General features: G+C 64.2%; 44 protein-coding genes. 16 read left to right on the top strand and 28 right to left on the bottom strand.

What is annotated here, in order from left to right:
• From STE01S_RS18045 to STE01S_RS18030, 5 genes are all read left to right on the top strand, one after another.
• On the top strand, nt 1–622 hold a 622-nt coding region (locus STE01S_RS18045; RefSeq protein ID WP_322787083.1), incomplete at its 5' end, for an acyl-homoserine-lactone synthase.
• Between the two features lie 73 nt (nt 623–695).
• Nucleotides 696–1,538 (top strand): phytanoyl-CoA dioxygenase family protein, encoded by an 843-nt coding sequence (locus STE01S_RS18040; protein ID WP_120694229.1) that lies wholly within the window; start codon nt 696–698, stop codon nt 1,536–1,538.
• The gene (locus tag STE01S_RS18035; RefSeq protein WP_062770315.1) at nt 1,535–2,155 is read left to right on the top strand and encodes a GntR family transcriptional regulator; all 621 of its coding nucleotides are present in this window, start codon (nt 1,535–1,537) and stop codon (nt 2,153–2,155) included. Before STE01S_RS18040 ends, STE01S_RS18035 begins: the two co-directional genes overlap by 4 nt.
• Before the next feature lie 101 nt (nt 2,156–2,256).
• Entirely contained in the window at nt 2,257–2,391 is a 135-nt protein-coding gene (locus STE01S_RS20910; protein WP_255266016.1) for a hypothetical protein, read from the top strand.
• A gap of 44 nt (nt 2,392–2,435) precedes the next feature.
• Entirely contained in the window at nt 2,436–3,086 is a 651-nt protein-coding gene (locus STE01S_RS18030; RefSeq protein WP_062770312.1) for a lasso peptide biosynthesis B2 protein, read from the top strand.
• On the opposite strand, the gene STE01S_RS20715 is transcribed toward STE01S_RS18030, so the two are convergent.
• The gene (locus STE01S_RS20715; protein WP_218017003.1) at nt 3,026–3,622 is read right to left on the bottom strand and encodes a hypothetical protein; all 597 of its coding nucleotides are present in this window, start codon (nt 3,620–3,622) and stop codon (nt 3,026–3,028) included. The two genes, STE01S_RS18030 and STE01S_RS20715, sit on opposite strands and share 61 nt — an antisense overlap.
• Between STE01S_RS20715 and STE01S_RS18025 the strand changes: the two genes are divergently transcribed.
• On the top strand, nt 3,593–4,783 hold the full coding sequence (locus tag STE01S_RS18025) for an asparagine synthase-related protein (protein WP_218017002.1): 1,191 nt from the start codon (nt 3,593–3,595) through the stop codon (nt 4,781–4,783). The genes STE01S_RS20715 and STE01S_RS18025 overlap by 30 nt on opposite strands.
• Nucleotides 4,784–4,826: 43 nt before the next feature.
• On the opposite strand, the gene STE01S_RS18020 is transcribed toward STE01S_RS18025, so the two are convergent.
• From STE01S_RS18020 to STE01S_RS18005, 4 genes are read right to left on the bottom strand one after another with little or no spacing between them, the layout of a single operon-like run.
• On the bottom strand, nt 4,827–6,782 hold the full coding sequence (locus STE01S_RS18020) for an Atxe2 family lasso peptide isopeptidase (protein ID WP_062770306.1): 1,956 nt from the start codon (nt 6,780–6,782) through the stop codon (nt 4,827–4,829).
• Nucleotides 6,776–9,712 carry a TonB-dependent receptor domain-containing protein gene (locus STE01S_RS18015; RefSeq protein ID WP_082813419.1) on the bottom strand — a complete coding sequence of 979 codons (2,937 nt, stop codon included), beginning with the start codon at nt 9,710–9,712 and terminating at the stop codon, nt 6,776–6,778. Before STE01S_RS18015 ends, STE01S_RS18020 begins: the two co-directional genes overlap by 7 nt.
• Before the next feature lie 58 nt (nt 9,713–9,770).
• Entirely contained in the window at nt 9,771–10,733 is a 963-nt protein-coding gene (locus tag STE01S_RS18010; protein WP_062770300.1) for a FecR family protein, read from the bottom strand.
• Nucleotides 10,730–11,314: an RNA polymerase sigma factor gene (locus tag STE01S_RS18005; protein ID WP_062770297.1), complete on the bottom strand. Its 585-nt coding sequence runs from the start codon at nt 11,312–11,314 to the stop codon at nt 10,730–10,732. Before STE01S_RS18005 ends, STE01S_RS18010 begins: the two co-directional genes overlap by 4 nt.
• Nucleotides 11,315–11,719: 405 nt before the next feature.
• Here STE01S_RS18005 and STE01S_RS20155 point away from each other — a divergent pair, with 405 nt between their 5' ends.
• The 5 genes from STE01S_RS20155 (at nt 11,720) to STE01S_RS17985 (ending at nt 13,860) form a co-directional block, all read left to right on the top strand.
• Nucleotides 11,720–11,926: an RNA polymerase subunit sigma gene (locus STE01S_RS20155; protein WP_162928324.1), complete on the top strand. Its 207-nt coding sequence runs from the start codon at nt 11,720–11,722 to the stop codon at nt 11,924–11,926.
• 46 nt (nt 11,927–11,972) lie between these two features.
• Nucleotides 11,973–12,242 carry a DUF7662 domain-containing protein gene (locus tag STE01S_RS21095; RefSeq protein ID WP_062770294.1) on the top strand — a complete coding sequence of 90 codons (270 nt, stop codon included), beginning with the start codon at nt 11,973–11,975 and terminating at the stop codon, nt 12,240–12,242.
• Nucleotides 12,243–12,331: 89 nt separating this feature from the next.
• Nucleotides 12,332–12,589: a ribbon-helix-helix domain-containing protein gene (locus tag STE01S_RS17995; RefSeq protein ID WP_062770291.1), complete on the top strand. Its 258-nt coding sequence runs from the start codon at nt 12,332–12,334 to the stop codon at nt 12,587–12,589.
• A gap of 2 nt (nt 12,590–12,591) precedes the next feature.
• The gene (locus tag STE01S_RS17990) at nt 12,592–12,906 is read left to right on the top strand and encodes a type II toxin-antitoxin system RelE/ParE family toxin (RefSeq protein ID WP_062770288.1); all 315 of its coding nucleotides are present in this window, start codon (nt 12,592–12,594) and stop codon (nt 12,904–12,906) included.
• A 33-nt stretch (nt 12,907–12,939) separates the two neighbouring features.
• Nucleotides 12,940–13,860: a HEPN domain-containing protein gene (locus STE01S_RS17985; RefSeq protein WP_062770285.1), complete on the top strand. Its 921-nt coding sequence runs from the start codon at nt 12,940–12,942 to the stop codon at nt 13,858–13,860.
• Here STE01S_RS17985 and STE01S_RS17980 read toward each other — a convergent pair.
• Nucleotides 13,857–14,285 carry a putative toxin-antitoxin system toxin component, PIN family gene (locus STE01S_RS17980; protein ID WP_062770282.1) on the bottom strand — a complete coding sequence of 143 codons (429 nt, stop codon included), beginning with the start codon at nt 14,283–14,285 and terminating at the stop codon, nt 13,857–13,859. The two genes, STE01S_RS17985 and STE01S_RS17980, sit on opposite strands and share 4 nt — an antisense overlap.
• 3 nt (nt 14,286–14,288) lie before the next feature.
• A complete protein-coding gene (locus STE01S_RS17975) occupies nt 14,289–14,528 on the bottom strand; it encodes a ribbon-helix-helix domain-containing protein (RefSeq protein WP_062770279.1) in 240 nt (79 codons plus the stop codon).
• Nucleotides 14,529–14,788: 260 nt separating this feature from the next.
• Between STE01S_RS17975 and STE01S_RS17970 the strand changes: the two genes are divergently transcribed.
• Both STE01S_RS17970 and STE01S_RS17965 read left to right on the top strand, forming a co-directional pair.
• Complete coding sequence (locus STE01S_RS17970) at nt 14,789–15,196, top strand: MarR family winged helix-turn-helix transcriptional regulator (RefSeq protein ID WP_120694226.1); 408 nt, start codon at nt 14,789–14,791, stop codon at nt 15,194–15,196.
• Between the two features lie 175 nt (nt 15,197–15,371).
• Nucleotides 15,372–15,827: a hypothetical protein gene (locus STE01S_RS17965; protein ID WP_062770273.1), complete on the top strand. Its 456-nt coding sequence runs from the start codon at nt 15,372–15,374 to the stop codon at nt 15,825–15,827.
• On the opposite strand, the gene STE01S_RS17960 is transcribed toward STE01S_RS17965, so the two are convergent.
• Nucleotides 15,824–19,558, bottom strand: coding sequence for a conjugal transfer protein TraG N-terminal domain-containing protein (locus tag STE01S_RS17960; protein ID WP_062770272.1), 3,735 nt, complete (start codon nt 19,556–19,558; stop codon nt 15,824–15,826). The two genes, STE01S_RS17965 and STE01S_RS17960, sit on opposite strands and share 4 nt — an antisense overlap.
• A gap of 5 nt (nt 19,559–19,563) precedes the next feature.
• Entirely contained in the window at nt 19,564–20,976 is a 1,413-nt protein-coding gene (locus tag STE01S_RS17955) for a conjugal transfer protein TraH (protein WP_062770270.1), read from the bottom strand.
• 99 nt (nt 20,977–21,075) lie between these two features.
• On the opposite strand from STE01S_RS17955, the gene STE01S_RS17950 reads away from it, so the two are divergent.
• Nucleotides 21,076–22,242, top strand: a complete 1,167-nt coding sequence (locus tag STE01S_RS17950; protein WP_062770267.1) for an ATP-binding protein — start codon at nt 21,076–21,078, stop codon at nt 22,240–22,242.
• Nucleotides 22,243–22,253: 11 nt separating this feature from the next.
• Here STE01S_RS17950 and STE01S_RS17945 read toward each other — a convergent pair whose 3' ends face one another.
• From STE01S_RS17945 to STE01S_RS17915, 7 genes are all read right to left on the bottom strand, one after another.
• On the bottom strand, nt 22,254–22,838 hold the full coding sequence (locus tag STE01S_RS17945) for a thioredoxin domain-containing protein (RefSeq protein ID WP_062770264.1): 585 nt from the start codon (nt 22,836–22,838) through the stop codon (nt 22,254–22,256).
• A complete protein-coding gene (locus STE01S_RS17940) occupies nt 22,835–23,722 on the bottom strand; it encodes a conjugal transfer protein TraF (protein ID WP_062770255.1) in 888 nt (295 codons plus the stop codon). The genes STE01S_RS17945 and STE01S_RS17940 overlap by 4 nt, the downstream gene beginning before the upstream one ends.
• A complete protein-coding gene (locus STE01S_RS17935; RefSeq protein ID WP_062770252.1) occupies nt 23,722–24,321 on the bottom strand; it encodes a S26 family signal peptidase in 600 nt (199 codons plus the stop codon). Before STE01S_RS17935 ends, STE01S_RS17940 begins: the two co-directional genes overlap by 1 nt.
• Nucleotides 24,293–25,024 carry a type-F conjugative transfer system pilin assembly protein TrbC gene (locus tag STE01S_RS17930; RefSeq protein WP_232003477.1) on the bottom strand — a complete coding sequence of 244 codons (732 nt, stop codon included), beginning with the start codon at nt 25,022–25,024 and terminating at the stop codon, nt 24,293–24,295. The genes STE01S_RS17935 and STE01S_RS17930 overlap by 29 nt, the downstream gene beginning before the upstream one ends.
• A gap of 133 nt (nt 25,025–25,157) precedes the next feature.
• The gene (traN, locus tag STE01S_RS17925) at nt 25,158–26,273 is read right to left on the bottom strand and encodes a conjugal transfer protein TraN (RefSeq protein WP_062770246.1); all 1,116 of its coding nucleotides are present in this window, start codon (nt 26,271–26,273) and stop codon (nt 25,158–25,160) included.
• Nucleotides 26,270–28,213 carry a hypothetical protein gene (locus tag STE01S_RS17920; protein ID WP_255266015.1) on the bottom strand — a complete coding sequence of 648 codons (1,944 nt, stop codon included), beginning with the start codon at nt 28,211–28,213 and terminating at the stop codon, nt 26,270–26,272. The genes traN and STE01S_RS17920 overlap by 4 nt, the downstream gene beginning before the upstream one ends.
• Nucleotides 28,214–28,555: 342 nt before the next feature.
• Nucleotides 28,556–29,635: a TraU family protein gene (locus STE01S_RS17915; RefSeq protein ID WP_082813418.1), complete on the bottom strand. Its 1,080-nt coding sequence runs from the start codon at nt 29,633–29,635 to the stop codon at nt 28,556–28,558.
• Between the two features lie 260 nt (nt 29,636–29,895).
• On the opposite strand from STE01S_RS17915, the gene STE01S_RS17910 reads away from it, so the two are divergent.
• Entirely contained in the window at nt 29,896–30,492 is a 597-nt protein-coding gene (locus tag STE01S_RS17910; protein ID WP_062770243.1) for an SRPBCC domain-containing protein, read from the top strand.
• A 217-nt stretch (nt 30,493–30,709) separates the two neighbouring features.
• Here the strand turns inward: STE01S_RS17910 and STE01S_RS17905 are convergent, their stop codons facing one another.
• The 12 genes from STE01S_RS17905 to STE01S_RS17850 all read right to left on the bottom strand — a co-directional run bounded on the left by STE01S_RS17905 (nt 30,710) and on the right by STE01S_RS17850 (nt 40,389).
• On the bottom strand, nt 30,710–31,312 hold the full coding sequence (locus STE01S_RS17905; protein WP_062770330.1) for a hypothetical protein: 603 nt from the start codon (nt 31,310–31,312) through the stop codon (nt 30,710–30,712).
• Between the two features lie 37 nt (nt 31,313–31,349).
• Nucleotides 31,350–31,586 carry a hypothetical protein gene (locus tag STE01S_RS17900; protein ID WP_162928323.1) on the bottom strand — a complete coding sequence of 79 codons (237 nt, stop codon included), beginning with the start codon at nt 31,584–31,586 and terminating at the stop codon, nt 31,350–31,352.
• On the bottom strand, nt 31,583–31,912 hold the full coding sequence (locus STE01S_RS17895) for a hypothetical protein (RefSeq protein WP_062770237.1): 330 nt from the start codon (nt 31,910–31,912) through the stop codon (nt 31,583–31,585). The genes STE01S_RS17900 and STE01S_RS17895 overlap by 4 nt, the downstream gene beginning before the upstream one ends.
• On the bottom strand, nt 31,909–34,443 hold the full coding sequence (locus STE01S_RS17890) for a TraC family protein (protein ID WP_062770234.1): 2,535 nt from the start codon (nt 34,441–34,443) through the stop codon (nt 31,909–31,911). Before STE01S_RS17890 ends, STE01S_RS17895 begins: the two co-directional genes overlap by 4 nt.
• Nucleotides 34,440–35,048 (bottom strand): TraV family lipoprotein, encoded by a 609-nt coding sequence (locus STE01S_RS17885; RefSeq protein WP_246553339.1) that lies wholly within the window; start codon nt 35,046–35,048, stop codon nt 34,440–34,442. Before STE01S_RS17885 ends, STE01S_RS17890 begins: the two co-directional genes overlap by 4 nt.
• 324 nt (nt 35,049–35,372) lie before the next feature.
• Nucleotides 35,373–36,182, bottom strand: coding sequence for a DNA-methyltransferase (locus tag STE01S_RS17880; protein ID WP_082813417.1), 810 nt, complete (start codon nt 36,180–36,182; stop codon nt 35,373–35,375).
• On the bottom strand, nt 36,115–37,416 hold the full coding sequence (locus STE01S_RS17875) for a TraB/VirB10 family protein (protein WP_082813416.1): 1,302 nt from the start codon (nt 37,414–37,416) through the stop codon (nt 36,115–36,117). Before STE01S_RS17875 ends, STE01S_RS17880 begins: the two co-directional genes overlap by 68 nt.
• Complete coding sequence (locus tag STE01S_RS17870; RefSeq protein WP_062770228.1) at nt 37,413–38,177, bottom strand: type-F conjugative transfer system secretin TraK; 765 nt, start codon at nt 38,175–38,177, stop codon at nt 37,413–37,415. The genes STE01S_RS17875 and STE01S_RS17870 overlap by 4 nt, the downstream gene beginning before the upstream one ends.
• A complete protein-coding gene (locus STE01S_RS17865; RefSeq protein ID WP_062770225.1) occupies nt 38,161–38,796 on the bottom strand; it encodes a TraE/TraK family type IV conjugative transfer system protein in 636 nt (211 codons plus the stop codon). The genes STE01S_RS17870 and STE01S_RS17865 overlap by 17 nt, the downstream gene beginning before the upstream one ends.
• An 8-nt stretch (nt 38,797–38,804) precedes the next feature.
• Nucleotides 38,805–39,071 carry a type IV conjugative transfer system protein TraL gene (locus tag STE01S_RS17860; protein ID WP_054588706.1) on the bottom strand — a complete coding sequence of 89 codons (267 nt, stop codon included), beginning with the start codon at nt 39,069–39,071 and terminating at the stop codon, nt 38,805–38,807.
• Between the two features lie 135 nt (nt 39,072–39,206).
• On the bottom strand, nt 39,207–39,521 hold the full coding sequence (locus STE01S_RS20150; RefSeq protein ID WP_062770222.1) for a hypothetical protein: 315 nt from the start codon (nt 39,519–39,521) through the stop codon (nt 39,207–39,209).
• A gap of 184 nt (nt 39,522–39,705) precedes the next feature.
• On the bottom strand, nt 39,706–40,389 hold the full coding sequence (locus STE01S_RS17850; RefSeq protein ID WP_246553357.1) for a DsbC family protein: 684 nt from the start codon (nt 40,387–40,389) through the stop codon (nt 39,706–39,708).
• Nucleotides 40,390–40,862: 473 nt separating this feature from the next.
• Here STE01S_RS17850 and STE01S_RS20145 point away from each other — a divergent pair, with 473 nt between their 5' ends.
• Complete coding sequence (locus STE01S_RS20145) at nt 40,863–41,228, top strand: helix-turn-helix domain-containing protein (protein WP_120694225.1); 366 nt, start codon at nt 40,863–40,865, stop codon at nt 41,226–41,228.
• Nucleotides 41,229–41,282 lie beyond the last annotated feature (54 nt).

The following is a 41,282-nucleotide window of genomic DNA, read 5'->3' as shown; positions in this document are numbered from 1 at the left end:
TACACATCACCGCCAAAGCCGCCTGACGATGGCCCACGGCCACAGCCGAAATTACACCACCTTGACGGACGCGACCCGCAAACGCGTCTTCATCGATCTTCTGAAATGGGACATTCCGGCCCTCGCGGATCAATATGAAGTCGATCATTTTGACGATATCCATGCCACCTATCTGATCGTCACCGACGAGGCGGGCGAACATCTCGCTTCGGCACGTCTGCTGCCAACCACGCGGCCCGCGCTGCTCGATGCGCTCTTTCCCTTTCTCGTCACCGGCCCCATCCCTCAGGGGCCAGCCATCTTCGAAATCACCCGCTTCTGTCTCTCGCCGGGGATCGGCGCGCGGCAGCGCCGGATCGCGCGCGACGTGCTCCTCGTGGGTCTCGCCAAACATGCCCTCGCGAACGACATCCACACCTACACTGGCGTCGCCGAACATACCTGGTTCCGGCAGATTCAGACTTTCGGCTGGGATTGCCACGCGCTTGGCGAGCCGGTCCTCCACCAGGGACAGGCGCTTGTGGCGCTTCGCATCGATATCGATCGCTCCACGGTGGCGAAGCTCGCCGCAGCGGGCATCGCCGTCAAGTCCGCTGCGGCCCCCGCCGCGCGTGCCGCTTGAGGAGGGCGCGATGATCATCAATCCAGCATCATACGGAATAAACCGTCGAGGCTCGCCCGCGGCCCGTGACCTCATGTCCAATGGCTTCGCGATCATCCGGGGCGCCGCGCCACCGTCATTGCTCGGCCGTATCAATGTCGACCTCGATTCGCGTTATGCTGCCACACCCTTCTGTGAAGGCGGCTTCTACGGCGCGAGGACCAAGCGCTTCGGACGCCTGCTCATTCGCTCGCCGCACATGGCGGACCTCGTCATGAACCGCGCGATACTCGAATTGGCCGAGATCGCGCTTGGCAATTGGTGCGAGCGCATTCAGCTCAACCTAGCGCAGGCGATCGAGCTTCATCCCGGCGCGCTCGCCCAGTTCCCGCATCGCGATCAGGATATGTGGCAAGGCGCGCTCGGCGAGGTCGAATATCTCGTCAACGTCATGTGGCCGCTGACCTCGTTCACTGCAGAAAATGGCGGAACGATCATCTGGCCGCGCAGCCATGGGCTCGAAGCGCTGGTGGAAGAGCCAAGGGAGGCGCCCATCATCGCTGAGGCCGAACCCGGCGATGCGATCGTTTTCCTCGGGTCGACGCTGCACGGAGCCGGCGCAAACCATAGCAAAGCTGTCCGGCGGGGGATCATTGTCAGCTACTGTCTTGGATGGCTCAAGCCCTATGAGAATCAATGGCTGGCCTATCCTCCGCATATCGCGCGATCCTTTCCAAGGGAGATCTCCGAACTCGTCGGCTATGTCCAGCACCGGCCCAATCTCGGCAATTTCGAGGGTCAATGCCCGTCGGTCCTCTTCGATGCCGACCCCGAGGACGCGCGCGCGGCGGTCGATGCCCTTCGGCCCGATCAAGCCGCCATGCTCGCGCAGCATGTCGCGTCCCAGCAAGCGGTCGCCTCGGGGACGAGATCATGAGTCCCGGCGCGACGATGGAACTCGTCTATGCCGAGCTCAAGGCGAAGGTGATGCGCGGCGACTTCGCGCCGGGGGAGCGGCTCGAACCCGCGCAACTTGCGAGGGTGCTTGGCGTCAGCCCGACGCCGGTCCGCGACGCCCTCTACCGGCTTTCGGGCGAAAGGCTGCTCGAAGCCTGGCGTCACGAAGGGTTTCGGCAACCGATACTGGCCGAAGCCGACCTCCACGACCTTTATGCCTGGGGCGCGTCGCTTCTGGCGCTGGCGCTCGAGGGGCAGCCGCCCGACCCCCACATTCCGCAGAGATCGTTCAGCGACTCAGGCGCCGGCGATTATCCCGAGCGGGTTGCGGCGCTGTTTCGGGCGATCGCCTGGACCAACTCTAATCGAGAACTTCGATTTGCGACGGTGAGTTTGATCGAACGCTGCCATGTGTTTCGGGCCGCCGAAGTACGCGTCGACCGGCGGAGCGACGCGGCGATCATCGCGATGGACGATGATTTTCGTTTCGGGCGCTGGAGCGCCTTGCGCAGCAAAATCACACGTTTCCATCGCCGCCGTATCCTTCTCGCGGGCCGCGTCGTGGCGGAACTCAGGCCGCGCGAAGAGTCGCTCTAGAATATATTCGACCCATATGAGCCGTATAAAATTCCTATTTGAACGAGGGAGCATAGCCTTGGCCGTGTCGCAATTCCGCGGCATTGACGAAGGAGAGTCCCATGGACCGCAATGACATTGTCGAAGACGGCATCGAGGAACTGGGCGTCGCGAGCATCGAGACGCGCGGCTCGCTCATCTACGTCGCCGAAATCGGCGGCTTCGAACGGCTCGTTCCGGCCATCCTGGCTGACTGAAGGCCGGGGAGGGCGCGGCACATCGCCGCGCCCTCCACATTCTCATGACATATCAGCTTCGACCCGGGCTTTCCTTTGGCTTCATCGGCGAACGCGCCGTTTTGCTCGACCTCGACATCAACCGCTATTTTCTGATCAAGGCCGAGGCCGCCCAGGCTCTGCGGGACCTGATCGCCGGGACCATTGATGCAGGCACAATTCGTCGCCTTCCCCGGCCCGGCGGGCGGTCGCTGCTGGTCGAAGGCAGCAACGGTTTCGAACCGGTGGAGGCTGCGCTGCCCGGCTCAAGTGTCCTCGAGGCGGAAGCCCGTGTGTCAGCCCATCTTCCATTTCACCATGCGCTGCGCGCGCAACTGGAGGCGAGCGCCAGCCTGCGGATATTGGGCATCAAGCGCAGTATCGCGGCATGGCGCCGGGCTCGCCCGGTGGATGTCGGGCGGCAGTTTTCGATCGAAACTGCGGACCACGCGCGCGCCTTCGCTCTTCGACGTGCCGACGTCCCGATCCAGCGAAGCTGCGTTCCGGACTCGCTCGCCCTGATGCGCCTCCTCTGGCGAAAGGGCCTCGACGCCGACCTCTATTTCGGCGTTCGCCTCGATCCTTTCGCCGCGCATTGCTGGGTGCAGGCCGAAGACTATCTGTTGTCCGATCCGCTGGCGAATGTGCTCAGTTTCACACCGGTCTTCAGGCTGTGACTTTGCGCATCGCCTTCGAAGCGCGCGCTGCGTCGCATTCTGAACCCCGTGGGAGCCTCCGCGAGGTCGCGCGACTGGCCCATGTCCGGTTGCTGAGCGACGCGGCGGTAGCGTTTTCGAAGAAGGGTAACACGCTTCTGTTTGGCTGGGCGTTCCGCCGCTCGGACAATCGCGCCTGCGATGAGCTCGGTGATGACGAAGCCCGTGAAATCGAAGCGCGCGGCGCTGAATGGGCCGTCAAACATTTGTGGGGCAATTATCTTCTGGCCTGGAAGGAGCCGGCGGGCGATGTCCATGTCCTGCGATCGCCGGTGACGGGACCAGCGCTCTTTTTCGCCGAAGACGGCGCCTGCGCATTTTCGCACCTCGAGATTGGCAAGGCGATGGGCCTTTCCCTCGACAGGCTCGATCCCGCCGCGATCGATGCCCAGCTTCGCTTCCCTATCTTGCGCGGTCCGGCAACCGGGATCGCCATGGTGCGCGAGCTTCTCGCCGGCGAAACACTCATGATGGGTTCGCCCGCGGTCGTTCGCCAAGCCTGGTCGCCATGGTCCTTCACCGTGCGTCCACCAGTCGAGGCGTCGCTCGACGAGCTCCGCCGACACGTCATGTCAGCGGTCGGCGCATGGTCGACGCGGTTCGAGCGCGTCCAGCTCGAGCTCTCGGGCGGGCTTGATTCCTCGATCGTCGCCGCCTCGCTCGCGCGGACGCGTGCGACGTGGCGCGCGGTGACGCTTGTGACGCGGCGTCCTGATGGGGACGAACGCCGATACGCCCATGCGGTCGCCGATCACGCCGACATAGCGCTTCTCGAAATATTGCTGAATGCGGCCCCACCGGACCCGCTTGCTGCCCTCGGCGAACCGCGCGTCAGGCCCGGCGGCTTCGGCCTGATCGACGAGAGCGATATCCGGTTATGCGAAGCAGCCGAGGGCTATGGTGCGGGCGCGATATTCACCGGCGTCGGCGGCGATAATCTCTTCGGCTATATCATTTCCGCAGCTCCCGTAGTCGACGCGCTGCGCTTTGCCGGGCTCGGCGCGGCCTGGCGAGCGGCCTCCGACCTTGGGCGCCTCACTAACACCCATATGCTCGAAGCATGGCGCTTCGCTATCAGGCGCCTTCTGAAGCGGCCTCCGCCCTGGCCTCGCGATGAGCGGTTCCTGGCTAGCCGTCATGCTTCGACGGTGCCAGAACATCCCTGGTTTGCCGATGCGTCCGCCGCCAGCGACGGACAGCGCGCCTATGTGGGCATGCTGATGCGCATCCTGCCCTTTCTCGACGGTTATGACCGCGCTTTTCATGTGCCCGTGATCGCGCCGCTGCTTTCGCAACCATTGGTCGAATACGGCCTTGGCGTCCCGGTCTGGCAATGGTCGGCGGGCGGGCACGATCGCTCACTAGCGCGCAAGGCGTTTGCGGGCGATCTTCCGGCGCTTGTTTTACAGCGCCGAACGAAGGGCGGACTCGAATCCCTGTTTGTGCCGGCCTATGATCGAAACCGCGCACATCTGCGCGACTTTTTGCAGGAGGGACTGCTGGCGGCGCTGGGTATCATTGATTGTGACGCGATTGGCGCCGCGACCGCGCGTCCTGCTGGCGCGCTCGACAATGACTATGTTCGCATATTGCAACTCGTCGACATGGAAAGATGGGCGCGTTCGGTTGCAGGGGCACCGACGGCTGGCGGCCAATAGCCCGTGCCGGATGTCCGCCGGGGAACGGACGCCCGGCACGAACCTATGGCGCGGGACGTTGCAAGGGATGTCCCGCGCGCAATTCGCGCCAACGCGCATATCGATCCTGCTTTTGAGGGTTCGGATCCTCGAAATCGGCCAGCCAGAAGCGATACCAGTCGAGGTTGCGCGCATTGACCGCAAATTGATGCACCGGCTGGGTCTTGATGTGAGGCTCGTCGGCGAACACGAAGAGCTCGGCGGGCTTTCCGGCCCGTTTGAGGCGCGTGTGAAACTCGATGACAAGGCGAGCCTCGGCTTCGGGTAGTTGCATCAGGAGAGGGGTGTCGAGGCCGGCGGCGTCGCTTGTCGCGGAAAGCCGGTTCCAGCCTTCGGGATCGGTGTCGGGATCGCCGAGGCCCCATCGGTTCGCCAGCGTGTCGGGCATACCGCTGCCGGGCAACGCAGTGGCCCAATAGAAATGGGGTTCGAACTGCGCCGACGAGAGCGTCGCGGCGGCGAAGCGATCCGACTTGCGGATGGCCCAGAGGGCGACCTGCGATCCGAAACTGAGGCCGCCAATACCGACATGCCGTGGATCGACGATGCCGTCTGCGGCGAGCGTATCGATTGCGGCGGAGATGCCCGAAAGCGCCAGGTCATATTCTTCCTCAGCGTTGGAGAATTTGCCCTGAGCCTTTCGGATACAGAGAACCGCTATCCCGGAGTCCGCGAGGGGCAGCATCGGGATCTCGTCGCCGACGCCGCCCTTCAAGAAACCGTCGCAATGATAATATTGGATCACGAGCGGGAAGGGCGGCGCAGCGTGCGCTGGACGAAGCAGGAAACCGCTGAACTTTTGCCCACTGGCGATCGACCAGGACATGGGCGTGGCCTTTGTGGCGATCTTGCGCCGCAGGTCCGCATTGGGGTCGACCAGGAGTTTCCGGGCCCCGCTGCTATAATCGACGCGAACAAGCCTCGGCGGCGAGACGCCTGAGGCTTCGGCGCAGACAAGGAAGGCGGGTCCAATCGCGCAGCGATCGGGATTGAAGGGCGAGAAGGGCGCCCCGTCGGTGACCGCGAGCCGTTCAGGCGCTTCGCCATTCAGACGCCACAACGAAATTGTCTCTTCGGATCCCGGACTGGCCTCGAAGAGCAAAAGCGCCTTGCCGTCGGGGCGCCAGCCAAGCGCGCGGAGCCTGGGTGATGCACAGGCAGCGATAGCGCATTCGAGGGGCGGATGGCCCGGCTGCAACACGTCGACGCGGGTTTTGCCTCCATCGCGAACGATTCTGGCCTCCGCGCTGTCGCCGGCGACGACATGTTGCCCGATCGCAGAGGTCTGCGGCACGGGAGAGTCGGGCTGGGCCGATCCCCACACCATCGCCGATTTTTCCGTCGGCGGCGTGTCCGCGAGGAGGCGCACGCGTTCAAACCATCCTCCCCGCAGCCGCTGCATGACGCGCTTCCCGTCGACGATCGCGCCCCCGGCGAACGGCTGCATGACATCGACCGTTGGATCAACGAGCACCCCCTCATCATAGGCCCGCTTTTCCGCCGCCGCGATTTGGGCTCGTGTCGCCCCGACATGATAGATGATGCGGCGACCATCGTCCGCCATCCGGAAATCGACGATGTCGGCAGGATCGGAAATCGCGAGCCGGGCCTTGCCGCCCATGCGCCACGACCACACGCCGACCGCGCCGTCCTGCATCGCAAGAAAGTGGAAGCCTTTCGAATCCGCGTCCCATATGGGCGCATTCTCGATCAGCGTGCCGGCAAAGCTGAACCTCGCCGCGCCTCCATCCGCGACGCGGCGATGGTCGCCGCCATTGACCCCAACGATATGCCAGCCAAGTGCAACGCGGTTTTCGGCCACCGAAGGCTCGCTCACACGATAGGCAGCCCAGCGGCCGTCGGGCGATATGGTGACGCCGCTGATGTCGCGTGTCGCCACAATATCCTCGACGGTGACGAGCGGCGTGGCGGCGGCCATCGCCGCCGCCAGCATCACCATGTTACGATCCCCTGCAGCGCGATCGTTCGCCCTACAGCGCTCGCCTGCTCGGGGTCATAGCCGAGTACCGAGGTCGCCGTTCTGAAAAGGACATAAGGCGGGTCCCGATCGAAGAGATTGTTGACGTTGAGTGCCAGGCGGAAGGCTCGCCCACCTGGAGCGCCAGCGATGCGCGCGCCGAGCTGGAGGTCGAATGTCGTCCAGCTCTTCACCTTTTCGGCAGGCGTCGCGGTCTGGTTGCGATAACCCGACATATGGAGCAGCGACAGCCCGCCGTCGAAGGGCCCCGCCTCGAAGCCGAGGCGACCGCGCAGGCGGAGCTTCACGGGATTGCCAAGCGTCCCGACCGCGTTGATCGCTGGCGCGGAGCGCGTGACCTGCTGGTCGATGCTGAACAGGCGAGATCCGCCCAGCGAAAGCGTGAGCGCGCCATTCGGAATGGAATGGCGGTAGGAAGCGTCGAAATCCAGGCCGCGGATCGTCACCCGCGACAGGTTGAAAGTTCGCGCATCGGCGATGACCTCGATATCCGAAGCTTGGACACCGAGCGGATTTCTGAGGTTCGGATTTGCGAAATAGGCAGCGACCTCCGCCGGGTCGGGCGTCTCGTCGACAAGCTCGCCATAGACATCCCGCCGTGCGAGGAAGTTGAAAATATCGAAGGAGGCGCTCGCGATACGGTCGCGATAGGCAATGTCGAACCAGGTGGCTGAAAGCCTCAACCCCGGCAGGGCGACGGGTTCGAGGTCGACGCCCGCCGTCCAGCTCGTCGCCTTCTCGGGGCCAAGGTCGGGACGGAAACCAAGTAGCGCGAGCGCCAGCGTCTGGCCGGTCGGCGATTGAGGATCGGGCAGATAGACGGGCTGGTAGGTCGCATTGGCGGCGCCGACCAGTTCGGTGAAGAAGGGTGCCCTGAAGGAATGGCCATAGGAGGCCCGGACCACCACGCCCCGAACGGGCGTCCAGCGCAGACCCAGCTTGGGGTTGCTCGTGCTGCCGACGTCCGAATAATCCTCATGGCGTCCGGCGAGCGACAGCTGCAGCGCACCCGGGAGGCTCGTCCCTGCATCGAAGATGGGAATTACCAACTCGCCATAAAGGGCTCGAACCGTGCGCTTGCCCGGAAGCCCGGGCAGGCGCGAGGTGGTTGTGCTGTTACCGAAGAGGTCAAAGACCGACGTATAGTCGAGGCGTTCGCCGCGAATCTCGGCGCCGGCGGCGAGTTTCACTGTGCCGGCGGGAAGATCGAACAAACTGCCGTCCGCGCGCAGAGCCGCCGTCCAGACTCGCGAGCGCACCCGCGAGACAAGGCCGCCGCGAAGTCTGCCGACAAGCGCCGGATCATTGACCGCGCCGTCTCCGAACACGTTCAGCGCTGTTGCCGGGTCGGATAATACGAGCGCCTCGGAGCGGCGCGTGATGTGGATGATATTGATGTCGTCGGCGCGCTCGCGCTGCAGGCCGTAGCCGCCGCTGATCTCGAGCGACCAGTCGCCAACATTGGCGCGTGCCCCGCCTGAGAGGTTGAGGGCGCGCGCTCTACCGCGCGCGCCCTCGGGACCGAAATCGGCCGACGGGTCGTAGAATACCGTGATCGGCTGACCGGTGCCGATCGGATCGACATAATAGGGATTGGCGCTCGTGACGGTGACGGGAACGGGTCCGAACCGGCGCTGGTTCACACGGTAACGCCTGTCCGCATAGAGACCCCGCGCAAAAAGGGTGATCGCCCCGATCTCCTGTTCGGCTGAGGCATAGAAGCTGAGGCTGCGTTGGCGCGGCAGGATGTCGACGAGCCGCTGCGCGTCGGCGCGATTGAAGCTCCCCTCGATCAGATCGGCCGCGGTGAGGCCCCGCCCGTCCTGTCCAGGGGGAATTGCGAAAACGCGGCCATTGGCGGCAAGGATCGTCCCGGGATTGGCGAAATTCGACCGAAGGTCGGGGCCGCCTACGGGGCGCAGATCTTCGCTGGTGAAGCGCCGCTTCGTTGCGGGCAGGTTGCCGCGGCTGTAATATTCGGCGGCGAGTACGAGGTGACCGCTGTTCCATTTTTTGCCGAGCAGCTGGGCGATCTGCATCTCGCTGAAATCGCCGTCCGCCGTCCCGGCTCGCATGCGCGTCTCCGCACCTTCGAAGCGATTGCGGAAGCGAAGATTGACGACGCCTGCTACCGCGTCCGAACCGTAAATGGCCGACGCCCCGTCGGTCAGTATCTCGATACGGTCGATCGCGGACGAGGGGATCAAGGAGAGATCGGTAAACGCACCCCAGGCACCGCCCATGGCCGGGCGAACGCCGTCGAACAGGGTGAGCGTAGAGGCGCTGCCAAGACCGCGCAAATTGATCCCCGACCCGAAGTTGAGATTTGTGTTCGCATTGCCTCGCGCGGTCGCGCCAAATGTGGCCTCACTGGGGCCGCCCGAGAAATTCTGCGGGATGGTTTGAAGATAGTCGGCGAGCGTCGTGCGCCCGCTCCGGTCAAGCGCATCGCGATCCACGATCGTCACGGGCGAGCCGACCGGGCCGGCTCCGCGAATGCGGGTACCGGTGACAATGATCTGCGCGTCATCACTCTGCGCGGTCCCGCGATTTGCCGAGCTTTCGGCGAACCTGTCGCCCTTTCCCTCGCGGATAACGAGCGTTCCGTCCACGCTTTCGGCGACCAGTTCGGTGCCGGCCAGAAGCTGCGCCAGGGCCGCATCGGCGTTGAAGGTGCCGCTGACCCGGGCGCTTTTCTTGCGCGCGACAACGTCCGAATTGGCGATGACGTCCCGGCCCGAAAGTTCGGAATATTGCCGCAAAGCGTCCGCCAGATCCTGCGGCGCGATGTCATAGCTTTGTTGGCCCGTCTCAGCCGAGGCGGCGGGCACTGGAAGCCCAATCGTCGCAGCCGTCGAAGCCAGGATAGCTGCCAGAAGTCTCACTCTCATCTTTCCCTCCCGCGCGGCCGTGATGGCCGTCTGGAAGGGCGAGACGAGGCCGGCTGAATTATCCCCCCGTTTTTTTCCTGGACAGGATGATGGCGCCGTCACTCTCTTGGGCCGAAAGTCCAAAAACCGCGCTGAGTTTCCGCGCGAGCGACGCGCTGTCGGTGAGATCGAACCGGCCCGTGACCTCAAGCGATCCGAGCCCGGGGTCAGCCAACCGGATTGATTTGCTGTTCACCCGGTTTGCTTGATCGATGACGTCGCTGAGCGGCAATTTGTCCGCGACGACCCGCGGCGTTGTTGGAATGTTCGCCACGGGCATCGTCATCGCCGTGTCGGGCGTCGAGACAGCGGCGGCGCCGCGCGGCAGATGAAGCGGTTCGCTGCCTCGCACCTCGACCGTGTCGCCGGGTTTCAGTCTGACCGTGCGTCCGCCGGGCGCTGTCGCCCGCACATCGACCGAGCCGCTGACCAGCCGGATACTCGGATTGGGTCGTGTCAGATCGACTTCGAAGACGGTGCCGAGTGCGACAATTTCGGATCCGCCCGCGACGACGCGAAAGGGCCGTGAGGCATCGTGCGCAACGGTGAAACGGGCACGGCCGCCGGTCATGACGACCTCTCTGCCACCTTCTGAAAATCTGGTCTCGATCTTCGCGCCGTCGAGAAGTTCAACCAATGTGCCGTCGGCCAGCCGAACGGTTTCGCCCTCGACGGACCGGGTCGCCAATTGCGAACCGGTCCCTGCGCGGCCTGCATACCAGGCGCCTCCGACGGCAAGCATGACGGCGAGAAGGAAAGCCGTCGCCCAGCGCCACCGGTGTGATCCGGAAGGGCGCGGCGCACGCGCCCTGATCCGACCCGCGACATTGACATCGAGAGCCGCCCAGCGCCTTTCCGCCTCGGCATAGGCCGCGGCATTTTCGGGATCGGCCATCCAGGCATCGAACCTGGCGCGATCAGCCGCCGCATCGCTCGCGCGCATGCGCGCGAACCATTTTCCCGCTTGTACCTCGCGGCTCATGACCGCGGACCTTTTACGCGAAGGATTGCCGTCATGGCCTTGGCGATTTGCTTTTCCACGCCCTTCTCGCTCATTCCTGTTGCCGCCGCGATTTCGGCATAGGTCATACCGTCGAACCGGTGCATCAGGAAGATGTCGCGCGTTTTCGGTTTCAGGCGTTCGAGACGGTCCTCGACACGGCGCATCATGTCCCTTGCTTCGAGCGCGGCGTGGGGGTCGGACCCTGGATGCTCGCTATCGTCATATTCATGATGTGCCGAGGCGAAGCGACGCCGGTCGACATGGGCACGTTCGATGAGCAGGTTGCGTGCCGCTCGTGCCAAATAGGCTCCGGGCTTTTCGATCCGCGACACAATATCCGCGCCGCTTGCGGCAAGGCGTTGGAAGCACTCCTGGACCAGATCCCCGACATCCTGCGAATTCGTCCGTCGGCGCAGGAAACGGGAAAGTTGCGGCTGGTGCTCTTGATACATGGCCTCGATAGCTGCGGTCTTATTCTGGCTGCCCCAGTCGTCGCTTTCGAACTGCAATGCGGGCTCCGCTCGCCGGCGCGCCTCGGCAGCCTCTTCGTCATAATCCATTGTCTCGCCTTCCCGGACGGGAGGAAAGGCGGCCCAAAGCCGGGTGTTGAGAACACACTTGAGGCGCGTGCGCCGTCGCCTTTAGCCCGAAGGCTTGTACATGCGCGACGGCCACCCGGACAGGATGGCGAACAGGTGTTTTTGCTCAAAGGGTTCTCAAGCCCCGGCATCGCGCCGCCTGCCAGCCCGATGCCCGTTCAGCATAATCGATTGCTTTCCAAGAGCAAGACTTCCGCCGGACCATGCCTCATCGTGCCCGGACACTCGGAAAAGCAAGGGGATGCGCGCGCTTCTTGTCCGGAATGCAGGGAGGGAAGGGGGAGTCAGAAAGGCGGTGGCGGTCGCTCAGGCTGCCGGTCTGGCAGGAGGATCATCATGTCCAGCAACGGGAGCGGGAGTAAGCGGTTGCGGATCGCGCGGCGGGCGATCCGCCGAATGGAGCCGTTCGATCGCGCCATCTTTCTTGCGATCCGGTTCAAGAACGCGGGCTATGAGGATTTGGCCGAAAGACACGACATGGGCATTGAAGAGATCGAGAAGGCGTTTGCGCGCGCCGTCCATATCCTGATCACCACACCGCCCTCGCCGTGGTGGCAGATCTGGCGCTATTGAAGGCCGCGCCCTTGACTTCGAGACGCCACCGCCCTGAAACGGCGTCATGGGAAAATATGATGCGCTTGGCGCCTTCCTCAGGCGGTGGAGGGTTTGCCACGATGCCGATGGCGTCGAACTCAGCTTTTCGCACATCGAGAGCATCATTGGCGCGGTTCTTCCGCGCGCGGCGTTCGGTGACGATTGGTGGTCAGCGGTTGCATTTTCGGAATCAGAGCCGCCCCATCGACGTGCCTGGCTCGATGCCGGCTTCGAGGCGGTCGCCAAACCTGCTCACGAATGCGTCTATTTCCGCAGACGAAGCTGCGGCCAATAGATAGGAAGATGGCTGCCCAAGCGCCGATCACGTAATCATGATTGAATGTCCATAATATTCCTCTATATTGTGACGGACTCGAGGTTTTTATGAACAAACAAACAACCCTGAATGTCCGTATTGGCGGCGCGCTGAGCGATTTCGTCGCGACCAATGTTGGCGACGACGGCTCCTATGAGAATGTCAGCGAATATGTCCGTGATCTCATTCGGCGCGACAAGGAGCGCGCGGAAGCGGAGCAGTTCGCCCGGTTGAAGGCGGAGTTGCATCGGGCTTTCGCAGCGCCGGACTCTGACTTCGTGCCTCTCGATGCCGATGCGGTGATCGGTCGGGCGCGCCGGAACTGACGATGGCTAATTTCCGGGCTTCCGCGATCGCCGGGCAGCGGCTCGACGAAATCTATGCTTATACGCGAGAGAAGTGGGGAGATGCGCAGGCAGAAGCCTATGTGCGGGGTCTCTTCGACTGCTTTGGTCGGATCGCCAGGCGGGAAGTTCTTTGGCGGGCTATTCCGGCAGAATTCGGTGTTGATGGCTATTACGGCAAGTGCGAACACCATTATGTCTATTGGCGTTTGCTCGGCGACGGAACTGCGGGCATCGTTACGATCCTTCACGAACGCATGCATCAGATGGATCGTTTCCGCGACGACTCCGCGGCATAAGGGGATGTGGCAGTTCCAAGGCGTAGGGCGAAGATGAAAACAGAAATCTGCCACCTTCCAGCAAAACAGCAGGGCGAACTCGAACGCATCAAGGCGGTGCTTATGGAGGAGTTCGCGCGGTCGATCGAGCGCGCGACGCAGCCGGGCAAGCGCAACGGCAAGATACTGAAGATCATTCTATTTGGCAGCTATGCCCGCGACGACTGGGTCGATGAGCCGGAGAATGGCTATCAGTCCGATTTCGACCTGCTGATCGTCGTGAGCCATGAGGATCTCACCGACATCTCCGACCATTGGTATCTCGCCGAGGACAAGATCCTCCGCGACCCCGATGTCGGACGGACGCTGAACATCATCGTCCATACGCTCGCCGACGTGAACCGCGCGCTCAGCCGCGGCGAATATTTCTGGGTTGATATCATCCGCGACGGCGTGATGCTCTACGAGCTACCCAATCATCCCTTGGCGACGCCGAAGCCGCTGACACCGGTCGATGCCTATGAAATGGCCGTGGGGTACTTCGATAAGCAGGTCAAATCAGCTCAGAACTGGATGAAATTGGCTCAACTTGCAGGCGAGCAAGAGATGGATCAGGATTGGCGCAACAAGATCGCGTTCAATCTACACCAAGCTGTCGAGACCATTTACGCATGTTTCCTGCTGACGACGACGCTTTATTTTCCGCGCTCCCACAACATCAAATTCCTGCGCTCGCTGGCAGAGGACCGGGAACCAAGATTGGTTGAAGCTTGGCCGCGGGACAGCAAGATCGACCGCCGCCGCTTTGAATTGCTGAAACGCGCTTACGTTGAGGCCCGATACTCGGCCAGCTACGAAATCAGCGCTGCCGACCTCGAAGCGCTCGCAGCGTCGGCCGAGAAATTGCGCGCGATCGTCGAGGCGATCTGCGGTTCACATATCGCCGACCTGAAGAAGGCTGCCGCCGGCAGCTAAATTCCTGGTTCGTTGCCCGTGATCAGTTTCAGGAATTCTCGAACTGTGACGATCTGTGCCCCGGCATGGCGCTCCAAGCTCAGCAAGTCGGCTTTGTCGCCCGTGATCAGATATCCGGCTTTCGCCACTTCGATCATTGCCAGCAGATAATTGTCCCATGGATCGCGGCTCACAGAAACATCGGGCAGGTCCTGTGCCACTATGGCGGCGCCTTTCAATTCGTTGACCAGGCGTCCGGCGACTGCAGGATTCAGTCGAGCGCGAATTTTAGGATAGCGCGTGACGCGCCGAAGTTCGTCCAGTTGTTCGGCGGATGTGACCAGCGCGACCCTGCCCTGGCGCCAAAGGGCAATCAGTTGGTAGGGCAGCGACCGTTCATGCAGCAGGGCGCTGACAAGCACATTGGTATCGATAATGACGCGCATGCATCAGTTCCGACGCGCGTCGGCAACCGCTTCGTCGATCAGATTATCCATCTCGTCCGATGACAGGTCATCGAAACCGGCACGGGCCTCCGCCAACGTCAGGTCGAGCAGGCGCCATTTCACCGATTCTTCGATAAAACGCGACAGGTCGCCCTTCTTCATGCCGCGCTGTGCTAGATAGGTTCGGACATCGATGTCAGTTTCCGGTGCGACATTCACCGTCCAGCGGGTCACTTCGCCCATCGTCTATAGATCCTCATAGTCGCTTAAGTGGTTATACGCTTATCAGCTTTAGTGCTGTTCATCAACCTGCCAGCCAGCCGGGCACTTTAACGACCGCAATCGAACGTCTCGCAACCTCCTCATAAGCAAATGGGAGGCTCGATTTTGGCGGTGCCAATATTCGAGCCTCTGCAAGACACGCATCGGGCCGCAGCTTTCGTCTGCGGCGCCTGCCTATCTGGCTTCTCGCGCCCGCAAACGCAGGGGCGTTGTCTGGGCGCATGTCGGATGTCGCGGCACATCAAGATGATCCGACTTTCGATGTCGAAGCCCGCCGACTGCGCTTCTGCCGTGAGTTGCTCACAGAGCAGCGAATAATGGACCGCTATATCCGGGAAATCAGTCTGAGCCCTGCAAGCTGGATCATCTTGCTCGAGCTTTATTCGGCCGATGCCGCTAGCAAACGACTGTCCGTGTCCAGCCTCGGCTATGCGAGCGGTGTCTCGATCGCAACGGCGGTTCGGCTGACCCAAAGTCTAGAAGTGCGCGCGATCGTCGAACGCCAACGAGATCCGCACGATGCGCGGCGAACAAACGTGGCGCTTTCGGCCCGTGGGCGGGCCACTCTTCGCTGCATTTTTGACGATTGCGTGGCAAGCCGGGCCGCAGCGCCTGCCCTGACAAATTAGCCTTAACCCGACTCATCGTAGACTGAGGGAGCAGAGGGGGCGTGGCGAGCCAAGCACAAGAAATCGGTGAATGGGGTACAGGTTGCCTTGCTCCCGAGGGAATTCGTTCGATTTCAGCAGCACTCCGAATTCCCATGGATCGCTGTCCATGGTACATTCGAATGCGAGGAAAGCCATGCAGAACAAGCCCTCGTCAATACTGCCGAAGCCGGAAGCTTCGCCGCCCGCTGCGGCCGATTGGCTGTGGCGCCCGTGGTATGCCAAGCTCTGGTGGGCAGCGATCCCAATCTATTGGGCGGTGGCGGCGGCTTCGTTGAAGGTCCCGGCGCTGCGGGCGTTTTTCGAGAGCGCTTTCGCCGGCTATCTTTACGTCCTATTCTTTCCGTTCACCACGCTGCTCGTACTGGGGTTCGGATTTGCTCGCGCATGGCTGAATAGGTCGGCAACCGACGAGTGGGAGCCTTTGACCGCTGCGGAGATCGAGGAACTCGAAGAAATGGAGATATTTCGCGACGACTGGTCGGTGCGGCGACCGGGGCAACCTGACCCCGCTTTCGATATTTATGATCCGCGATCGGGTATCCTGTACGTCGGCAACCCGAATGGTATCAACAGCGGCAACGCTTTCTAGCGTTTCTTATGGTTGTTATCGCCGTCGAATGGGCCATTGGCGAGATCGGTGGAGAACCGGCCTTTGCTCAGGATTGAAGACTGCTCATATGAAGTCATCGGGGCCGTGACGTCCGCCGTTCCCCGCGCGGAATCGGCTTGCCCCAGATAGCGGTTCCGTAGTCCCTCCGGCCCGAGCAACTGGCGGTTCAACTCTTGGATGAAAGTCGCTTCGGGAGTCGCTGAACGAGCCGCAGCGCGTTCGGATGCCGTGATGACTCCGCGAACATCATAGTTCACGATATCAAGAGCGGCCTGAGCGTTCTCGGAGCTTATTCCCACATCGTTGCTCGAAAGCCCAAGCCTTCCACTGACGATTCCTGACGTCTGTTTCCCGCGGCTGACACCTCCTTTGGCTCGAGCACTCCGAGAGGCATAATCCGTGCTTTGCGAACTGGCTCCGATCTCGCCGCCGACCGTCGTCCCCATGGTGATCTGATCCACCGCCTGTCGCGATATCGAACGCTGCCATCCCGTCTGCGCCATGATTGCCGACACATCGCGCTGCAGCGTATCGGCCACCTGCGGATTAAGCCGCCACTCGCCATTGCGATCCATCTCGAACCCGCCTTTGAGCCAGTTCGCCATCATGGCCTGACCCTGTTCGCTGCTCAGCATATTCTCGATCGTGTCGGGTCCGGCCAGCTTGCCGGCCTCATATTTGGTGCTGGTGTCGCTGCGCGCCGATCGCGAGAATCCCGTGCTGCTCGATACCAGCAGATCATTGTCCGCGAAGCTGAACCGCGCACGGCCACCCTCGGCGATCGCGCCATATTGGCTGTCGTTAATGAGGCCCGCCGCGCGAAGCTGGCGCGCGACATCGGGCGACACGTTGAGATTGAGATCGCCATTCTGCGCCATCGCGAGCTCGCGCTTGGTCATGTTGATGCCCTCGCTGCGCAGCAGTCCCTGCATGCGGGTCAGTCGTTCATTGTCGACGATGCGCGTCAGCCGCTCGTTCCGCGCGCGATCGGCGATCCCTGCCGCACCGCCTTCGGCCATATCGACCTGGTTGCCTGCGGTTCGGCTGAGCGCCCCGATGAAAGCATCGAGCTGCGCCGCCTCGCGCGTCGAAACCCCCGCGGTCGCCGCACCCTCGGCAAATCCGAAATTATCGCTCTGCCGCCGCTGCTCCCCGATCCGCGCGGCGCCGCGCACGCCCGAATGCCCGATCTCGCGTTGGGCATCGAGCTTGCCCGACCGCTCCGCGAAGTCATAGCCCGCCGCCTCGCGGGTGCGGCCATAGACGCTGGTGCCCTCGCGTCCGGCCTGTTCGGTCGCGCCGTCGGCGGTGCCGAGCTGGACCGAGGCATTGTAGGTTTCCAGCGCTCGCATGACCTGCGCTTCGTTCCGGCTCGTCGCGCGGGAGAGGGAGGAGATGGCCGACGAGCGCGCCTCGCCTGAGAGGGTGTTGATGAAGGAGATGCGGCGCGCGGTCTCGTCGACGGGAAGGCCGAGCATCGCTGCGGCATTGCGCTGGCCTTCATTGCTGCCGGTCCGATACGCCTGCTCGGTCGCGACATTGCGCCGCTCGACGGCCGCGACATTATCGCCGGCATAGTCGCGCCGCCCTTCCATCGCGCCGACATTGACCTCAGCCCCGGTCAGATCGTTCCGCAGCATCTGCTCCTGGTCGAAAGTGTTGGCGATGAGTTTCGCGAAGGTCGGATCGGCCGACGCCTGCGCGATCACCGTCGAGGCCTTGAGCTCGGCATCCTTCCCCGCATAGCCGTTGCGCTCGAAGTGCCGCTGCGCGCCCTGGAACATCATGTCATAGGCGCGGGTGTCGCCGAATGCTTTCCACTGGACCATGTTCTGTGCGAAGCGCGCAAAGGCGCGCTCGCCCGCCTGTCCCTCGCCGAAATAGCTCGTGCCGAGCCCGCGCAGCGCGTCCTTCTCGGCAAAATTATGGATCGCCGCCGTCGTCGCATTGGCGCGCACGGCCGCGGCGGTCGCGGGATGAGTGAGGTCGCGGCCGACGAGTGCGGGCGCGAGCCCGCCAAGATCGCGTGCGGCATCGGTCGCGCCGAGTGCGAAGCCCGTCGTGCCGCCGACGCCGGGTGTGCGATCGGCGAGATAGGTTCCGGCGGCGCCGAAGGCGCGGTTGCTGCCGAGCGTCGAGCGCTCCCCGAAATCCCCGAAGCTCGACGTCGCACCGCGCCGCGCCATCGTGCCGCTCGCCGACGCCTGCGCCTCGAGCGCCTGCGCTCGGCCTTCGTGTGTCATGATCGGGGTCGCGGCCGCGGTGCCCTGACCCTGCGCCCCGAGCGCGCCGCTGGTGAAGGAGGTGAACACATTGCCCGAGAAGCGGAACACGGTGAACACGAAAGCTCCGGCGAGCCCGGCGGCGGCGGTTCGGAAGGATCCGAAGATGGCGAGCGCCTTCATGGCCGAGCCGGGCGCGAGCATCCAGGCATTGGCGGCGACATGGTTCGAGCGCATCTCGGCAAGCACGTCCATCGCGCGGCCGAGGGTCAGCTGATAGATGCCGGCGTCGATCACCCCCCACATGGCGACGAACACGAAGAGGCCGAGCGCGAAGCTCGCGACGCGCAGGTTGATCGGGGTCAAGATAAAGAGGAGGGCGATCGGCATCATGAACAGCATGATGCCGAAGACGGTCGCGCGGATCGTCGGCATCCATTCGTTCGCGGTCGACATGGTGGCAAGCCCGCTCGAGACGACGGCGCGGTTCGCCATGACGCGCGCCGCGGTCGCGGGGCTGTCTTCGAAGAGCACGTCGCCGACGGCGTTACCGAGGTTGATGTTGGTCATCAGTTGCTGGAGCGTGAGCGGGGTGCCGAGCATCTTGTCGCCGAGCGCGCCAAGGTTCGAGCGGCAGCGCTGGAGCTGGGCGGCGTTCGATATGTCATAGCCGGTGCGTTCGCACACCTGCCGGCTATAATCCTCGAAAAGCGCCGGATCGGAGAGGCGGTCCGAGATATGCGTCCATGCCTCGGTGCAGCTCACCGTGGTGCCGCCCTTGTCGGAGGCGGTGAACACCGTGCTGAAGGTCGCCGGCCCCGCCATCGCGGCGAACGCCTGCGGCAGGTCGGTGGTGGTCCTAAACAGCTGATCGTCGTCGATGCCATAGGCGGGCGACACGCGCGCGACCGGGTAGCATTGGCGGACATAGTCCTTGATCGTCGCGTCGAGAAAGCTGTCGGTCATCGGCCCGCGCGGGGATACGGCATTGAGAAAGAGATCGAAGCTGTGCCCGCCGGCGCCGAACTCGAGCTTGGCATTGGGATCGAGCGTATTGTCGTCGATCGTCTCGGCGATCGCGCGTTCCATCATGTTGGTGACGCCGGCCACGAGCACGATCAGGTTCGGCACGTCGCCGACCGGCTGATAGGCATTGCGGACACGGTCGTAGACATGGACCGTTCCCGTCGTCGCGACGAGGCCGACGAAGAGGCCGATGCCGACGAGCGTCTGGAAGCCGAAGGCGACGATGCCCATGCCGTTGCCGCGCACGCTCGCGAGGAGCGCGCCGAGCGCGATGCCGGCGACGGCGATGATCACCACCAGCGTCTCGTAGCGCGGGTCGGCGAAAATCATCGAGACAAGGCGGAACGCGTCGACCGTCTCGTTGAACCCGTCATAGGTGTGGAAGCTCGTCTCGAGCGCCAGCGCGGGAGCGGGAACGAGCGCGAAGGCGGCGGCGAGCGTGGAAGGGAAGGGCGCGCGCATGGCGGTCAGCGGTTGGCCGCGGCGCCCGCGGCATCACGAGCATCGCGGTCGCGCTGGCGGACGAGACCGGCGTAATTGGCGGAGAGGTTGGCCTGGTTCAGCGCGGCCATATAGGATTGGCGCATCTGGGCGCGCTGGCGGAGGACCTCCTCGCGCAGCCCCTGGAGCTGCTCGATCCCCTTGGTGAGAATGCGCGTCTGGCAGATGTTGGAGTTTCCGGCATCGGCGGCGCCCGCCGCGGTGGTACCGCGCTCGGCGTTCGACAGCGCGAAATCGAGACTGCGCGTGAGGTCGTTGAGCATCTGGTAGGCGAGGGTCAGCGCCACCAGTTCGTCGGTGTCGCCGATCACGCTGTCCTCGACGCCTTCGCGCACGCCCCACTCAAGCATGCGGTAGATCGGCAGCGTCTTCACATTGGCGACGAACTGGCGTTCCTCGGCCGTGAGCGCGGCCCGGGTGCGGATCTTCGTCGCGATCGCCTGCATCCGCTCGCGCGCGAGGATCAGCGCGCCGCGGCCCGGTCCGTCGACGCCGCAATCGGCGCCGGTCGGCGGGATATTGAGCGCGCGGCGCTGGACACGTCCGGTCAGGAAGTCCTCGACGCCTTCGGTCTCCTGCCGCGGGCAGGCGGGGATCGCCGAAAAGAGCGGCACCTTGTCGGTGGCATCCCAGCGCATATAGACGTCGCCGACCCGGGCGCGCATGACCCCGGTCCATTCGCTCGCGCCGACCCGCGCGGCGGCATGGGCGAGGAGCGAGCCGGTGCGGAAGATGTCGGTGACCTCGCGCGGGCAGTTGGCGAGCGCGTCGCGCAGGTCTTCCGTCGGATTGTTCTGGTTCGCCTGGATCTTCTCGCGGCTCTGCTGATAGCTTTTCGCATAGCCTTCCTTGATCGACTTGTAGCCGGTCATCTCCTCGATGATCCCTGACATATTGTCGTCGCCCTTGGCGATCTGGACCATGCGGTTGGCGAGGCGGCAGTCGTTGACCTGGATCGAGTTCAGATAGTTGGTCGCCGCCTCCATCTTTGAGATGATGTTGCCCATCTTCTCGTCGAGGGTTTCGAGGAGATATTGGAAGGCGACGGCGGGCGCGGCCTGCAGGATGCTTTCCAGCTTCTGGACGAGATACTCGGGATCGAGGAAGGACATGCCGCCGAGGAACATGTCGATCCCGCCGCAGCCGGCGCGCACTTTCGGCAACGTCACGCTCATGAGGTAATCGTTGTGGACGTCGACGCGGCCCGAGAAGCCGCCCGCGGTCACATAGCCGCGCGCCTGATCCTCGAAGCTGCCGGGCGAGGTGTAGGTCACATTGTCGAACCAATGCTCGGCCCAGCTTTGGGCATGAGCCGGCGCGGCCATTCCCATAGCTGATAGCGTAGTGAGCGCAGCGATCATCTGGCGGGATTTTGGCATGACTTGCTCCTTTCAATCCTCTCGGGCCGGGTTCGCCATGATCAGCATGTTATGCAAATTAACCTTGCAAAACTGGAATAGAACTCCATAAATGCAAGGATGATTGATCGCCGTATCTCGACGGAACTGGCGGAAAGGTTGGCCGAAGTGCCAGCTGTTGCGCTCATCGGCCCAAGACAGGTCGGCAAGACCACGCTCGCGGTTGAAATCGGCGAATCCAGACCCTCGATCTACCTCGACCTCGAGTCCGATGCGGATCGCGCCAAGCTGGCGGAACCCGAACTTTATCTTGCCGGACATGCGGACAAGCTGGTCATCCTCGACGAAGTCCATCGTTTGCCGGGACTGTTCCAGATCTTGCGCGGGCTGATCGACGCCGGTCGGCGTAGAGGCCAAAGGACAGGCCGCTTCCTGCTCCTCGGCTCGGCATCGATCGATCTTCTGCGCCAGTCGGGAGAGAGTCTCGCCGGACGTATCAGCTACCTCGAAATGCGTCCGCTCGACGGGCTTGAAGTCGGCGATGATCAAATTGACCGGCTTTGGGTACGCGGCGGATTTCCCGATAGCTTCCTTGCGGCGAGCGATCGGGCAAGCCAGCGATGGCGGCAGGATTTTATCCGCACCTATCTCGAACGCGATATTCCAATGTTCGGTCCCCGCATCGCGGCCGAGACACTCCGCCGTTTCTGGACGATGCTCGCACATCATCAATCCGGCCTTCTCAATGCGGCCGAATTTGCCCGGAGCCTCGGCGTCGACGGCAAGACGGTCGCTGGATATCTCGATCTTCTGGTCGATCTTCTCTTGGTCCGACGTCTCGAGCCGTGGCACAGCAACGCAGGCAAGCGTCTCGTCAAATCGCCGCGCATTTATGTCCGCGACAGCGGACTCGTTCACACACTGCTTGGGCTTTCGTCCTACGAAGATATTCTCGGCCATCCCATCGCGGGGGCAAGTTGGGAAGGTTTCGTCATCGAAACGCTGACCGCCGCTGCCCCGGAGGGGACGAAAGCCAATTTCTATCGGACGGCGGCGGGCGCGGAAATCGATTTGCTGCTGACGCTTCCTGGCGGCGAGCTTTGGGCAATCGAGATTAAGAGGAGCCTGCAACCCAAGCTTGAACGCGGCTTTCATCATGCCTGCGACGATCTCTCGCCCGCGAAGCGATTGCTGATCTATCCCGGCCGCGAGCGCTACCCGCTTGCCGATGGCGTCGAAGTGATGCCGGTTGTGGTCGCCGGTCATGCACTTCTCGCGGAGGTATAGGCGGGCAGTGTTCATGGCTTGGCACTGCGCTGCGATGGCGCTCCCGGACTGTTCCCGACGATCCCCGTAAACTTGGAAAGCGCACGCACGCCGACAGCGGGTTTCACCCCAGTCAGCATCTTGGCGGACAGATAAAGATTGCGCGCGAGGTTCGGACTATGGTCGGTGCCGACCGCGATCGGGATGATACGGTTCGCGTCCTTCACCGGGCGTACCCAGGCTACGGGATGCCCGACCCAGGGGAGGCCGACCCGACCCGAGCGCAGCATCGCTTCGTCGGCGCCGAGCGCCCGAACCCGCCAGCCATAACGGCGTCCGAGGTCTTGGAGCTTCGGCCAGAGGTCGGCGCAGGGGAGGCAGCCCGGCGCCGTGCTCATCTCGACGATGAAGGCGCCGCCCGCGCCGCGCAACTCCTCGGCGAAGTTAGGCGGAAAGGACCGCGTTACCGGAACGCGCGCGAGCCAGACGTTCATCTCGGCCGCGCTCGCAACCGGGTGGATCGCGGCGCGCGCCGCCTGCTCGCGCGAAGGGGACTGCGCGAGCGCCGGCAAGGCGAGGCCGACGCAGAGCAGCGAGAGGAGGGCGCGCGCCTTCATGGCCGAGGTTCAAGGCTCGAGGTGACGAGATCGCCGCCGAGTACGCGGGGATCGGTCGCAGAGACCGGCCCCGCCGACAGGGCATCGAAGAAGCCGTCCTCTTCGCCCGCGCCGGTCAGGAATTGCTCGGGCCGGATATCGCCGAGCAGCAGCCGCACCGCCTGGTAAGCGGTCTGCGAAAGGTTCGGATAGGATTCGACGCCGCTCGCGATCACCATGCGCTGGGCGCTGCCGCGGCGGATCACCATCGTCGTCGGCGTGATCTCGACCCCGAACCGCGTGGCGAGTTCGGGCCGCTGGTCGATGTCCATCAGCGTGACCTGCCAACCGGTTTCCTCGCGGAAGCGCTCGATGATCGGCCACTGCACGCGGCAGTATCCGCAGCTCGAGCGCGAGAACATCACGAGCGCGAACTGCCCGGCCTGGCCGCGAAGATAGTGCCGCCGGACCTGCTCCTTCTCGGCCCCCATCGTGGCACGCGCGTCCCCGACCATCGGGTTGGCGGACTTGGCGCTGAGTTCGGGGTGATGAAGCATCGCGACCTGGGTGACGCCGGCGAAGGCGCGGGCCTTTCGCCTCGCAAAGTCCTGCAAGCGCCAGAAATCGGCGACGGCATCGATCGTGAGCACGGTCGCGGCATAGTCGCGCTGCGCCTCGATCAGCTTGCGGATCTTCGGCGGCGTTAGGCGCGCAAGCTCTGCCATCGGCGGAATCCGGGGCTTCGCCAGCGCTTCGGGGTCCGCATCGTCATCCTTAGGCGGCGGGGCCTGATACCACCAATAGCCTTGCTTGGGTTCGGGCTGAGCCGTGCGGGAAAGCTGAGCCGCAGCGGGCACCGCAACGCCGACGGCCAGCGCGACGAGCGAGAGCAGGGAAGCGCGCATCACAACAACTTCTCCATCCGCTTGAGCTCGCCGATCGGCACCGGGCCATAATAGCGGCTGTCGAACCCGCTCGGATGGTGCGAGCCGACATAGATGGTGCCGGGCAGGATCAGCCCGTTGTCGGGACGCCAATGCTCGAGCCGCTGGCCGTTTCGCCCGAACGGTTTGCTGATACCGAGCAGCTTGCCTTCGCAGAAATACCAGCCGTCGAGCGCATTGGGTTCGAAGGTCGAAGGCTTCTCGATCAGGCTGATGCGCTCGCCGGGAAAGCAGAGCGCGAACTTGGTGACATTGACAGGTTTTGGTCCCGCGAGCGGATGCGAGAGCGTGAACATGACGAGGTCGCCTTTCGCGATCGGCCCCGGCGCGGCGCGCACGGCCCAGGCGTCGATCGACGGCGACATGACCCAAGTGACCTGTGCCATCGCCCAGCAGGCGAAAAGGCCCGAGGGAATGACGATCGCGCAGGCCTTCCATAGCCGGTTCGGGCGCGCGGGCTGCCCAAGCCCTTCACTGCCGAGCGCGACCGCCGCGCGGCGCGGCAGTCCTTTCAGCGCGATGGCAAGTCGCTTACCGAGCTTCCAGGCGTGACTGAGCATCGCGCACCTCCTCCTTTCCGCCGAGGCGGGCAATTTCTTCGAGCAGGCCGGAGAGCGCTGCGTCACCGTAAACGACATGGGAAGCGCGCGGACTCTCGTCCTCGCGCTCGCAATAGGGGAGCGCCGGATCGCCCGGGATCATCGCGAGCGCAGGCACGCGGGCGACGCCGTGCTGGCGGAAGACCAGCGGGTCGACGATCACCTGGATGTCGCGCATCACGCAGGCCGGGCCTTCGCAGCCCGGATCGAGCCGCAGCATCTCGGCGGTGAGCTTCGCCATCGGCGCCACCTTGGTCATCCCGCCCGGCATGCCGCGAAATGCGATCACGCCGCGCGCCTTCTCAACCTGCGCGGCATAGGTTCTGAGCGTTGCCGTCGGCATCGACGAGGAGACGAACAGCACGGGCACCCAGCCCTTGGTCGCTTGCGCCGGCCCCGCATCGGCGATGGCCTTCATGTCGGGCGCTTCGAGGCCGAGCGCCTGGCCGAGCCGCTTCGCCATCGCCTCGCGCTCGGCAGCGAAGCGATCCTTGCCGGCCTTGAGCGCGTCGCGCGCACGTGATTCCATTGCAGGAGACTTGGAGTGGCCGCGCAGGGCTTCGAAGGCGCGGCGGCGCTCGGCTTCGGTCGGCTCCGGCAGCTCCGATGGAGCGTGGACAGGCTCGACTTTTGGCCGCGAGATTGCGCCGCGCAGCCGTTCCATCGCGGCATTGCCTTCGCGTTCGATCTCACTGCGCGCCGACGAGGGCTCTTCGGTCCCCGGCGACACCTGCGCTGTCCCGGCGCTGGGCATCCCCGCCCATCCGGCGAGCGCGATCAGCGCGGCAAGGCGCGGCCTAGCGGCCGATGGCCTGCGTATAGGCATCGATGCGATCCTTCATGTCGATCTGGATGTCGGCTTGCGCGCGGGCCTCGATCTCGTTGTAATATTCGGACAGGTCCATCCGGCTGAAGTCGAGCGCCTGGAATTCCTCGGGCGTGAACCCCCGGCAGTTCGGCGTCTTCACCGGCCCCCAGCCATCGGCAAAGGACTTGAGTTGCGGACGGCCCTGTTCCTGGATGATGCGGCCGAGCTTGGTGTTGAAGCAGCAATGGCTGCGCGATTTCTGGACGCAGATGCCGAGGATCTTCGACGAGCAATAGCTGCCGATCTCGACGCACATGCCCGAGCCGCGCAGCATGCCGACTTCCATATCTTGCTGGTCGCAGGAGGTGAGCAGGAAATCGATCATCACGTTGATCGCGAGGCTGATCGCGATCGAGGTCGGATCGATGCCGACGATGATCGCATTGGCGCCCGCGCTCGCCGCCTGGCTCGCTGTCGCCCCGGCTTGGAAGGCGGCATAGGCGGCCTTGGCGCCGGTGAACACGCCCTTGGCGATCGCGATCTTGGTCTGGGTCGATGCGAGCGACGAGCCCATGCCGTCCTTGACGATCTTGCCCTTGTCCTTGCAGCAGCTCTGGAAGCCGGTCTTGAGCCCGGCGGGGCGGCAGCGCAGCGCGCGGCCCGCGAAGATCTCGATATTGCCGAGGCAATTGCCATCGGCATCGACCGGCCCATCGGCGGGCGCGCCGGGATCGTCGATAACGGGCTCATCCTCGATCGGGTTCGCGGCGGTATCGATACAGCTATGCGGCGAGCAGGCCGGAACGCCGCCGCTCGTCGGCGTCTCGCAGCCATATTGGGGTCCAAGCGGGCACGACCAGCCGCCGCCGGGCTCGGCTGCGCACCAGGCGCGCTCGAGCGGACATTGCCATCCGCCGTTTGCTGTTCCGGTGCAGCTTGCTGTTTCGCCGGGGCCGTCGGCCTCGCCGCTGCCGTCGAGATCGGCGGCGCAAATCTGCTGGGCGTGCGCTGGCGCGGCCGCGAGCGCGCTGCCGATAGCCAGCCCCAGGACTAGCAAAAGGATCAGCGCGGCCCGGTGCGGCCAAGGGATGTCGCGCCAGCTCATCGCGCCGTCGCCGTGCAGGCGAGATCGGCGCCGGCGAGCCGGACCGTCTGCATCACCACCACCGCTTCGGGGAAATCGTCGAGACAGCCGCAGGGGCTGACGATCGTCTCGCCGGGACCCGCCGGGCAGACATTGTCGGCGCGGCAGACATGATAGAAGGTGTCGAACCCGGTCGGGTTCGTCTGCCTGGCGCCGACGACGCCATCGGGCGCGGCGTCTGCGTTCGCCTTGGGCGCCCGCGTCTTGCAGATCGCCTCGCAGGCGGGCACCGAGCCGCGGTCGGGGAGCGCGAACGGCCGCGTCAACGACGCCATGCCGCCGTCGGCGGTGCGCACGCGGTCGGCGAGCATCGTCTCGGTCGAATGGTCGATGATCCACGCGCCGCGCCTGAGATCGGGCTCGGGCATGGAGCCCGTGTCGACGACGCATTTATAGCTGCGCTCGCGGCGGAAGAAGTCGCGGGTGAGTTGGATGGTGCACGACCCGGTGCCGAACAGGCGGGTTTGGGTGAGGGGTCTCAGGCCGGTGCTGATGCCATTGCGGAAGGTCTGGACGCCGTCGACATTTTCGCTGTCGAGGCGGCACTTCGTATCGCCGCCTGTGCCCGCGCACAGGTCGACGAGCCGCTCGCTGGGCTCGCAGCCGGGCGAGACGCGGATCTCGACATCGACGAGACCCCATTGGGTCGTGAGCGGCGCGCCGCCGCCCCCGCCCCGCACGCGCGCCGATACGGTTGCGGGACCTGCCCGGAGGTCGGCCGTGAAATCATAAGGCGTATAGTTGCGCGCCGCGCCGCCGTCGGTGCGGCAATCGCCAGAAGGCAATCCAGTGGTCAGCCAGGGGCGCGGTCCGGCCGAGCTGACGATGCGGCCGTTGACGCGGCCCTGGACCCAGTCGTCGGCGCCCATCTCGACGATCTGTGCGGATATAAGCTTCGCGGGGTCGCTGACTTCGAAGCGCGCGGTGAAGATTGGCGGCGATCCGCTGCAATCGCCGTCGCCGATGATGCGATAGCGGCGACATCCCTCGCCGCAGTCGCGAACCGAATAAATGGAGCCCGACGCGGAGACGATATCGTCGTAACCGAGCGGCAGGAAGGTCACTTCGCGCTCGATCGCGCAGGCCCGGACCTGCTCGGCACGGCCCGTGCCGGCAGGTGAGCCAGCGAGCGACTGGAACAGGCTGTTCGACCGCGATGCGGCAAAAGCGTCGCCCTGGATTGCGGTCGGGTTCGCGCGATAGGCCGTCTGGGGCAGGGCGGGATCGGGGCTGCACGCGGTCGATTGCGCGCCGACATATTGAATGACGGGACCGTTCACCCGTGCGTCGGCGACACCGTTGCGCGGATCGTGGCTCGACAGCGCGCCGACCGCACCGCCGCCAAGATCTTTCAGCACCGACGGCAGATTGCCCATGACGAGGTTCGCGCCGCAACTGTTGTTGACGCAATAGCAGCCGGCGAGCGCAGGCATCTCGACTTCGGCGAGCTTGAGGTCGCCGCTGCTGTCGACATCCCATTGGAAGCTGCGGCAGTCGCTCCAGCTCCCGGGGCGGCAGGAGATCACGCCGTTGGCGCAAATCCCCGACACCGGCACGGGCAAGGTCGTCACGCTATCGAATTGGCCGTCGATATCCTTGTCGCGCGCGATGCGGACGGTAGTGATATCGCCGCCCGCGCCAGGCTGGATCAGGATTTCAAGGAAGTTCGCCGTCTTCTGGCAGGCGAGGTTCGGCGTGAAGCTCTTGCTCTTGTCGACCGTCGCGATGGACTGCCCGGCGAGGCCGGGGCTGATGTAATTTTCGAGGATGGCTTCGCTGTCGCTGCTCTTGGAGCGCGAGGCCTCGGCCGCGGTGCGCGCACGGTCCTCGATCGTCTGGGCCAGCGCCACGCCGGGGAGCGCGGCCGAGATAGGCAACAGGGCAAGAAACCGCGGGGTCACGAGCGATTCCCGTCGATGGTGCGCGAGCCATGGGCCACGCGAAACAGGTCTCCCGCCCGGAAATCATCGCATCCGGGCGGGAGGAGCCGAAACGCCGCCTGGCCTTCGAAGACGGTGAGCACGGCCTTCACCTGCGAACGCAGCGGGGTTGAGGCACAGCTTTCCGCCGTCCGAGGTTCGGTGGCCGCCTCGGCTGAAGGTGGAGCGGCGCCCAAGGAGAGGGGGCAGGGCGCCGCCCCCGCCTCGCGCGCCTGCCGGCAGCCACCAGGGCTGTGGCGGGCAGACCGGGCCGATTCCGGGCTGCGCGCAAGGCGATCGGTATGCGCCGGAACCGGCGCCGCATCAGGGCGTCGAGATGCCAGCACAGCAAATCGCTTTCTCGAAGAGCATGAACTGGGCGTTGTCCTTGCCGGGCGCATGCTTGCCCGAGGTCCAGAGTGCGCCCGGGCGGCCGATGTTGACGCACTTGCCGCCCTTCACCGGCTCCATCAGTTGGAGCTTGTATCGGCTCTTGGTCCAGATGGGCTGCGGCTTGAACGAGCAGCCGTCCGCCGAATGAATAGTGAGCGCGCCCATGCGGCCCATCATGAAGGTGCCGCGCGCGGCCAGCCCTGCCCAGGCCTCGACCCGGTCGCCCATGTGGATGTCGCCGGCGACTGGATAGGTCGAGCCCCAGCTTCCCATGCACCAGAAGAGCGGATCGACGACCTTGCCGGCGGCGGCGGCCGCGCTGTCTGCCATGCAAGCGAGACCCGCCGCGGGGTTACCGAAGAGGATGCCTTCGGGCTGGATGATCGCACCCAATGTTCCCGACTGCCAGGTCGGCATAACCTCGGTCATCAGCGCAACGTCGAACCCGTCATCTTCGAGGCAAGGAAGGTCCGTGAACATGTCGAGCATCTTCCAGACCGGCGCCTGGTAATAATGCATCTGTGCAAACAGCTTGGTCGTGTTGGTGCCATCCGAGATCGACGACTGACTGCCCTGCAGGCGCCCGCCGGTCGGCATGATGTCCAGCCCAAGCGCCATCATGCAGCCGGGCTCGGTCACGACGTCGATCATCCGGTTGGGCGTCCAGAAGCTCACCTTCACGCCGAACCAGAAACTCGCGCCCTTGCGGCAGGCGCAAAGCGGCCTGGAGGCCGACTGGGCGTCGAGCGCCTTGTCGAGCTTGTCATAGCTGCCGACGCGCACGCCGCCGATCGTGATCGGGAAGATGCAGTTCCAGCGTACCTTGGTGATCGGGTTGAAGATCGCGTCCGAGGGGCATTTGGAGGCGTGGACGGGCGCTGCAGGTAACGCGATTCCGGCGAGGAGCGCGGCGGCAAGCGCGGCGAACTTCAACCGTCTCGCCCGCTTCGCGCTCGCGCCGCGCGGCTCGGTGCCGGACGGCGCGTCGAAAGGGACGGAGCGAGCGAGCATAGAATCTCCGTTGCGCCGCTCGGGGCGCGTGAAGGTCAGCGAAAGATGGAAAGGCGGTGTTCGATCCTGCGATCTGCCGGTATCTCGGCCCTATCCGCGGGCAGGAATGCAGGTCTGAACGCCCCGCAACAACGGGTGGGGCGCGAACGTGCCGACGAGAGGCGCGGCTGTTCCGCATTTGCCGGCGGAGGCTTCGGGAATCCCCGCGAACTATCCGGACTAATGACGAGTGACGATCCGCTCGAACTGGCGCCTCAGCGGTGATCACCCAGCGCGCATCGATCGTCGGCGGCCTGGAAGCCGCGTCGCTCTGGTTAGTATTTCACGAGATTGGCGTGCCGGCGCAGGAATGTCTTGTTCTCGCGGCTGTCGTCGCAATAGGTGGGAAGGTCATGACCTTCCCGGCGACTCACAAGAACTCCCGCGTCATCCTCGCGAAGCCGCGCGCGATATTTCGCACGATGCTCGACCCTGAGACGATTCCGGCGTGGCGCCTGCCGAGCGGCGTGACGGCCCAGATCGAACATTTCGACTCTCGCCCGGGCGGGGCTTACCGCATCGCATTTCAGCAATCGCGGGAGGGGCCAGAGGAGAGCGAATCGAGCAAGGTTGCCGGTGTCGTCGACGGCAGGTTCGCGGAAATTCTTCCCGACGAGCGGATCGTCGAGAGCGTCCGCTTCGACATCGCAAACCCTCCCTCGCAGGGAGAATTGTCGATCACGACCATACTCGAGCAAGTCAAAGACGGGACAAAGGTTACGATAGCGGCGGCGGATGTTCCGTCCGGGATCAGCGAAGGCGATTGTCGCGCCGGGATGGATATGATGCTCAAGAAGCTCGCCAACTTCGTCGAATAACGATCAAAAAAATGACACCCACCCGGCCGAAGCCGAATGGGTGTCAAGATGAAGATCCCTGTCCTCGTTGCCGAGGGAGAGCTCTCCTGGGTCGCAGTGCCGGGTTATGCGCTCTGTTCGATTCGGGATTGGATGAAAGCGCCAAAAGGCCAGGACGCGAAAGATTGTTCCGCTCTGGGCAGCGAGCAATGGCCAATCGTTGCGAAGGGCGCGCGGTCTATTTAATCGGACGTCGACGTTCGATCTCGAACTCCTGCAGTTCGAGCTTCTGCCCAACCTGCTCCACGATGACGGGCGCGACGGTCAGTCCGAGCCGATCCCTGATACGCTCTTCGAGGATGAAAAGCGGTCGTCCCACCTTCTCACCGAGCGCGATCGGATCGGTCGATGCTGTCTCTCCCCCGGCCAGCAATATCCAGTCGATCGGACGGGCTTGCATGATCGCCCAGCCAATATCACGCGGATGCACGACCACGAGCCGCTGCGGCAACGATACATAGGCAAGGGGATTGAAGGTGTAGCCCTTCGGGTAGAGCAGCTTGCCATCGGGCAAGCGAATTTCGAAATCGAGCGTATGAAAGGGGATGACGGTGCGCCGCCGATCCACCGCCGCGACGCCGAGGGCCGCGGATTTCATAGCGCTCCAGCCTTCTCGTGGCCCGAACCGCTCGGCGATACTCGGCGGCTGCCGCGCCGCGCGCGCCTCAATCTCGGCGAGGGCGTCGGGCTCGGCAATCGGCCAGGTCCGGCCAATGATCGACGTCTGACCATGCGCTGACGCGCCTATGAAGACGGCGGCGGCGACAAGCCCTATCGACATCCCGAACTGCAAGGCCGCGAGCCGGATACGCTGGGCGTCATGGTCCACCGCGATTTCTCCACCTGTCCTTCGGATCGACCGCGCTTTCGCCGATGACCGCGCCGATGAAGCAGCCTAGGGTCAGCAGACCGAGGAGGATGATCAGCGACCGAGGGGAAGGCATGTTCGCAGGCGCAACCAGCAGGATTGCGGCCTGCACCACGCCGAAGAGGAGCCCTGAGACCACGAGCCGGATCACGCCGGGCGACGGCGCATTGGAGAAGATGCCGTTCACCGCTGCCGACGCCCGCGCCACCGGATCATCAACCCGCTCGCGACGTTCGACAGCCAGATCAGCAGCATCCCGCTTGCGAAGCAGGCGATGCCGACCGTCACGGATGCCTGGACGACGATGTCCGTCGGCTGTTCGACAAGCAGGCCGGCGATCAGCACCAGTCCCGACATCATCACCGTCTCGATCGCGACAAGGCGGAAGCGCCAATAGAAGGCACGACGCTCGGCCTCCGCCGCGACAGCTGCCTCGAAGCGCATGCGGTCGGACGGCAGCATGGCGGCCAGATCGAGCCGAAGCTGGTCCGCGTTAGCCGCGCGCCGCGTCATGGCAGGTGCTCATGCGCGGTGGCTGGCAACGACCGCTCGCCGAGAATCTCGCGCGGGTCCACGCCCGCCAGTTCGCACACGGCTTCGAGCGGCGAACGACCGCTGCGTACCAGCGCCTCGAAAGCCGCCACATCCTCGGGCGCCGACGTGTTGATCCAGTACGAGAAGGGATCGACAACGATGCGAGCGATGCCGAGCCCGAGCGGACTGTCGATGAAGACCTCGCTGTAGTTCGGCTTGTTGTTGCGAACCGACTTCAGGAGGTCGAGAACGAACCCCGAATAATCGAGGATCTTGTTTTCGACCGCCTTGTCGTAGGTCGATCCCTGCAACAGGAACCGGGTGGCGGCATTTTCGAGGATCACCTGGCCGATGCCCCCGAACAGCAGAAGGTCGTTCATGCTCTGGAGAATGATACCGAAACTGCCCCGATATTTGCGCGCGCGGCGATAGCCCTGGGCGATGGCTTCGGCGAGGCGGGACAAATCCTGGCCCGGGTTGTTGGGCATGAACTGCGCGGTTTCGTCGCAGATCACGAATCGCGGGCGATCGCGGGCCGAGAGGTAGAGCTCTTGCGTCACCGCGTTGATCACGACCATCACGACCACGTTGAACAGGTCGGGTATGGCTTTCAGGCGTTCGAGTTCGAGCACGACGAACTCGTCCGAGCTGATGTCGAAGGTCGACGGCCCATTGAAGAAATGCCCATAGGCTCCGTCCGACCCAAAATCGCGCAGGTTGAACGCGAGTTCGCGGGCGACTGGCTTCAGATGGTCGACGCGGTCGAGGTCGGCTGCGGCAAATTGCGGATAGGCGCCGAGCCACGCACGGACGGAATCGATGCCTTCGTCGGCATGGCCCTCGTCGATCGTCCACTGGACCGCCGATTTGATAAGGTTCCATTCCGAGGTCGAGACACCCTTGCGCGTCGCGGCATTCGCCATCTCGGCGACGATCGCGACCGCCATCGCGATCGCCGACTGCTTGTCCTCGCCGTCGAGCGCAAGCCCGAGATCGAAGGGGTTGAGAACGAGCCGTTCCTCACCGACGTCGATATAACGGCCCGAACAGAGGGTGCAGAGCTTGCGGTAGCTGCCGCCGATATCGATGATGCGGATCAGCGCGTTCTGCGCGAAATATTGGCGGCAAAGGTCATTGAGCAGGAAGCTCTTGCCGGCGCCGCTTTCGGCCGCGACGATGAAATTATAATTGTTGATGCGCGGGTCGAAGAGATCGAGCGTGATGAGCTGGCCCTTGCGTCCGGTGTAGAGCAGGGCAGGGCGGCCGCCGCCGCGGAAATCGGTCTGGATCGGCGCCATCAGGGCAGTCGCCTTCACCGGCATCTTGAAATCGCGCTCGAGCATCCTGATCGTCCGGCGTTCGGGATAGAGGCCGAACGGCAGGCTCGCGGTGAGCAGGATGGGATTGAGGTAGGATTCTTCCTGCACCATCCAGGGGAGCGGCTCGCTTTCCCAGAGGCGCTTCGCGCGCGCGGCCATCTCGCGCGCCTGGTGGCGGTCGCGGCCGAACACCCAGACGCAGGGCATCACCGAGACGAAGCGGCTGTTGCCTGCCTCGTCGAGTACCCAGCCGATCTCCTCGATCTGCTTGCCGACCTCGACCGCGAAGCTTCCCGCGGCTTTCTGCGCCGAGAGGATCTGCGCGCGCTTGTGAATCTCGAACTGCGAATGGTCGAAGAGGATGTTGAGGCAATAGAGGAAGGGCCCGCCGATCTGGTCGCTGTCCTCGGCACTCCCCCGCATCCCGCCTGTCAACCGGTTGGCGCGCTCCGCGGTGACGCGCCGCGCCGGTGCTTTCGGCGTCAGGCAGCGCGCGACCTGGTTGCCGAGAAAGACTTCCGGACCATCGAACGCGAGATCGGGGCCGGCATCGATGATCTGCTTGCGGATCGGCGGCGCCGCGTGGGCGGCTGCAGCCGTGGCGTAGACGCCGGGCGCGGCGTCGAAGACGCCATTGAAGATGCGCCGATAGAAGGCGACCATTTCTTCGGGCTCGAGGCGGCGGATACCGAGCTTGGCAAGCTGCTCCTCGATCTGGCGGCGAAGGTCGCTGTGCATCGGCGCGCGCGTCTTGACGGCAAGCAAGGTCCGGAAATCGCGCACGGGGATGCCGTGAAGCGCGGCGAGACCATTTCGCCCTTCGTTGAGATAGGCATGGGTTCGCCGCGCCGAAGCCTGGATCAGCGGATCGGGCCGCGTCTTGAGATCGAGATATTGGTCGAGCGCGGGCGCGATCAGCGGGTCGGCGAAGCTGATGAGCTGGACGACGCTGTTCTCGGGGAACTGGATATTGAGCAGACCGAGAAGGGCTTGGTGGACATGCGCGAACATATAGGCCGCGGGCGTCAGTTCCCAGGCATAGCCCCAGCCGTCGTCGATGCAGAGAAAGGCTTCCTCTTCCTCCACCCACGCTACGAGCGGCAGGAAGTCCGAATAACGGTCGCGCGCGACGCCGCGATGGAGGTCGGCAAAGGTGAGGCCGCCGCCCGTTCGCGTCCCGGGCGCCTTCACGGGCGCAGCTCGGCGGGCAGCGATATCGTTGGGGCTGGCTCGGTCCCGGGCGTCTCGCGCACCTGTTCGAGCACCGGCGCGCGCGTAGCGGCCGAGACGGGCGGGACAAGATAGCCGCCGACCACCCAGGAGGGGGTTTCGAGGACCGAGTAGACGAAGCGCGGCATGTAGAGCCGGTCGGGCCGATTGCGATCAGCATAGGGGAGGATCAGCGTCCGCACGGCCTGGGCGGGCCGCAGCATCGGCGTATCGGGTGCGTCGATAAGTCCCTGGAGCTCGCGATAGACGCTGTCGCGATAGCTACCGTAGGCGCCGGTGTCGCCGCGGCCGCGGCCTACCGCGCCGCGCGAGTTCGTTTTGAGCAGAGCTTTGTCGCGGGTGACCGGCGGGTCCGAGTGCGACGCGTGGCCCAGCGCCGCATCTTCATAGGCCTTCTCGGGGTGGATGCATTGGCCGTGATCGTCGTTCTTGCAGCTGAACTTCTCACTGTAGGGCGACATCGCCGATCCGAGCGCCGTGCAGCCCGACAGCAACGTGGGGATGACAGCGAGGGATGACAGCCATGCTTTGCGAATGGGGCGATCGTGTGGGCGGCAATGCATCATGAGTCCTCCTTTGCGCCGGTGGCGCGGGGTGAGAGCGGCCGTGCGAGGGTCGACCAATCATTGTGGATTGGATGCTCGCGAACCGGGGTTAGTAATCTTTGGATGGCCGCGTTTCCGGGTCGCGAACAAGGGCAGGGGCAGGAACCTGCCGGTCGGAGGCAGCGTCGTGCTTCCCTTCCGTCGGCCGAAACTAACCGGTCAGAATTTCTTCTGTTCGCACTTGCAGCATGAAATGAGGATACCCATATCCCTGATGCCTTTCAGGCATCCTCTCCCAAAACTTCGCAGGGTCGGCGTGAGCCGGCCCTTCTTTTTGCTGCCGGCTTAGGAGGGACGGTTATGCAGTGCGTTCAATCGCGCCCGCGCCTTTGCAGCCATGAGCGGATCGACCTCGCAGCCGACATAGCGGCGCCCGGTCAACGCAGCCGCCTCGCCGGCGGCGCCGGAGCCGGCGAAGAAATCGCCGACGAGACCGCCAGTCGGACAGGAGGTGCGCATAAGGATCGCGAGCAACGCCACGGGCTTTTCGGTGCGATGGAGGCCGCTGCGCACGCTGTTTATCTCGATCACCGATTTCATGATCCGCGTGCCGTCGTCATGATAGGCGCCGCCGCCGATTGACCCGGTGTGTTTCGTCCGCGCTCGCCTCAGTTGAACCGATTTGTTTCGCGTTGTCGCTGGTACGCGCTGAACGTCGTTGTAGACGTCTCTCCAAAGCGCGTCGTGACGATAATATTGCACGATGATCTCGTGGACTCGTTTGAAGCGGTCGGCTGCAAATCCGGTTCCGTTGGCTTTGCGCCAGACGATGTCCTGGGCGTAACGCAACCCCACTGCTTCGAAACGGCCAGCGTCGGCGAGCAGATAGCGTAACGAACCGAAGACCCAAAGCGAGCCTACGGGCTTGAGCAATGCCGCGGCGAGCGCATGCCGGCCTTCGACACGCCTGTCCCAGCAGAGGGTAGTGATGCAATAAGGAGGACCGGCAATGATCAGGTCATAGGGACCATGGGCGGCCGCGATCTCGCGGCAGTCGCCGCAAAGGACGGCAGGGCAACCCGCCAAATCAGAATTTGCTTCCGGCCGTCGGCTTGATCTCGAGGGTAACGCCCTCCTGGATAACCACGACAACATCTTTCGCGGCGCCGACTTCGACGATCGGACCGGCCTGGCGCGCGAGATCGAGATAGAAATCCGTCAGCTTGTCCGACGACTTCGAAAGACCTCCGGCGATCCCAGCCTTGGCGGCGTCGCCCGCATCGAGCGTCCGCACCGACCCAAGCGCTGACGTCGAGACGTCGCCGATGGTGTTCTCGACCGTCTGGCTGATGCCGCTGATCGTGCCGGCCAGGAACGCGCGGGCAAGGCTCGCCCCGGCGCGCGTGACAACCTTGCCCGACAGCCCCTTCTTTCCGTCCGTGTCCACGAAGAATCCCTTGATCGGTTGGTCGACCACCGAGCGTTCGTCGAAATCGACGCAGGACAGCGAGACGAGCTGGACCTCGACCCGCTCTTTCGCGAGGCTGCCCGTCGCGTTGCCGATGACGAAGCATCCCGAGAGGTTTGCCTTCACATCATTGGGCAAGACCGCGGGCGCCTGGACGCGGGCAATCAGCGGCTCGGGGTTCGAAGTCGCATCGCGGCTCGCGAGCGCGTCGATCCCGGTCAGCAGCCTCGCCTTCATGAAACCAGGCGGCAAATAGATCGTCCGCGTCTTTTTTTTAGCGCTACCTGGCGCGGCCTTCCCGTCGGCCGCAGCGACCGCTCCTGGCGCCGACACGGCGGCACCGATCGCGCCGATCGTCTTTTCGACGGGTGGTGCGGGCGGGGCAGGGGGAGCGGCAGGCGGCATGGGCGGCGCCGGGATTTCGCCCGCCATGCCTTCGGCTTCGCCGGGCGCCGGCGGGTAATCGGGAATGGCGCCGGGCAGCGCGGGCGGCAGCCCCGGATCGCCATCGGGAGACGAGGCGGGTTTGCTGCCGGGGATGACCTTGCCTTCCTCAATCGCCGCGACGCGCTCGCCGAGCAGCGACTGGCCTTCGAGGATCTTCTGGAGGTCGCCGCGCAGCTTCACCTCGAGGCTGTCGCCGCGGAGCCCCGCACCCATGTCGAGCTTGGTCGCCGCGGGGGCTTCGGGCTTGCTGTCATCACCGCCCGTGCTGGCGGTGTAGAGGCCGGTGCCGAGCAGCGCGACGACGCCGGCGACGCCGAGCTGCTTGGCGCGTAGCTTCTGCTTCGAGTTCATCCTCGCCCAGCGCTCCTTGAGCGCGAGCAGGGCTGGGCCACGCTCGGGCCGCGCGGATTCAGGTGGTAGCGGCTGGCCAATCTCGCCGAGGTCGAGCGCCTCCTGTTCGGGGGCGGCGGTCATTGTCCATCTCCGCGCCGGATGACGACCAGCCGGGCGCTCTCGCCAGCTTTGAGGGAAAGCCGGTCGAGCGTCACCGCAAAGATGTCGGAGCCGAGCGCACGGTCGAGGAACTGCCGTTCCTCCAGAGCCGCATCGCTGTCGCTGGTGATGCGATATTCGGAAGCCGAGAGGCCAGATCCTTCGATCTCTAGCTGGCGGCGTTCGGTGAGTGTCGCCGACGGCATAGCCTGGATCGTGATAAGGCCTGATCGCGGTGCGACTTCGGTGAAGCTCGCCGGCACGCGGTCCTGCAGCATGGCGAGGCTGATCGAGATGGCCCGCTCTTCCTCGACCAGTGGGCCGAGCAAATCCTCGTTGGCCCGCGCGCGTTGCGGACGACCGGGTACGAGAGTCACGGTCTGGGCCGGGATATCCGACGGCTCGGCGTGAAGCGGATAGATGGCGCCATTGCAGGAGATGAAGAACTCGCTCGGTGTCGTCACATAGGTGCGGGTGACCGCCCCCATGTCGTCGATCTCTTTGACGAGGAACTTGATCCAGGCGTCCGAGCCAGCGCGCTCGACGGCGATAGCCTTCTCGGCCGAGAACTTCACATCCTCGATCTCGCCGCCGACGCAGACGATATGATTGACGTCGCGGTTCGAGAGCCGGATCGTGCTGACCTGATCGGGTAACGCGGTAATCGCCTGCGCGAATGCGGAAGTCGGCAGCAGCGACGCGGCGCAAATGAGCGCCACGCCCGTCCTAGCGAGCCTGGACATCAAAACTCTCCTCGGTGAGCGAGACCAGCCAGAAGCGGCCGTTCTCGATGGCGTAGCGAATGCGAAGGTTGCCGCGGAATTTGCGGATGACGCCGCCGATGACCCGCACCTTCTCGATGGGGACGAGGATGTCGCGGTCGGTCCACTGGACTGGCTGGTCGGGGCGGATATAGGTTGCGATCGACAGCGTCGGGTTGCCGGCAAGCTCGTCGAGGATGCTGTTCAGGCTGTCGCGCATGCTGTTGTAGGCCGACGGATGGACGATCGAGAGCAGTTCCTGGAACTGCCGATCGGCCGAATAGGCCGAATAGGTTCCGGCAAGCGCGACGATGTTGCGCGTGATCGTGCGGATATAGGCGGCTGACGGTTTCGAGCCCGTCACATAGAGATCGCCACCGGCGCCGAACGGCACGACCACGGTGCGCTGCTTCTGGTCGGAGCTGTAGATGACAGCGCCGAGCACCGCGGTGATGCCGAACAGCCCGACGATCGCGAACTTGAGCAGCCGGTTCTCCTCGAACAGGTTCGACGAGCCTTGGACATAACGGTGGATGCCGAAGCTCGCCGGCTTGCCAACCAGCGGGTCGACGGGAGCGGTTTTGCGGGAACGCGAAAACATGGGCGCCCTCATTCGTAGAAGCGGGTCTGAGTCGGACCCGGATAATGACGGAAGCGCAGCATTCCCCATCGCCACGCGAGATGCGCGAGGAAGCCGCGCGGCTGCGCGCGCTTCCACGGCAGGAAAAGGAGAAGGGCCGCGATGAACGCCCAGCCGACCAGACCGCCGACGATGACGGCGACGAAGATGGTCGTGACCACCAGCACGAACTCGTCCGATCCGAACCAGAGGATCTGGACCGGCTTGTGCAGATACTGGGGCAGGCGTTCGTCCATCGACCCTTCTCCTCCTGCTTCACAACCCCGCGTCCGCAGGCGCTGGCCACGGGGCTTTTTCCGGGAGCCATCCTCCCGGTGACCGGATTGCAAGCGAACGGTGGAACCGGAACGATCGCCTGCAATCCGATGCCGTCAGATCACCATGCCAAAGGTCTGGAGGATCGAGTCCGCCTTGATCAGGCAGACCGCCGCCACGATCGTCGGGATGCCGATCATGATGTTGGAAAATAGCCGCGACACGCCGAACAGGAAGGCGGCGACGCCGCCGACGAAGCCGAGCGGGCCCTTGACCCCCTGGTTCACGACGATGTCGTAGATGTCGTAACCGAGGTCGCCGGCGACCGGCGCGGTGAACGCATGCGCGCTCGCGGCGATGATCGACAGCAGCAGCACCGGGATGCCGATGTTGGCGACCGAGAGCGCATTGTTTCGGAGATTTTTGATCACATTACTCACTTTCTCAAAAGTCGGGCTGTCCGCTGACCTGCCTGCCGGCATCGACGAGTATCGCTGTCGGCCGACGACTGCGCTGGACGGCCCGATGGGGGCGCCGCCGCCGGCATTCCGGTGCGCCCGGGCAGGGAGCGATGATGCTCCCGGTGCTCGGGCGTCCGCCAAAAAGGGGAAGGCGTCAGCGAGGCGCATGGGCGGTCTTCGCTGAAGAGAGGAACGCCTCGATCTCGGCTTGCTGGAAGCCGGAGATCAGCTTGCCGCCGGCGATCAGTGTCGGCGTGCCGGTGATACCGGCCGAGCCGACAATCCGCGCGTGGGCCTCGACCTTGGTGCGGCCCTCGGCGCAAGTTCGGAGCACCGCGGGCGCGGCGCCGGCGTAGATAGACTTGAATGCAGCCTCCTTGTCCGATGAGCAGAGAATATGCTCGGCCTTCGCGGCCGCCTCGGGATGGATGCCGCTGACGAAGAAGACCAGGCGTCGGACCGGCTTGCCTTCCGCTGCTTTCGCCGCCCAATAGCGGTCGAGCGCGCGGCAATAGGGGCAATCGGGATCGGTGAACTCGATGATGGTCGGCGCGTTCTCGGGGCCGACAGCGAATGCGACCGCAGTGTCGATCGCCTTCAGTCGCTTCGCCGCCCCGGCCTCCTGCGCAAGCGCCGTCAGGTTGACGCCGTTCTTGTCGAAGATCGACGCGAACAGCAGATGCTCGCTCTCGGGGGCATAGTACACGATGCGGCCACCGGCACTTGCCTGGTAGAGCGGTCCTTTCACCGGTGCCGGCCCGAAGTCCTCGAACTGGAGATTGGTGAAGGTCTGGTGGAGCTGTTGCTCCGCGTCGGCAGCAGCTTTTGCCAGTGCCATCCTCTCGCCGATTTCCTGGGAATTGGCGGCGGGGCTGATGCTGAACAACGCCGCAATCAGCGGAAGGCTTGCGACGGACAAAAGGCGCGAAGAGCAATCATCGGCAAAATTGCGTAGCATGTGTCCTCCTCAGCGCGGAGTGCGCCATTCGACATTGACCGGGGCGGAGACTGGGCATGAAGACATCATTGCGCCCTGACCGCTGTTCATGTGGAGGGTGGATCGCGGTTACGGCGCGGCGGGACAAGGCAGGGGGCACCGTGCTGCCCATAGCAGGCAGGAGAGTGCAAAGCGGGTCCGCCGATGAGCGCGCCATTTCTAAACGGAGCGGGATCCGGGTGATCCCAATCTGGCGACAAGCTGAACGAAACTTTCGGTTTGCAAGCAGTTCCCGTTGCCCGGCTCACGATGGCCGATCAGCATTGCACCTGCCGAACGCAGTCAATGCTTGGCCATTTCGGGCAGGAATTAAAATGACAATCGTAACCACCAGTCACGATGCATTGCTGGCGCAACTGAAGGAATCTTCAGGTCGACGGATTGAGGGAGAACGACGACGTCAATTCCTCTCGCAACGACAGTTCGCAGCGCGGGTCGGTATTAGCATTCGGTGGCTGCGCGAAATTGAGAGTGGCAATCCGGCCGTGAAGTTGGAGGATCACTTACGCTGCGGGGCGGCGCTGGGTCTCGCGCCAAGCCACATTTTTTTCCCACTGCTTTTTCACGCGCACGGCAAGCCTTTGTCGGCTGATCCGCCACATCACAATCAGGCTGATCTCGAGTATCGCTGTATCCGTCTGATCGCGCGGCACACACAGGGAAGGCGAACAACACCTTGACAGGACTAATTACCCACGGGTTGCTTTCATTTGAAGGTACGCCCCCAACGGTTT

Origin of the sequence: Sphingopyxis terrae subsp. terrae NBRC 15098 (assembly GCF_001598815.1) — a bacterium.
Classification (GTDB): domain Bacteria; phylum Pseudomonadota; class Alphaproteobacteria; order Sphingomonadales; family Sphingomonadaceae; genus Sphingopyxis; species Sphingopyxis terrae.
This window is presented reverse-complemented; position numbering and strand designations above follow the sequence as displayed.

Coding starts and splice junctions, on each gene's coding strand:
- STE01S_RS18040 (WP_120694229.1), top strand. CDS start 696: ATGTCCAATGGCTTCGCGATCATCCGGGGCGCCGCGCCACCGTCATTG.
- STE01S_RS18035 (WP_062770315.1), top strand. CDS start 1,535: ATGAGTCCCGGCGCGACGATGGAACTCGTCTATGCCGAGCTCAAGGCG.
- STE01S_RS20910 (WP_255266016.1), top strand. CDS start 2,257: ATGGACCGCAATGACATTGTCGAAGACGGCATCGAGGAACTGGGCGTC.
- STE01S_RS18030 (WP_062770312.1), top strand. CDS start 2,436: ATGACATATCAGCTTCGACCCGGGCTTTCCTTTGGCTTCATCGGCGAA.
- STE01S_RS18025 (WP_218017002.1), top strand. CDS start 3,593: ATGATGGGTTCGCCCGCGGTCGTTCGCCAAGCCTGGTCGCCATGGTCC.
- STE01S_RS18020 (WP_062770306.1), bottom strand. CDS start 6,782: ATGGTGATGCTGGCGGCGGCGATGGCCGCCGCCACGCCGCTCGTCACC.
- STE01S_RS18015 (WP_082813419.1), bottom strand. CDS start 9,712: ATGAGAGTGAGACTTCTGGCAGCTATCCTGGCTTCGACGGCTGCGACG.
- STE01S_RS18010 (WP_062770300.1), bottom strand. CDS start 10,733: ATGAGCCGCGAGGTACAAGCGGGAAAATGGTTCGCGCGCATGCGCGCG.
- STE01S_RS18005 (WP_062770297.1), bottom strand. CDS start 11,314: ATGGATTATGACGAAGAGGCTGCCGAGGCGCGCCGGCGAGCGGAGCCC.
- STE01S_RS21095 (WP_062770294.1), top strand. CDS start 11,973: ATGGGAAAATATGATGCGCTTGGCGCCTTCCTCAGGCGGTGGAGGGTT.
- STE01S_RS17995 (WP_062770291.1), top strand. CDS start 12,332: ATGAACAAACAAACAACCCTGAATGTCCGTATTGGCGGCGCGCTGAGC.
- STE01S_RS17990 (WP_062770288.1), top strand. CDS start 12,592: ATGGCTAATTTCCGGGCTTCCGCGATCGCCGGGCAGCGGCTCGACGAA.
- STE01S_RS17985 (WP_062770285.1), top strand. CDS start 12,940: ATGAAAACAGAAATCTGCCACCTTCCAGCAAAACAGCAGGGCGAACTC.
- STE01S_RS17980 (WP_062770282.1), bottom strand. CDS start 14,285: ATGCGCGTCATTATCGATACCAATGTGCTTGTCAGCGCCCTGCTGCAT.
- STE01S_RS17975 (WP_062770279.1), bottom strand. CDS start 14,528: ATGGGCGAAGTGACCCGCTGGACGGTGAATGTCGCACCGGAAACTGAC.
- STE01S_RS17970 (WP_120694226.1), top strand. CDS start 14,789: ATGTCGGATGTCGCGGCACATCAAGATGATCCGACTTTCGATGTCGAA.
- STE01S_RS17965 (WP_062770273.1), top strand. CDS start 15,372: ATGCAGAACAAGCCCTCGTCAATACTGCCGAAGCCGGAAGCTTCGCCG.
- STE01S_RS17960 (WP_062770272.1), bottom strand. CDS start 19,558: ATGCGCGCGCCCTTCCCTTCCACGCTCGCCGCCGCCTTCGCGCTCGTT.
- STE01S_RS17955 (WP_062770270.1), bottom strand. CDS start 20,976: ATGCCAAAATCCCGCCAGATGATCGCTGCGCTCACTACGCTATCAGCT.
- STE01S_RS17950 (WP_062770267.1), top strand. CDS start 21,076: ATGATTGATCGCCGTATCTCGACGGAACTGGCGGAAAGGTTGGCCGAA.
- STE01S_RS17945 (WP_062770264.1), bottom strand. CDS start 22,838: ATGAAGGCGCGCGCCCTCCTCTCGCTGCTCTGCGTCGGCCTCGCCTTG.
- STE01S_RS17940 (WP_062770255.1), bottom strand. CDS start 23,722: ATGCGCGCTTCCCTGCTCTCGCTCGTCGCGCTGGCCGTCGGCGTTGCG.
- STE01S_RS17935 (WP_062770252.1), bottom strand. CDS start 24,321: ATGCTCAGTCACGCCTGGAAGCTCGGTAAGCGACTTGCCATCGCGCTG.
- STE01S_RS17930 (WP_232003477.1), bottom strand. CDS start 25,024: ATGGAACGGCTGCGCGGCGCAATCTCGCGGCCAAAAGTCGAGCCTGTC.
- traN (WP_062770246.1), bottom strand. CDS start 26,273: ATGAGCTGGCGCGACATCCCTTGGCCGCACCGGGCCGCGCTGATCCTT.
- STE01S_RS17915 (WP_082813418.1), bottom strand. CDS start 29,635: ATGCTCGCTCGCTCCGTCCCTTTCGACGCGCCGTCCGGCACCGAGCCG.
- STE01S_RS17905 (WP_062770330.1), bottom strand. CDS start 31,312: ATGTCGATAGGGCTTGTCGCCGCCGCCGTCTTCATAGGCGCGTCAGCG.
- STE01S_RS17895 (WP_062770237.1), bottom strand. CDS start 31,912: ATGACGCGGCGCGCGGCTAACGCGGACCAGCTTCGGCTCGATCTGGCC.
- STE01S_RS17885 (WP_246553339.1), bottom strand. CDS start 35,048: ATGATGCATTGCCGCCCACACGATCGCCCCATTCGCAAAGCATGGCTG.
- STE01S_RS17880 (WP_082813417.1), bottom strand. CDS start 36,182: ATGTTGTCGTGGTTATCCAGGAGGGCGTTACCCTCGAGATCAAGCCGA.
- STE01S_RS17875 (WP_082813416.1), bottom strand. CDS start 37,416: ATGACCGCCGCCCCCGAACAGGAGGCGCTCGACCTCGGCGAGATTGGC.
- STE01S_RS17870 (WP_062770228.1), bottom strand. CDS start 38,177: ATGTCCAGGCTCGCTAGGACGGGCGTGGCGCTCATTTGCGCCGCGTCG.
- STE01S_RS17865 (WP_062770225.1), bottom strand. CDS start 38,796: ATGTTTTCGCGTTCCCGCAAAACCGCTCCCGTCGACCCGCTGGTTGGC.
- STE01S_RS17860 (WP_054588706.1), bottom strand. CDS start 39,071: ATGGACGAACGCCTGCCCCAGTATCTGCACAAGCCGGTCCAGATCCTC.
- STE01S_RS17850 (WP_246553357.1), bottom strand. CDS start 40,389: ATGGCACTGGCAAAAGCTGCTGCCGACGCGGAGCAACAGCTCCACCAG.
- STE01S_RS20145 (WP_120694225.1), top strand. CDS start 40,863: ATGACAATCGTAACCACCAGTCACGATGCATTGCTGGCGCAACTGAAG.